The following is a 55,683-nucleotide window of genomic DNA, read 5'->3' on the forward strand; positions in this document are numbered from 1 at the left end:
GCGGCATGGCATCCAGCAACATCACGAAGAAATACTGAAGTTACGAGTTTTCCCTGTGCCCAGGCAATTTGTTGTTCCGGTGTTAATTGTGTCTTATCCATATAGGAACACTCCACTGGCTTACGCCACATTCATGAAACTGCCTGGACGAACTCGGTAAAGCACAGTGCTTCTTCACCCTCCGCCAGACTGTTGAAATACTCTTCGTATGCTTTTTCCATCTCAAACCCCTGTTTGCTGCTTTGCTTTGTGAATCACCCTTATCGCCGGGTAGGCGGAACGTTTACCTGTCGCACCTGTTGTGCTTCGATGAGTAGAGGATACAACACAAAGTAGATGTGTCAACACCAAAAGTAGAAATCAAAGAGGTGTTAACTACTTATGGTAGTGTTGGAAGGCGTAAAAAAACCCGGCATGGGCCGGGTTCTTTGGGACTTTTTTTACTTCTGCGGGTTGTTGGCGTACTTCAGAAAGAAATCATAAAGCTGTTTATACCGCATTTCGAATGCAAGTAGCATGTTCTTAGCTTCAGCGCTTGGGAACTGTCGATACACACGAACTAGTCGTTTTTCGTCTTCGCTTAACTCTCTGAATTCCGCATCACTGCCGGTGTCTGACTCTGTCGCCTGGAAGCCCGAAAACTCAGTGTCCTGAAGCTTAGCTGGCGCACTCTCACCTTCGCCGTAGTCAAGCCATGCCGCTTGGACATTCAGCCAGTCAGCTATTTTCTGCAGTTTCTCATCGCGTGGCTTAGCCGTGCCCAGCGTATAACGACGAGCCATTTCGTATGTGACATCGCAAGCCTGGCTTAAATCCTTTACGGAACGGCGCTGTCTGCGCATTTCATCGGTCAGCCGGTTCGCGAAATCTTGATGTTTATTCGCTTTTTCTACCATAGGTAGAAGAGTAAGGCACGGCGCGGTCATAGTCATTTCTATTTTTCGTAGTTGTATATTCTACTTTATGTAGTATATTGCAGTCATTGGCTCATTCAGGAGAACACGATGACTACTTCATACAAGAACATAACTGAAAAGGCAGTGAGGTCGATCGGTTCGGTTTCGGCCGTTGCCCGAAAATTCAACTTTAAGTCCTCACAGTCAGTTGCAAACTGGATTATTCGAAACCGAGTTCCAAGTGAGCGAGTGATAAAGCTCTGTGAATTTGGCGGCTGGAGTGTCACCCCGCATGAGTTACGTCCGGATTTGCATCCAACCCCTACCAGTGGAATTCCTGTTCAGGATATCCCACACGCGCAAAAGGAGTCTGACTGATGGAAATCAAAAAACTGGCATGTGAGCTGGAGTCTTGGGCGCAGGAAAAGGGCTGGAAGACGGTGACGCAGCTGATAACCCCGCATCACTTTGGCGATCTTCTCCAGCCACTGGATGACGTTTCGGATCCGGATGAGTACGCGCGGCGGCTGCACAACAACAAGCAGATTATTCAGCGTGCGTTCCGCAACGATACGCCGAACTACCTGAAACAGGCTGAAGCGCTGAGTTATGCCATCCGTACCGCCATTGATAACGAGCTGGCGCAGAAGGACTGCATGCACTACCGGGCGGCCAGGGTGAACAAAGAGTGCATCGAAGCCACCAATGCGGTCTTCACTGGCAAACCACAACCGGTAATCCGCCGCGAGACTCTGGAAGCGATCGACGCCCTGGCGCAGCTGGTTGGCGTCAAAGTGAAGCTCGTTTCGACTTGTTCGAACGTAGCCTAGTTCAGTTGTATCGAGGTGTTCTATGAGCATGGAACTGATGGTTCAGGCGATGAAGGTCAAGGTGGGAAACCCGCTTCGTAAGCTGGTCCTGCTTAAGCTGGCCGATAACGCAAGTGACCAGGGCGAGTGCTGGCCGAGCTATCAGCATATCGCTGATCAGTGTGAGATCAGCCGTCGTTCAGTCATGAATCATGTTGCCGCGCTTTGCGAGTCTGGACTGATGCGAAAAGAGACCAGATCGGGGCCTAAAGGTAACGGCAGTAATTTCTACCGACTAACCCTGAGCGGTGCAAATACCAGCGCAAGGGTAGTGCAGGAGATTCACCAGGGTGGTGAAGCAAATTCACCAGGGGATGGTGCAGGAGATTCACCAGATGGTGCACCACATTCACCAGGGGATAGTGAAGGAGATTCACCCAGAATCAGTCACTCTTCTGAACCAGTCAAAGAACCAGAAAATAATTCTTGTCCGGACGCTTCGCTGTCGGACGAACAGCTGGCCAAAGATGCGTTTTTAAATCGTCATCCAGAGGCCGTGGTTGCCCATGCAGGAAAACGGCAGTGGGGAAGCAAGGAAGATCTGACCTGCGCTCAGTGGATGTGGAACCGCATCGTCAAGCTTTATGAAAAAGCCGCTGAGACAGACGGGGAACTGGTGCGCCCCAAAGAGCCTAACTGGGCTGCATGGTCCAACGAAATCCGGCTGATGTGTGCCATTGATGGCAGAACACATAAGCAAATTTGCGAAATGTTTTCGCGTGTACAGCGTGATCCGTTCTGGTGCCGAAACGTGATGTCACCGTCAAAACTGCGCGAAAAATGGGATGACTTAATTCTACGGCTGACATCGGCAAGGGCAGCTCAGAATCAGGCTGGTGGCCGGGATATCAATCGGATCTCCCGTCCTGACAGCACCGTTCCACCAGGATTCAGGGGGTAAGCATGCAAAACGCAGGTTCCATTCTCGATCGCCTTCGCCGCGTCATTCCGGCAGGCGTAGAACCCAAATTCAAGAACGCCGCTGAGCTGATGGCCTGGCAGCGGGAAGAAGGGCAAAAGCGTGCAGCTGAGATTGACAAGATCAACCAGCAGGCGCGGGCAGAGAAAATTTTCGGGCGATCCGGGATCCAGAACCTGCACCGCAGCTGCAGCTTCGCGAATTACACGGTGAACGGCGACGGCCAGCGCCATGCCCTGAGTATGGCAAAGAGCTATGCGCAAAATTTTGGAACCGGCTTTGCGAGCTTCGTTTTCACCGGAAAGCCCGGCACGGGAAAAAACCACCTCTCAGCGGCGATCGGAAATTATCTGCTGAAACAGGGGCGAACGGTTTTGATTGTGACCGTGCCGGACCTGACCCTGCGCGCCAGGGCCTGCTATGACGAAGGGCGTTCTGAAGCCGCGCTGCTGGATGACCTCTGCAAAGTGGATTTGTTGGTGCTCGACGAAGTAGGCATTCAGCGCGACAGTCGCGGCGAGAAAGTTTTGTTGAACCAGATTATCGATCGCCGCCTGGCCGCTATGCGCCCCGTTGGCGTTCTGACCAACCTGAATTACGACGCGCTGGTAGAGACCCTGGGGGCAAGGGTTATTGACCGCCTGCGCATGGATAACGGCATTTGGGTGAACTTTGACTGGGAGAGCTATCGCGGAAACGTTAGCCACCTGAGACCTGTTAAGTAACTTTTGAGGAGAAAATTATGGAAACCGTACTGGACGCATTGAAAGCCATGAAAAAAGCGACATATCGCGAGGTTGCTGCCCGTCTGGATATCGAACCCGTTGAAGCGCTGAATATGCTGCGCGAGCAGAAAGAACAGGGTTTATGTGATTTTTACGATGGGGCGTGGTCTCTCGGTACCGCGAAAGAGCAGAAGCCGAAGCGTATCAGACCAAAGCAGGTATCACCGTTGGTTGAGAGGGTGCTGTCCGCAATGCAGGGGCAGGGGGCAATGACCGCCAATCAGGTTGCCGAAAAACTGGGTAAAGGATCGCGAGCGCTGAATGCCTCGCTGGGTGCGATGTGCAAGGACGGTCTGGTCCTGCGCCATGTTGACGGGAAAAACATCACCTGGAGCCTGAAAGCTGACAGCGTGCCAACCCCAGCGAGCACAGCTCCTGTCATAGAAACCAACGAAACAGCATCCGCTCCTGTAGAGAAAACCACTGCCAAAATCGTTGAAGACATCCCTGCTTTCGCCAGCCGTCCGGATGATCTGATTATTCCGTCATCGCGTTATATCTCGACTGAAATCCGCCGCACGAAAGCGAAGCTGTCGAATCTGCAACGTCTTCAGGCTGCCGTTCGAGAGCTGCGTCGCCACAAGCATCTGCTACAGGGGTTGGGAAATGACTGATTTACCAAAATGCCCTGACTGCGGCATGGCTCCTTCACTGAGGATTCGCAGCAGGGGAATGAACTGGGGTTCGGCAGAGGTGCGCTGTTCGAACGGTTGTCCCGGCCGCCGCGTGGGCTTTTCATTCCCGTCTGGCGGTGAGATAGCGGCCAGACAGTTGCTTGAAGAAAAATGGAAAGGGGTAGTGGAGGGTTAGTGACTATGTCTGAGCAAATAATTCTGGATATGTGCTGCGGTTCCCGTATGTTCTGGTTCAACAAGCGCGATACGCGCACGCTCTTCGCTGACATCCGAAGCGAAGAGCATGAATTATGCGACGGCCGCCGCCTGGTTATCCGTCCTGATTTGATAGCTGACTTCCGCGCGCTGCCGTTCGCTGATGCGTCGTTCCCGGTTGTTGTGTTTGATCCTCCACATCTTGAGCGTGTCGGCCAATCGGCATGGATGGGGAAAAAATATGGTCGATTGAACAAAAATACATGGCGTTCTGACCTACGTGCCGGATTCAAAGAGGCGTTCCGTGTTTTGCGGACCCATGGTGTGCTTATTTTCAAATGGAATGAAACTCAGATCCCAGTGAGCCAGATTTTGGAGCTAACAGACGAGAAACCTGCGATCGGCCAGCGTACCGGGAAGAACGACAAAACCCACTGGATCATCTTTGTGAAGGACTAACCCATTAGCACTACCGTGGCGCACGTAGCAGATGTTGGGCAGTTTGTGCCCGGTTACGTGTTGCTGAGCATCGCGCTACCCTCATTGAATGCGGAGCCTGTGGCATGGCTGTGGTCATACAGAAAACACCCGAGTGAGGTTACGCTCGTTCGACCAGAGGATGATGATCGCGCAAATGCGGCGCATTGGTCTGGGTGGAGTTGCCGAGCGCTCATCGAATCACCGCGGCAGGGGTGAAGTAAAGAGTGTGGTTATTTAACTCTACTGAGTAACCATACTATGGCAAGGACGCCAAAAATTTGCGCCGCTATGAGCGGAACATTAACGACATAGGGGAATATGTCACCTTCAGGAACGCCAAGATTCCAAATGAATTTGTAAGTGAAGTCAAACGACTGACCGTTAACCATTTTATCTGTTGGAACGATTATAAACATAAGTGCAACAATAAAAGCCGCAACTATCCTTACGTAGTTTTTCTTATCCATATTAACTCTGAGTTAAATCACTATGCCAAGCTCCAATATAGCAGTAAAACCGTAAGAAGATCGCGTCAAGGTAAACGTTGACCTAGCGGCCTCAGGCGTGGCGTACAAAGAGCGTCTGAATATGCCGGTTATCGCCGAGGTGGTGATGCGTGAGCAGCCGGAGCATTTGCGAGATTATTTTTTGGAGAGGTTGAAGTTTTACCGGGAAGCGTCAATAACTTTACCGAAGCCATCGGATCCTCGTTATGTTGAGATGGCAGATCAAAATTCAAAATAGCTCATTAGGAGGTGGAAATGGAAAATAGCATTAGCATCACACGGATTCTTGAAAGAGAAAGAGAGCTTGAGGATCTGGTAAAGGTATGCCTTGATGAGCTTGAGGTGATAGACATACATGCTCAGGTTTATTCAATTCCTCTTTCCCGCCTAACGAACGCAGAGCAAGTGGTACATTGGGTATGGAAACTTGCTGAGAGAGGTGATTTCGCCATGGATGTTGTTCGTAAATTCACTGAAGTCGCGTCCCATCATGTGGGGTTTGACGCTAAAAAGTAAATTGCTGAGGACGGATTTCAGAGGTATACACATGTTTTACATTCCGCTCGCATCTTAACCAAATTTTTGTCGGTATAATGATTTTTACAGACGAACAACGTGTGAGGTCCGGGATTTATGACTTGTGAAGTTTGTAACAAACAACCCCTTGGACGAAGGGATCCACCTCTTGCATGCATGGTCTTGCAAGGGGATAAATCCGTTAACTTCAGCTATCATGGTCGCGAAGCAAACGAGCGTTATTACAATTGCTCAGAATGCGGTCATGAGTGGATGAGAGAGACAGGAAACTGCGGTGAAGGCTGGATCCCTTAACTATTTTTCGTTTTTTTACAAATTGGTTTTCTGAAATCATCCCGCCATAATTGAGTCATCGGAGCCTGAACAACTCCGGTGACTTCTCCGCATTTAAGGGGACTTAAATGCGACCACAATCTGAACTCCTCACCTAGTCACAGATGCAGAAATGCACCTGTGATTTTGTGCATTCTGCGTTTTCCGTCAAGGAGGCCGTATGGCCCTGCCTATATATTGCAAGTACCAGCAGCTGCGCGATAAGCATGAGGTAAAACCGTGAACCGCTGGCGCTGCAATTAGGGGCTGTATGGTTAGTTGTTTTAATCCTGCTGGTGGTGCTGGCTATGAGAGGAATTGATTGTTGATTAATCACTTACCCGCCTCGGCGGGTTTTTTGCGCCCAAAATCTTGACCCTCGTTTTTTTGGTGATACTGTATAAATATACAGTTAATTGACAGGGGTGGTCATCATGGGTTTTCCATCACCAGCAGCAGACTACGCAGATCAGACGCTCACTATCACCAGCCTTTGCGGCTATGACGGTAACTGCCGCACCATCGAAATATCAGCCGGGTACGCGATTATCAACGTTGCCAGAAAACCCGAAATTGGTGACACCGTTCTGATCTCGTTCTGCGGGGGGCTGGACTTTGCATCTGTCCAGGGTAAGGCGCTCATCACACAGGATGGGGAGGCGATAGAGGGGGATGCTTTGGACGATACGACGGTGATGGGAGTTGTCACGCACCTTCTGAATCGCGTTACCGATACTGACAACAGACCGGTAATTTAGCAGACCGTACACGATTCCTGTGCTTTAAGGACCGATCGGTTACACAGATCAATTACGGTTAATTGATCTTTCTAACCGCTTAGACGTTCGTTAGTGGGACTGCTTTAGTAACGTTCAGCGCGCAGGGAGAAAAGGGACGGCCCCGATTAGTCGGGGGAAACTGAATTGAATAGGATTTTCCGTTATGAATGAGCAAGAGTTAATTGCTGCCGTTCGCCCTGCTGGACGTTATGAGGTAGTGAGCCAGGAGGATGGCTCCTTTGTTGTTGTCCCGGTACCTGCCGAAGCAATACTCATCACCAGGGAAGCACTCAGACAATGCCTTGAGCGCTTCCGCAACCCTGACAACTGATTTATAATAATCAAGCTGGCCTGAACAACCAGCGCCTGTCGCACCATCACCGGAGAAAAGTGATGGCGCAAAGAACCACCCCGAATTACCCACACCGCCCGTTAATGCGCGGGGTTTCTGCTTGTGCTGGTGGTCCAGCATGAAGAAAGCAGATAGCCTCCATCTTTCACGTGTGGCCGCGCTGGGCTGCATCGTGTGCAGAAATCAGAACCTGGGCGAAACGCCTGCGGAAATCCACCATATCCGAACCGGGCAGGGCATAAGCCAGCGCGCTGACCATCGAAAATCAATTCCCCTGTGCCATACGCATCATCGCAACGGCGGTTATGGTGTGGCGATTCATGCTGGCCGTAAGCAATGGGAGAAAAACTTCGGTACCGAGTTGCAGCTGCTGGAGCAGGTCCAGTTAGAGCTGGGGGTGTTCTATGCCTAAATACATCATCACCCCAGTCGGTAAACCCCGCATGACTCGCCGCGATAAATGGAAACAGCGCCCGCCAGTGATGCGCTATCGCATGTTTTGCGATGAAGCCCGCCTGCATGGAATCAGGGTGCCGGAGAGCGGCGCCCATATAACCTTCGTTTTGCCGATGCCGCCGAGCTGGAGCAAGAAAAAGCGCGATGCTATGGACGGCCAGCCCCATCAACAAAAGCCCGATCTGGACAACTTAAAAAAATCTCTTTTGGACGCCTTGTTTGAGGATGACTCCCACATTTGGGACGCCCGGACATCAAAAGTATGGGGCGAAACCGGAATGATAATTATCGAGGACATAAAATGACGCCACGCCAGAAACGCCAGTATTTTGAAGGACTGGGAAAAACCGCAATGGCGCCACGCAAGAGCTGGCTCGGGAAAAGTATTCTCCTGACTGATATCCAGTCCGGATGGATTAAATCGCTGCTAACAGTGTGGGGGGAATCTGTACGCGGCGGAACGGCTCCGGCCAAACCGTGCGGCCATTCGTGCTGGAATGTGCTCAGTGGAAAAAACTGGTCTGATAAAGCGCTTGAGCGGTTTACGGCGGCGTTGAACCAGGCGAGAGAAGAGGGATACCGTGGAGAGCAGGCAATGAGGCGTGCGCGCTCGATACTCTGGCCCGAACCGCCGGTGAGTGTCATTGACGCAGCGATGTGCAGTGATGACGCGAAATTTATTGAGGATGTGGTGCTGCAGGCGTTCGATTTGAAGGATCCTGTTTATCTGGTTGGCCGTCAGTATTACACCACCAGGAATAAAATCTCTGACATCACCAGAGAACTGCAGAGCTTAGCACCATGGCTGACAGAACGAGCGGCGAGAGAGCGGGTAACTTGGTGCCTGCAGATATTCAGGGCAAAAGTCTATCTGTCAGCAAAAAAAGTGCTGGATTGTTGATCTGATTACAGGCTCGAATCAGTATGCTAAGCTGTACATGTACAAGAGAAGAGGTGTGTATGCGCAAAGTTAGTTATACCCAGATGAGAGCTGAGCTGTCCGATATTCTTGATGCGATCAGGAACGGAGAGACTGTTGTTGTTACCCAGAGGGGACGACCTGACACTGTGTTAAAGGGCTCAATTAATTCTGGTCGCAGTGTCTTCACTGAGTCGCAAAGGGAACATCACTCAACCGGTTGGACCGAGGTATTGAAGACTTCCGATGGACGAGTGAAGTTTGTCAAAAAGGCATCCAATGGCCAAATTCTTAGTGAGGTCTTAACTGATAGTCCGAAAGTGTCATTCTATGATGCACTCGAATTAACTAAGAAAAAGCATGCCAAAATCATTAAGGCCCTGGAAGATAAATAATGGATGAAATTGAATTTTTAACCATGGAGCAGGTTGTCCAGATTCAGAATTCAACATTGCCCAATAGCGGTCCTCCGGATGAAGATAGGCTCCATGGTGCGCTCTTTCGTGTACAGACGCTTGCCGAATATGAAGGGTGCGAGGATATTTTCGCCTTTGCGGCGATGTACCTAATAGCTATAGCAAAAGCCCATGCTTTCAATGATGCAAATAAGCGCACCGCATTTCAGGCAACCAGCGTTTTCTTGCTGATGAACGGTTATGAACTTAACGCCTCGTTTGAGCTGGTGAAGCTTACCGTCCTTGCCGCTATGGGTGAGGCTGAGCTGGAAAACACAGCGTTTGCTCTCCGTATCCTGTCAGACTATCGTAATGATATCGTGGCAGAACATGATTACATGGCTTGAGTTTACTACGCATCTCTAACCCGCCCAGGCGGTTTTTTCGTCTGGTTTTTCACCTGGCAATTAACTGTTTCCAAATTAAACTTGAAAACGCGTCAAAAAAGTTGATAATCAATCCATGCTTGGCAGAGCTGCGCCACGATGGCAGCGATGTAAAGCGACAATTTGAAAAAACTTTAAACCCCGCCAGCTGGGGTTTTTTGTTATCCGGCGATACGACAGGGGTATTCGCGAAGGTGCATTGCACCAGTACCCCTGTCTCATCGCCGGTCTTAGCATTCCACAGCCAACACTAACGACAAAAAAATGCTGGTTTTGTCAACAATTTAACTATATGGCGTAGTGCATTATGATAAATTGTTGGTGCTAGCTAAAAAAGTGAGGTGAGGGATGTTACCTAAATTACCAGCTGAGACGGTGGGGCAAATTTATAAAGATTTATTCCAACCGGCTTTGCGTCAATTTGGTGCGGCAGGGGAGAGTGTAGCAAAAACGGTTTGCTTGCTCAGCTTGCCTTTCGTGTACGGGGCTGGAAGATATGATCAACTTCTTGAGAGAGTTAAAAAATCATTTGAAAAAGTACCTTCGAGTGATTTAACAGAGCCTCCAGTAAATACTGTTTTCCAAATTGCTGAAAAATTAGTATCCATGCCTGTTGATGATAGTATTTCTAAAATGTATATGGAGTTATTATCGTCTTGTGTAAATAAAAAGTGGATTAACTCTGTACATCCAGCTTTCGTAAATCTAATAAGCCAGATATCAGGGGATGAGGCACGTTTTATCGATTTTCTATCTCAACGAGAAAGAACTATATATTTAAAAAGAGATGATTCATGGATTACACCTACTCATGAAGAAATAAACAATGTTTTGATTCCTTGGTATGGTTCAGTTCTTGATGGAATGCCCATTAAGGAAACAGTCATTTATCCAGGTGTTTTTAATGTGCCTGAATATTTCTTTACTTATTTAGAGCATCTTCATTCATTAGGAGTTATTGAATACGTCCAAGGGCCTGAAGATCTTTTGAATATTGAGTTTATTAATAGCATTAAAGGTTATGGGCACTGGTACATTTCATTGTCCAAATTTGGTCGTCTTTTCCATAACGTATGCATTAAAAACTCAGGCGCAACCGCCTAACTTTAACACTGAGATAATTTTCCCAAAGGCCGAATTCTTCGGCCTTTTTTAATTCATTGAAAATAAGCGCCCGCGAATAGCGAGGTGAGAGCATGTATCGAATGGACAAAATAACTACTGGCATTTCCTACGGCGCATCAGGAGGTAGTGCCATTTACTGGTTCAGAAGACTTCTTGACGGTTATTCACCCGAACAATGGGCAGCTATAGGTGTGATTGGTAGTTTACTGTTCGGCTTGCTCACCTTTCTTACTAATCTCTACTTCCAAATCAAAGCAGACCGTCGACGAGTTGCGCGAGGTGAATAATGTCCAACAAGTCAAAGCTCAGCGCAGCAGTGCTGGCGCTAATTGCGTCGGGTGCATCTGCTCCACTCATATTCGACCAGTTCATCAGCGAGAAAGAAGGCAATGCGTTGGTGGCGGTTGTTGATCCGGGTGGAGTCTGGTCTTTATGTCACGGCGTGACCGTCATCGATGGCAGGCGTGTCGTTAAAGGAATGAAGGCCACAGAAGAACGATGCCGGAAGGTTAACGCTATTGAACGCGATAAGGCATTAGCCTGGGTTGATCGCAATATCAAAGTGCCTCTGACAGAGCCACAGAAGGTGGGCATCGCATCCTTCTGCCCGTATAACATCGGCCCCGGTAAATGTTTCCCTTCAACCTTCTATAAGCGGATCAATGCCGGTGACCGTATCGGTGCATGCGAGGCAATCCGCTGGTGGATTAAAGATGGTGGCCGTGATTGCCGCCTGACTAAAGGCCAGAAGAATGGCTGTTATGGGCAGGTCGAGCGGCGCGATCAGGAAAGCGTACTTGCGTGCTGGGGGCTGGACCAATGAAAATAAATCCGGGTCTTATAGGCGTTGTCGTTATTGCTGTCCTTTCGGTCGCTCTCGTCAAGAGTTGCTCCGACGCAAGTAGCCTTCAGAGCGATAACGACGTTCTGCGAAGTGACAACTCTATGCAGGGGCAGGTAATCGCCACCCAGGCATTCAACTTCAATCGGTTCAATCAGGTTGCAGAACATGCCAACAAGCTTAACTCCCTGATCGACACCAGCACCGAAGAAACCGTAATCGAATACCGGGAGATTCTCCACCGTGAAAAAACCTGTGATCTGCCTGTTCCTGCTGATGTCGCTGGTGGGCTGCTCAGCTACGCGCACCGTTTACGTGCCAGCGCCATGCACGCCGATTCCGACAGAGCTAACGCGGCCAATGTTAGTTCCGCTTCCTCCAGCGCAATGACATATTGCCAGGCTGTTCTCTGGATTAAGCCTCTGTTGGCCGTTATTGAGAAGGGTAACAACAACTTCGCGAGCATAAGGCAGATAGAGCTGGAAAGAAAAAACTAGGGATGGCTCGTCCTTGAGCACACGGGTATTCCTGAACGACGACTTTACCTGACATAGCAAAGCCTGAAATTAATTTTAGAAAACAGTGGGTAATTATCAAGCGAAGCGAGGAAAAAACATCCCTTCTGAGACAAGATCCGTAAGTTCAGAAGGGAGACCAATCTGGTCATCATTACAAGGAGACTCGAACTATAAAGGAAACTGTATGGGAAACCAGACATATTAGAATAACTTTCTGATTTAAAAAGTTTTAATTTAATATTAATTAACCTGATAAATATTTAAGCAAGGCTTAAATTTTTTAGTTCAGATACGAAAAATGTTGATTTTATACTAAATTAAAAATGCACATGCGAATCGACATTTCTGGCACTCAGTGGATCCCCCTATGCGGAGGGGCAAGCAGTCGATGCTGGGCGTAACGTTTGCGGACTTGAAGACTGTGGCAAGTTCACCGGGAGGCACCCGGCACATGAGTGAAAGATAAGGGAATATATAATTTGTCGACCAAGGTGCGAATTGCTACTTACTTACTGCTAGACCCAGCCAGTTCTGTCCGAGCTGGCTTTTTTTTGAAAAAATGCCCCCACAAGGGAGGCTACAGGAGTCTCAGTTTCACATGCTCTTTTTATCGATGTTTCCCTGGAGTTGGCATTCTCCACATCAGAGTCACGTTTAGCCTGGCACTTAACTGGGAATTAACAAGCATAAGCGGTTAGATTGAAAAATTAATTAGATTCTAGATCAACTGATTTTGGCCAGTAATTGTAAAAAAAAGCCCTCCAGTGGAGGGCAGCTGAAAAACGGCTAGTTTCGTTTAAGGTGCTATTTTCTCTGGTATTGGTAGGAGCCAGTTCAGAGAATCTTAATGATGGACGACCTGGTCGCATTAACAAGCGTAAGCGGTAGGTTTTAAGAGTTATCCTGGATTATCCCCTGTGGCGGATAATAACTACAATATCCCCACCCGAGGATATGACTGTCCCCCCAAGGCATCTGAGGCTCTATGGGTCCTTTCCGGCTATCAAACATGTTACGGGGCGGCGACCTCGCAGGCTCTCGCTATTTATGAGTTACTGTAGGCAACCACTGCTTCCTTTCTTCTTGTTGCTTTGCCGTATCCCTTAATGCGGATAAAGAATGTCTCTCTTAAATCGATATAAATAAACAAACTAAACCATAGGCTTGGTCGTTAGATATGCCACCACGTATTAAAAGGCCATGCAGGCACAAAGGCTGTGCCGCGCTGACAAATGACTCAAGTGGCTACTGCGATGAACATCGGCAGCAGCATGCCGGCGAAGGATGGCGCAACTATCAGAACGGCAAAAGCCGACAAGAGCGTGGATACGGGCGTCCCTGGGAAGTCAGGCGTGCACGTATTCTCCAGCGAGATAAACACATCTGCCAGTCGTGCCGACGCGTTGGTATAGCAACCCGTGCGAGTACCGTCGACCATATCCTCGCTAAGGCTCACGGCGGAACGGATGATGATTTCAATCTGGAAGCATTGTGCTGGCCATGCCACAGAGCTAAGACTGCAAAGGAGCGTCTCCGGTGAAACTCGGCAGGTCAGCACATGGGGTAGGGGGGATCAAATCCTCGACCCCTTTCGCTTTTGAGGACTGCCGCTCCCGGTAGTTTTTTGCGCGTGAGAAATAAGAATTTTTTTTGATGATTTTTGAGGTGTTTCGCTATGAGTACCGGAGTGAGATCGCCGGGTGGAGGCCGTAAGCCGAAGAAGACCGGAACGCAGGTCAGTTCTCTGACTCGTGCAGTTTCACCGCCGGATGAACTGCTGGGTGAGATGGCGATCGATGCCTGGAAACGAACCTGTAAAATTCTGATTAATCGTGGTTCGTTTGAAATGGAGGACTGCTATCTGCTGATGGAATATTGCAATACGGTGCAGCTCCTTTACGACGCGAACCAGGAAATAAAAGCTGATGGGATTGGGGATGAAACTGCTGCCGGTGGGCAGAAAATGGGAGCTGCAGTAAAGGCGCGGGATAAGTATATCTCACAGCTTATCCGTCTTAGCGTAGTTCTGAAACTTGATCCCAACAGCAGAGCCAGAAAACGCGCGCCGGGCGAAGAAAGTAAATCCGGCAATGAATTTGACGAATTTTGATTGGGACGATGTTCCCAATTCTTAGGGACTTATTATGGCCGCGTACCCGAGCGTCAATATGGCGAACCAGTATGCGCGGGATGTGCTGAACGGGAAAATACTCACCTGCAAGAGCATCCAGCTGGCATGCCAGCGCCATTTTAATGATCTGAAAATTTCTCTCGATAAGGATTATCCCTACCGGTTCGACCGTGAACTGGCGGAACGTGCCTGCCGTTTCGTTCAGCTTTTACCGCATTCCAGCGGTGATTTAGCCGGTCAAAAACTGAAGCTGGAACCCTGGCAGGCGTTTGCATTCAGCTCAATTTTCGGCTGGGTCACGAAAAAGACCAAAAAGCGCCGATTTCGCGAAGCGTATATCCGGGTGGCCAGGAAGAACGGGAAATCGTTTTTCGCGGCAGGCATAGGCACGTACATGTTCTGCGCTGATGGTGAAAACAGCGCGGAAGTGTACTGCGGGGCCACCACGATGGCGCAGGCGAAAAAGGTCTTCACCCCAGCCAGGCAGATGGCAGACCGCCTTCCGTCGCTCCGTTCAAAATTCAATATTTCGGTCTGGGTTGACAGCCTGACCCGTCCTGACGGTTCGCTGTTCGCGCCCATCGCCGGGAAGCCTGGCGACGGTGACAGCCCTCACTGCGCGATCATTGATGAATATCATGAGCACGATACGGATCACATGTATGAAGCCATGACGCTGGGCATGGGCGCACGTTCGCAGCCGCTGACGCTTATCATCACCACGGCGGGTACGTCGCTGGAATCGCCATGCTACGACAAGGATAAGCAGGTCAAGGAGATGCTCAACGGGCATGTGCCTAACGACCGCCTGTTTGGCCTGGTTTACGAGCTCGATGAAGGGGACGACTGGACCGACCCGACCAACTTCATTAAAGCGAACCCTAACCTCAACGTGTTGATATCGTATGACGATCTGCTGGCGGAGATGGAGGTCGCTAAACAGGTTCCGCGCAAGGCCAACGCCTTTAAAACGAAGCGTCTGAATATCTGGGTATCCGGTAAAGCCGCGTTCTACAACATGACGCAATGGCATGCCGCCGCCGATAAATCCCTGCGCTACGAGGACTTTGCAGGAGAGGATTATTACCTCGGTCTGGACCTCGCCCAGCGTCTTGATCTTAACGCGGGTGTTGGCGTTTTCGTCCGCGAAATTGAGGGTAAGAAACATTACTACTGCATCAGGCCGAAATTTTGGGTACCGGAGGACACGGTCCGGAGCACGGACCCGAAAATTGCCAAAACTGCAGACCGGTATGTGAAGTTCGTCGAAATGGGGGCGCTTGAAGCGACAGATGGGGCAGAAGCGGACTATCGCGAAATCCTGGCCAGCATTATCGACCTTCAGGAAATTGATAAGGTCCGCGTCAGCGAAATCCCCATCGACCCCAGCGGGGCCACGGCACTCAGCCACGAGCTGCAGGACCACGGGTTTGAGCCCATTTCTATCCGGCAGGACTACACCAACATGTCGCCGCCGATGAAGGAGCTGGAAGCGGCGCTCGCTGGCGGTCGTTTCCACCATGACGGGAACCCGGTCCTGTCATGGTGTATCAGCAACGTTATCGGAAAAAATGTCCCCGGAAGCGACGATATCGTCCGGCCGACGAAGGGCGACAAGCAGTCAAAAATCGACGGCGCGACAGCGCTGTTTATGGCTATCGGCCGCGCAATGCTGAACGGTCGGGCCAGCAATCAATCCGTTTATGATGAGGAAGACGTCGCATGTTAACGGCAATTATTACTTTTATGATCGGCCTGTTCGGCGCGGCGCTTATCTCGTTTGGCGCGTGGATGGTGTTTCCGCCTGCAGGCGTTATTGCTGCAGGCGTGTTTTGCCTTCTGGCATCCTATTTTGCTGCCAGAGCCGCTGCGCCTGCGAATGATTCTCCAGGGGGTAACTGATGTTCATTCCTCAGTTCTTCCGGGGCAGGTCGCGTCCGGGAGGGAGTAACTGGACAACGGTTCTCGGGAGCGTCAGCGCCAGCAAGAGCTCATCGGGCATGCTGGTTACGCCGGAAACGGCAATGGGGATTGGGGCCATACGCGCCTGCGTAACGCTCCTTGCCGAATCCATCGCCCAGCTGCCCGTCGAGCTTTATCAGCGCGACGAAAAAGGCGGTCGGCGCAGGGCAACGGATCATCCCCTGTACGATGTAATCCACTCCCAGCCGAACAGAAAGGACACCAGCTTTGAGTATTACGAACAGCAGCAGGGCGTGCTGGGGCTTGAGGGTAACAGCTATTCCCTGATTGACCGGCACGGCAACGGCGATATCGCTGAACTGATACCGATTAACCCCAAAAAGGTCATCGTCCTGAAAGGGCCGGACGGGATGCCGTATTACGAGCTGCCTGAGCTGGGTGAAACGGTGCCGATGCGCATGATGCACCACATCAAGTATTTCTCGCTCGACGGGTACATCGGCACCTCACCGATTCAGACGAACGCGGACGTTCTCGGGCTGGGCATGGCTGTTGAGCAGCACGCCGCGCAGGTGTTCGCCCGTGGCACCACGATGTCCGGTGTGATTGAGCGCCCCAAAGAGGCGGGAGCCATCAAGAGCCAGGCGTCAATTGACAAGCTTCTGGCCAAATGGACGGACCGGTATTCCGGTGTGCGAAACGCCTTCAGCGTGGCGTTGCTGCAGGAGGGCATGAGCTATAAGCAGCTGTCGCAGGACAACGAAAAAGCGCAGCTGCTGCAGTCGCGCCAGTGGACGGTAAACGAGGTGTGTCGGCTTTACAAAATCCCGCCGCACATGATTCAACTTCTCGACAAATCGACCAACAACAACATCGAGCACCAGGGGCTTCAGTACGTGATGTACACGCTGCTGGCCTGGCTGAAGCGCCATGAAGCGGCGATGATGCGCGATTTGTTGTTACCCAGCGAGCGTCGCGACTTTTACATCGAGTTCAACGTCTCGTCGCTACTACGCGGCGATCAGAAATCGCGTTACGAGTCCTACGCGCTGGGCCGCCAGTGGGGCTGGCTGTCGGTAAACGATATCCGGCGCATGGAGAACATGGCCCCGGTAGAGGGCGGCGACAAGTATCTGACGCCGCTGAATATGGTCGATACCAGCACCGTTCACGGGCTGGATAAAGCCACCCCCGCGCAGATAAGCGAAATCAGCGCAATCCTGCAGCGAACTGCATAAAACCTGATTATCAGGCTCTCACAGGTATACACAATGTCGAAATTAATCAACCTGCCGCACCTGGCTGACCAGGTGTTCGGGGTGCCTCACTACGCCACGCGGCAAATCATGGACTCGGTGAAGTCGATCCTGGTTCCCCGCCTGCAGGGCATGAATGTGGCCCCGCTGGAAATGGCCCTGGGGCCGGATGAGTCACAGGAAACGAATGAACCTCAGCAAAGCGGCGGCGTGGGCGTTATTCCTGTCCACGGCATCCTGGTCCCCCGGCGTGGCCAGATCGTGAATATGTGTACGGAGCTGAACAGCTACGAGCGTATTCGCGGCCAGCTGGCTTCCCTTCTGAACGACCAGGGCATTAAAGAAATCGTGCTCGATATTAACTCGGGCGGCGGCGCGGTATCGGGCTGTAAGGAGCTGGCTGACTACATTTACCAGTCGCGCAGCGTGAAGCCCATTACGGCCATCGTGAACTTCAGCGCGTTCTCTGCGGCGTACTTTATCGCGTCGGCCTGCAGCAAAATTATCGTCAGCGAAACCAGCGGCGTGGGCTCCATCGGGGTCATCCTGGAGCACATGGAAGCATCGAAATGGGAGGAGAGCGTGGGGCTGAAATTTACCACGTTCTCGCGCGGCGATAACAAGAACAACGGCTCCCCACATGAACCGCTGACGGAGCTGGCCACGTCCCAGATACAGGCGATGATCGACGGCGCATACCAGACGTTCACGTCCTCCGTCGCGCAGTATCGCGGCATAGATATCGACGCCGTTATCGGCACCCAGGCCGCGCTGTATTTCGGGCAGAACGCCATAGCGGCAGGGCTGGCAGATGAGATGTCCGATCCTCAGTCAGCCATCAACGCGATTGCCGCGAAATACAAACCCTCGCCCCAGCAATCCAGTATCCAGTTACGTGCTGCTGTTATGGATCAGCAGGCCCGTATGTAACCCGACGCGAAGCGTCACCGTAAGCAGCCAGATGGCTGCTTTTTTTATGCGTAAAAGAGAGAAAAACGATGAACAAAATCGAAGAACTGCGTCGCCAGCGTGCGGGTATTAACACTCAGGTTCAGGCCCTGGCACAGATTGAAATGAACGGCGGCACGCTGAGCGCGGAGCAGCTGGAGCAATTCACTGGCCTGCAGGCTCAGTTTGATGAGCTTTCGGCATCCATTGAGCGCCTGGAAGCGGCAGAACGCCTCGCCGCCACCACGGCGGTTCCGGTGAAGGCTGCGCAGAACGGTCGTAACGCACCGGCAGTGCATGTGAAAGCCGAGCCGCCACAGTATAAAGGTGCAGGCATGACCCGCATGGTGATGGCCATCGCGGCAGGTAAGGGCGACCTGCAGCAGGCCGCCGCGTTCGCTGCGGAAGACCTGAACGATCAGGGGCTGTCGATGGCGATCAGCACAGCTGCCAATTCCGGCGGCGCGCTCGTTCCGCAGAACATGCAGAACGAGGTGATTGAGCTTCTGCGCGACCGCACCATCGTGCGTAAGCTCGGGGCGCGAAGCATCCCGCTGCCGAACGGTAATCTGGCGATCCCGCGACTGGCCAGCGGCTCAACGGCCAGCTATGTCGGTGAAGGCAAGGATGTGAAGGCGAGCGGTGCGACCTTCGATGACGTCAAACTGAACGCCAAAACGTTGATCACCATGGTGCCAATTTCCAACCAGCTGATTGGACGCGGCGGCTTCAACGTCGAGCAGTTGATTTTAGACGACATCATCAGCGGCATTTCCACCCGTGAAGATAAGGCGTTCCTCCGCGATGACGGCACCAACGACACCCCGAAAGGGATGAAGGCCGTGGCCACGGCGGGTAGCCGCACGCATGCGTGGATTGCAGATGACGAAGTGAACCTGCAGACCATCGATACCTACCTTGATGCGCTGATCCTTATGGCGATGGACGGTAACAGCAACATGCTGAAGTGCGGCTGGGGTATGTCCAACCGCACCTACATGAAGCTCTTCGGCCTGCGCGACGGGAACGGCAACAAGGTTTATCCGGAAATGGCAGCGGGTATGCTGAAAGGCTATCCGATTGAGCGCACCTCTGCTATTCCGGCGAACCTGGGCACGGGCGGCAAGGAGTCTGAGATTTACTTTGCGGACTTCAACGATGTCCTGATTGGTGAAGACGGCGCAATGGTGGTCGATTTCTCCCGCGAGGCGACCTACATCGATGCAGACGGGAACACCGTTTCCGCGTTCGCGCGTAACCAGTCCCTGATCCGCGTCATCATGGAGCACGATATCGGCTTCCGCCATATCGAAGGCCTGGCGCTGGGTACCGGCGTTACCTGGTAATATTCCGACAATCGTGATTAACAGCCCGCCCTGTGCGGGCTTTTTTACAGGTGAACATCATGGCTCCTAAAACCAAAAACACTCAGAAAGACGATACCGCCACCGACGCCAACGCCGAGCCAGCGGTAACGACTGCAGCTGATACTTCAGCACCTGCACCAGACGTTAACACCGGTTCTGCAGGCGATGCCGGTGATGGTACCGAACCCGGTCCGGACGGCGACGATACGGATTCAGGTGGTGATGCGAAACAGGACGAAACCCCAGAGGAACGTATGTCAAAACTGACTGGAAAAGTCGCTGCGGTACAAAACGGGCGCGTTGCGGTGACGTTCCTTGGCCCGTTCAGCCGCTACAGCCGTGGCGATGTGGCCTGCTTTGACAGCGCCGTCGCTCAGGACATGGTGGACCGAAATATCGCCGTCTGGGCAAAAGATGCAGAACGCGCCCTTCAACCGAATAAGGACGATGACGCGCATGATACTGACATTGGCTGAAGCCAAAACCCAGCTGCGCCTCGAGCTGGATTTTGATGAGCACGACAGCCTGCTGACCAGCCTGATTGACGCGGCTCAGCGCAGCATCGAGCGCAGCTACTACTGCAGGCTGGTAGAGAACCAGGCGCAGCTTGACGCACTGCCTGACGGTGAGACGGGTTACCTCATTGATGAAGATATCAAGCTGGCCGCGAAGATGATGGTCTCGCAGTGGTATCTGAATCCCACCGGCACGGCAGAAGGTTCGCCGTCCGATTTGGGCGTTGAGTACCTGCTGTTCCCGCTAATGGAGCATACCGTATGAGTGACCCCCTGCGCCCCGGCGAGCTGAACTGCCGGATAACACTTAGCTACATGGAAACAGAACGCGGGGAGCTCGGCGAGACGCTTCCGGCCCGTGAGGTGAGCGCCGGAAAGGCCTGGTCCAGAAAGGAGCTGGTCTCCGGGCGGAAGGTCCGGACGCTGGACCAGCAGCAGGTCGTCGAAACGTGCCTCTTCACGCTGTACCCGCGTAAGGTTGACGTGGACTGGAAGGTATCGACAGCGGACCGGGTATATACCGTTCGCAACGTCGAGCGCCTGACGGATCGGATAATCATCACCGGAGAGGCGGATTCACGCCATGATCGAGTCAGCAATTAAAACCGCCGTCGAGCGGATTACCGGGCTGGATACGTACCCGCTGCTGCTTCCGGATACGGTGCAGGAAGGCGCGACGTTCCAGCGTATTTCCGACCCGCAGGTTGGTGACGGACTGAGGCGGACCGGGCTGTCCGAGGTCCGGATACAGATTTCGCTTTATGTTGTCGACCGGTACACGTCGCTGCTTCAGTTCGACGGGGCGCTCTGGGCTGAATGGAAGGAAATTGTTCATGGCCAGCTGGAGGGTCAGCCCGTCCAGTACGTTGAGCGCGGAGGCATACAGCAGGGGAAAACCACGCTTCCCAACAACCGCATCCAGTACCGGCTGGTGCGCGACTTCATCTTCACCGTTCCGGAGTAAACGCCATGCAGATGGACATTAAATTCCCCACCGGGAAGGAGTTTGACCGGCTGCTGGAAAGCATCGACAAGAAAGTCGGGGTGAAACTTCTGCGCGATGCCGGACGCGCCGCGCTTGCGGTCGTTGAGCAGGATATGCGGCAGCACGCCGGTTTTGATGAGGAAAGCATCGGGCCGCACATGCGCGACTCCATCAAAATCCGCAGCACCAACGTGGCAGAGACCTCGCGCTATAACACCATCGTTACGCTGCGCGTCGGTCCCAGCAAAATTCACCACATGAAAGCGGTGGCGCAGGAGTTCGGCACCGTCAAACAGGTCGCCGACCCCTTCATTCGTCCGGCGATGGACTACAACGTTCAAAAAATCCTTAAAGTGCTGGCCGCAGAAATCCGGCTGGGCCTCGAAGGGCGTTAGCAATCAGGAGAGAGTAAATGGCAGATCCAGAAATCAAATCCCCGTCAGAGTACGCGGTACTCCCTGCGGGTACCGAGGTTCGCTACGGTCAGAAGGGCGCAACCATTACCACCGCCGCGCTTCTGCAGAGCGCGATGGGGATTGGGGCCACGGGGAAAAAAGGCACCTTCCTCGAAGTGACGCGCCTCATCGACAAAGAGCCGAAATACATGGCCGACATGGGCGAGGGCGAAGATAAAACGCTCGTCTTCATTGACGATCCATCCGATACCGTGCAGGAAGCGCTGCTGAGCGACGCCGATGCGAAAAAAACGGTGGTCTTCTTCATGAAGTTCCCCAACAAGCGCATTTCAGAAGTTGAACTGGTGCTGGCTGGCTGGAGCCTGCAGGCCGTTGACACGCCGAAAGGCAAAGTGCTGCAGGTTGAGGTCTACGGCAAGCAGAACAGCGTTAAATGGTCCGTTGAGCAGCCAGCCGGTGGCGGCGAGTAACCCTCTATTTCCCCGCGCCGGTCGCGGGGCTTTTTACTGATGAAACAGGATAAAAAACATGAACTACAAATCCCTTATCAACCCACTGAATACCACCGTTGAAAAAACGCTCCTCGGCCAGAAGGTGTATCTTCGCCGCCTGACCAGCGCCGAGCTGGATGACTATAACGACAAAGTTGAAGCCGGACGCCAGGCCAGGCTTCCGTCGCGAGAGCTATCGGCGATGGGGGTAAACCTGTTTCTGGCAGCGCTGGTCAATGAAGACGGCAGCAAGCCCAAAGCCAGCGAACTACCCACTGCAGAACAGCTGATGGCCGCCCACGCGAACGCCGATCTTCTCGACGCGGTCACGCTCGTTCAGCGCCATTCTTACGGCACGCTGGAGGAAGCCACAAAAAACTAACCGACTCGTCCCATCTCAGGATGCTGTTCACGCTGGCAGACCGATGGGACGAGCCGGACCCCCGCAAAATAGCCGAGCTTCCGGCGAACATACTGACCCACTGGCAGGCCTATTTCGATCTCCTGAGAACGGAGGCCGAAACGTCAGCGCCGGTGCATTCTCCTCCGGTGACTGCTGCGCAATCTGAAAGCGACCAGCAGTTCGCTGACTGCTTCAGGATATTAGGACATGGCTGCTGACGTTGCGTCATTGGCTGTCGCGCTGCATCTCAACTCCGCCAGCTTTAAATCACAGTTTGCTGATGCTATGCGAACGGCGGACAGCAGCGCCCAGCAATTTAACAGGAAAGTCCAGACGGACAACCAGAAAACCCGGCAGTCGTTTGAAGGGCTGGGAAAGGGGATTACCGGGCTGGACGCCGACTTTAACAAACTTGGCAAAACGGTCGACAAACGCCTGACCGGGCTGGATGAAATGCGTGGTCTGCTGGCCAACATTTCAGCTGGCAGCACGGTTGCCGGAAGTTCTATCACGACGGCGCTGGTTTCGGCCCTCAGCGAGGGTATGAGCACCGCGCTGGATAACAGTATTACCGGCCTGAAATCACAGCGACAGGCCCAGATTGAGTTTACCCAGGCGCAGATAAGCGCCGCGCAGGGCTCGATAGAGAACGCCAGGCAGCTGCGTGCTGAAGCTATCGAGAAGCAGAATATTGCGGTTAAGACCATTGAAGCCGCCCGTGCCGACCGCGAGCGCGCCTTTGCGCTCGATGAGCATTTTGCCAAACAGGCCGAGGTGAACAAGCAGTACGGGCTGGCCGTCAGCTATGAGGCCGAGCACGTTAAAAACGCCAGAACCATTCAGGAGGCTAATCTTGCTGAAGCGAAGGCGAAGGGCAGTCTTGCAGAAGCGACGAAAACGGTGCTGGCAGCTGATATCGCCGAGTCTGCCGGTAAGCAGCAGCTGGCCACCTCAACGCGCCAGCTCGCCGTGGCCAGCCAGGAGTTATCTCTTGGCCAGCGAGCTGCTGCAGCCAGCGTAGGCCTGCTGCGCGGAGCAATGGCGATGGTCGGCGGTCCTGTCGGGCTGGCCGTTATTGCCGTCGCCGGTGCGGTGACCGCGATTTACTCGGCCTACTACAACAGCGAAGCGGTCATTAAAGGGTATACGCAGGCGTTACAGAAATCCGGCCAGCAGTCCGTTATGTCGGTGATGTATCTGCAGAACCTGACCTCCAGCCTCGGTGATTCAGATCGCGCCGTTAAGGCGGTTACGGCATCCGTGTCGGCGGGTTTCGGCGGCAATATGCTGGAGCAGGTCGCCAGCCTCGGCACGCGAATGGAGGAAATCGGGCAGAGCTCCGACGATCTCGTGTCACTGCTGTCGAGCCTGAAAGGCGATCCGCTGCAGGCGCTTCAAAAGCTGACCGACCAGGGGATTTTGCTGAACGGCAGCATGATAGACCAGATAGTCACGCTCGAGCGCCAGGGGAAAACCTCTGAAGCAACGGCGCTGCTGCAGCAGGCGGCGATGAATGACCTTGATACCAAACTCAAGGAGCAGGAATCGAATGTAGGTGGGCTGAAAAGCGCCTGGAAATCGCTGAAAGATTTTGTCGCAGATGCGTTCAAAACGATGGGAGACGCGCACATCGCCACCGCGCAGGCGATGGCTGCGGATGCAGGCGTTGACCTCGATACCACTCCCGACCCGGCAATCAAGCAGCGTGAAGAGGCGGAAAAGCAGTATCAGGCGCAGAAAAAGCAGCGTGAAGAAATCTCAAAGCGTCTGAAGGATGAAAACACGCTTTCAGGGCTGCTAAAAGCCGGTACATCGCGTGAAAAAGAGCGGGCCGATGCCGTTGCGCTTGTTAATGCCAATTTCACCAAAGGAACGACTGAATACACGCAGGCAATGCGCGGCATCGACAAAATGTATGCCGAGCAGAAAAAATCCCGCGAGAAGGCGTACAGCGACGATGCTGCAACTACCCGCCTGAATCAGCTTCGGCAGGAAGAGGCCGCGCTGCGCTCCCAGAACGAACAGACCGATACGCTGACGCAGTCGGAAAAGAAACTGGCGCAGTTCAACCAGGAAATCGCGGACCTCAAGGAGAAGCGCATCCTGACCGCTGGCCAGCGCAGTATTCTGGCGCAGGAAACGGAGCTGCGGCACCAGCTGGAGATTAACGCCAGCCTGGATAAAGCCAACCAGCAGCGCAAACTCGGCCTTCAGATTCAGGAGCAGAACCAGGAGCTTTATCGCTCAACGCTGCAGCTGCAGCAGGAATATGCTAACAGTGTCGCCCAGATGACCATGAGCTCCGATGCCTATGACCAGATGGTAGCAGAGCAGCAGGTCCGGGAGCGTTTTGCAAAGCTCCGGGAAGAGCAGGATAAAACGATTGCCGATCACAGTTCCGAACTGTACCGAAAACAAACTGAGGTGCTGAGGGATGAAGAGCAGAAGCAGCTGGAGATTGTCCGTAGCGGTGCAGAGCGGAAAAAGCAGGTAGAAGGGTCATCGTTTGACGGGATGAAAAAAGGGCTGACGGACTGGCGGGTTAACGCTGAAAACCAGTTCACCCAAGTTCGCGACATTGCCATAAACGCGATGGATGGCATGGGTACTGCCCTCTGGAATGTTGCGTCGAAGGGAAAGGGAGAGTTCAAATCGCTGTCCGTATCCGTTATCGACGATATTGGCAAGATGATCACGAAGATGCTGATGCTGAACGCTATCAAATCCGGTGCTTCAGCGCTGGGTGTGAGCAGCTGGTTCGGTTGGGCTGACGGGGGCTATACCGGCGACGGCGGAAAGCATGACGTCGCTGGTGTGGTTCACCGTGGCGAATGGGTGGTTCCGCAATCTGTGGTCAAGAAGCCTGGCATGCTCAGTTTCCTGAATCAGCTTACTTACGGCAACGGCTACGCCGAAGGTGGGCTGGTCGGTGGCGGCGTGGCAAAACCATCCGGCGATTCGTATTCGCAGCCCTCTGCTGACCTGGGCAACCTCCATTTCTCTTTAACTATTCCGCTGCAGGTCATTCAGCAGGGCGGCGGGAGCCAGGAACCTTCCTCAAAAAGCCAGGAGCTTCTGACCAGCGAGACCAAAGCCCGACTTAAGCAGTTTGTTATTGAAACGCTTGATCGCGAACTGGCCAACGGAGGCATGATTGACACCAAAATGAGGACGGCCTGATGGCATTGCAGACGTTTACCTGGTCTCCGCGTAATGGCCCCGTGGGAGACTTTAAGTACCGAACCAGCAGCGTACAATACGGCGATGGCTATGAGGCAGTAACCGGAGAGGGCATTAACCCGGAGACGCAATCATGGCCATTAACGTTCACCGGTATGAATGAGGATATGAAGCCGGTGCTCAAGTTTTTGCGCGAGCATGGCGAAGTCAAAGCATTCAAATGGACCAACCCGTTGGGTGAACTTGGTCTCTACCGCGCATCGCAACTGAAGGTCACGGCTCTTGATTTTGCACGAATGACAATTACAGTCACATTTGCGACGGCATATCGGGCCGAGCCAATATAAATCTGAGGGATATTAATATCATTTTGCTATGATGCTTTCTTTGAAATAAGGGAATGTTGTCATGCTTAGAATATGTGGTTTTGTAGTTCTGGCTCTAGGTGTTATATGCATCATCATGGGCCTTGATATGGATGTCACGGTGAGCTCAGGCGCTCAGATGAACGTATATAATACGGGGCTGATTGCCTCCAGACAGATGACTGTCTCTATCGGGTGCTCACTTCTGGTCACCGGTGCAATTCTTTTGTCTGGTGGTGTGTTAAAAGAGGCGATTATCAAGAGTGCCTTACCACACGTGAAAGCAGACACTGAATCTCCTGTTCATGAATCCAAATTTGTAGAGAAAAGGGCCGATGGTAGTTTTATTCTTAATGAGGATGCGGTTCGTCATTATGCGGAAAAATTGCATAAAGAAATGCCAGATAATACCGCGCTTTCCGTTATGGTCACTAACGCACCACATATTGAAAGAATAAAATCGGGAATGCCTTCTGAATTAGCCAAGAAATTTGAAAGGCTACTTGAGACAAATTTGCAAGCCATTAAATAACGTCTAAAAGGCACCTTTGAAACCCCGCATTGCGGGGTTTTTTGTTATGGGGTCGCGCTCCTAATGAGAGGTTTTTATGGGGATAACCGCTGACGATCAAAAACTCGAGCCCGACAACAAGATCGTCCTGTTTGAAGTTGATGGTACCGCGTTTGGGGCCGATGTTCTCTATTTCCACAACCACGCAGTAGCGTACACGGAAGAAGAAATCCTCGCTGCCGGTGATGATGAATCGGAACTACCGGGTAAGCCGATTTACTGGCAGGGCATCCGATACGATCTCTGGCCATGCCAGATTGAGGATATAGAAGCCAACGGTGACGGAACGCCGGTATCGCCAAAATTATCCGTTGGGAATCTGGACGGTTCGATCTCCGCGCTGTGCCACCTTTTTCAGGATATGAAGCAGGCCAAGGTCACCATCCACCGAACGTATGCGCATTACCTCGATGCCAGTAATTTCCCGGACGGGAACTCACAAGCCGATCCGACTGCCGAGCAGCTGGAGGTGTTTTACATCGACAGCAAAACGGCAGATAACGAAACGGACGTCCAGTTCAAGCTGAGCTCGCCTGTTGACGTGACCGGACAGAAGGTTCCGGCCAGACAAATGACCAGCCGGTGCGCCTGGTGCCTGCAGGGCCAGTATCGGGGTGCGGACTGTGGTTACACCGGCACGAAGTATTTCGACAAGTTCGGCAACCCGGTTGATAACCCTGCTGATGACGTCTGCTCCGGAACGGTCGCAGGTTGCAAGCTGCGCTGGGGGGAAGATGAGCAACTGCCGTTTGGCGGCTTTCCGGCGATTGCGATCACGAGGATTTAATCATGCTGAGCCAGCGACTTATTACCGCCATTGAAAAACACGCTGCTGCAGCTTATCCCCATGAATGTTGTGGCCTGATTATTCGCGCCACGCGCCAGCGCCGGTACATCCCCTGCAGTAATTCACACGAAAATCCCACAGAGCACTTCATGATATCTGCGCAGGCCTGGGCTGATGCTGAGGATATGGGGGAGGTGCTGGCCATCGTTCATTCACATCCGGATGCGGGGCCGCACGCTTCCTCCGACGATCTGAAGTCGTGCCACGACTCCGGATTGCCCTGGGTGATTATGTCGTGGCCAGGCGGTGAGTACACTGTGACAACACCGGCAGATACACCACCGATTCTCAAGCGGCCCTTTATACACGGCAGCTGGGATTGCTACGGGCTCATCCGGGACTGGTATCAGCAGGAGTGGGGCATCGAATTGCCTGATTTTCACCGTGACGACAACTGGTGGACGCGCGGCGAAAACCTTTACGTAAAACACTATGCCGAAGCGGGATTTTATTCTCACGCCGACGAACTGCAGGTAGGGGATGTGATCCTGATGCAGTACAAGGCAGAAGAAATCAACCATGCAGGCATCTATCTGGGCGACGGGAAAATGCTGCACCACATGTACGGCAAACTGAGCGACGTCGTTCCCTACGGCGGCATGTGGCGCGAGAGAACAATGTTAACACTGAGGTACCAGAATGGCGATGAACACAGTTGAGAAAATCGTGCTTGTGCGGCTCTATGGCAAGCTCGGCACTTTATTTGGACGTGAGCACCGCCTTTCCGTTTCCTCGGTGCGGGAGGCTATCAGGGCGCTTTGTATCATGCTCCCCGGCTTTGAGCGCTGGCTCGATACGAGTGAAGGACGTGGCGTGACCTACAGCGTGTTTAACGGCTCCCGCAACGTGACTGCAGAAGAGCTGCACCTGAACGGTGTGCATGACGTTATCAGGATTGCGCCGGTCATTATCGGCAGTAAAAAGGCGGGAGTGTTCCAGACCATTTTCGGCGCTGTGCTGGTAGCGGTGGGTTTTGCGCTGAGCTTTACGCCAGCTGCTGTGGCCTCGCCGTTCCTCTACAAAATGGGGGCGGCAATGGCACTTGGGGGCGTTGTCCAGATGCTCACGCCCAGCGGCACTCAGGGCATGACGATGGACTCCGGTGATACCCGGAAAAGTTATTCGTTTGGCTCCCCAATCAACCAGTCTGCAGCGGGGAACGGCGTCAATCTTCTCTTCGGTAAGCGTCTTGTCGCCGGTGTTCTTATCAGCGGCGGCATCTATGCAGAAGAACAGCAATAACGCTTATCTCGCGACATGTTTAATTTTCCCGCTCAGGCGGGTTTTTTTTGCCCGGAGTTTGCATATGGCAGTAATCAGGGGTTCGAAAGGGGGCGGTGGCGGCGGTGATAAAGGCGGCAATCGCGGTACCGAGATCGCCTCCGTAGCGTACATGAAAATTCTGCTGGCGCTGACCGAGGGGGAAGCTGCAGGAGACTTTACCGGTAAAGATATTTATCTCGATGGTACACCACTGCTTGATGATGCTGGCAATGAAAACTTTCCTGGCGTGACGTGGGAGTGGCGCAGCGGCACCGTGGATCAGGATTATATTGCTGGTTTCCCGGCAGTAGAGAATGAAATCAGCGTTGGCACGGAGCTGAAATACGGGACGCCGTGGGTTAAATCCATTAACAACACCCAGCTTTCTGCAGTACGCCTGCGGCTTAAATTTCCGAACGGGGTTTATAAACTGCGCGACAGCGGCGGGAAAGATGGCTACCGGATAGCGTTCGCTATCGATATTTCAACCGATGGCGGTTCCTACGTTGAATACGGCACGGATGAGGCGGACGGCATTGCCGCAGCCGGGTATGAACGGAGCTATCGAATTGACCTGCCGGCAGCGACATCCGGCTGGCAAATCCGCGTCCGACGCCTGACGGAAAATACCACTGATGGGCGGCATGCGGATACTTCGCGCATTGAATCAATGACCGATATTGTCGATGCCAAGCTGCGCTATCCGCACACGTCGCTGCTGTTCATCCAGTTTGATTCGAAGCTGTTTGACGGCAGAACGCCAAACGTCACCGTGGAAATGAAGGGGATAATCGTTCGCGTACCAGCGAACTACGATCCTGTTACCCGCACCTACAGCGGCACCTGGGACGGAACCTTTAAGTGGGCATGGACAAACAACCCCGCCTGGATTTTTTACGATCTGGTGCTGAACAAACGATACGGTCTGGGAAAACGGATCACCGCAGATTTAGTCGATAAATGGACCCTGTACCAGATTGCACAGTACTGCGATGCGCAGGTTTCGGACGGTGCAGGCGGGAAAGAGGCGCGGTACCTCTGCGATTTGTACATTTCCCAGCGTACCGATGCATGGACCGTGCTGATGGATTTGGCGAACATCTTCAGGGGGATGATCAGCTGGTCCAACAATCTTCTGTCCGTTGACGCCGATATGCCCCGCGAGCTGGACCCCGATTTTGTGTTCAACAAGTCGAATATCGTGGGCGCGTTTAACTTCTCCAGCACATCGGAAAAGACGAACTACTCGTCAGCAATCGTCACCTACAGCAACCCGGCCAACGGCTATCAGGACGATCAGGCCAGCGCCTGGGTGCCGGAAGTCTCTAACCGGTTCGGCTTTAACACCATAGAGCTGTCCCGCATCGGGTGTACGCGGGAATCAGAAGCGCAGCGGCACGGGCTTTACGCCATTGAAACCAACCGCGATGACAATGGCGTGGAGTTTAAAACAGGGATGGAAGGGCGCATCCCGCGTATAGGCAAGGTGGTCGGCATCAGTAACGCCCCGCTGGCCGGTCGCGAGAACGGCGGTCGCGTAGCTGCAGCCTCTGGAACGAAGGTCACGCTTGACCGTATTACGACTGCGAAAGCGGGGGACACGCTTATCGTTAACCTTCCCACCGGCAAATCCGAAGGCAGAAAGGTGAAAAGCGTCTCCGGACGCGCAGTGACCGTTGAGACAGTGTACAGCGTTACCCCAAATGCTGAATCAGCCTGGGTGCTTGACCAGCCTGATTTAGCCATTCAGCTATTCCGTGTTAAGCGGATTATGGTTAATTCGGATAACACGGTCACCATTAACGGCCTGCCTTACAATCCGAACAAGTTTCCGCGCGTTGATGACGGCGCGGTTATTGAAGACAGGCCCGTCAGCGTAGTGCCGCCACGCGGACAGGGAATGCCGGAAAATATCACGCTCTCAAGCGTGTACCGCGTTGAACAGGGGATAGGCATCACCACGATGGTTGTTACGTGGGATACCGTCAAAAATGCCGTTGCCTATGAGGCGCAGTGGCGTCAGAACAACGGCGACTGGATTAACGTTCCGCGCACCGGCAACACGCGCTTTGAGGTCGACGGAATTTACTCCGGGCGCTACGTGGTCCGAATCCGCGCGGTTAACGCGCTCGATATCGCATCCCTCTGGGCAACGTCAGCTGAGACGGAGCTTACGGGTAAGGTCGGAAAACCACCTATGCCCGTGAATCTCGCCACGCAGCCGTTGGTGTTCGGGATCGGCATTTCCTGGGGATTTCCATCCGGGGCGCAGGACACGCAGAAGACAGAAATACACTACAGCGCCACGGCGAACGGTGATTCTCCGTTACTACTGGCAGACGTGCCTTATCCCTCATCGTCCTATCAGCAAATGGGGCTGCTCGCCGGAAAATCGTTCTGGTACCGGGCAAGGCTCGTTGATCGCCTCGGCAATCAGAGCGACTGGACCGAGTGGGTATTTGGCCAGTCGAGCACGGACGTATCTGATATCACCGATTCCATTCTCAAGGAGATGGAGGAAACAGGTCTACTGAAGGATGTGGTTGAGAATGCCGTCGACAGCAATGAAAAAATTGCTGGCATGGTTAATGACATCAAACAGGCCAATGACGAACTGGAGCTGCAGGCGAAGGATATCGCCCAAAACGCCCAGAACATTGGGAAGGTACAGACCAGCGTTAATGAGCTTTCCAGCACGGTCGGGGATGTTTCGTCTTCACTCAGCCAGCTTGAGCAAACGGTAGCAACAGAAGATGCCGCCCTGGGCCAGCGAATCGACAGCATCAGCGTATCCATGGACGGCATGACGGGGGGGGTGAAGAACTCAGCCATCGCCATTATCCAGAACGGGCTGGCGCAGGTGGCCACACGCAAAAGGTTATCCGCAACGGTCGCCGGTAACAGCGCTCAGCTGGACCGTATTGACGAGGTTATCGTTAACGAGAAGGAAGCAACCGCGCGCTCGCTGCTGAGCCTGCAGACGGACGTTAACGGCAACAAAGCATCCATCAACAACCTGAATCAGACGTTCTCGGATTACCAGCAGGCTATGGCCACGCAGGTAAACAGCATCACGGCGACCGTTAATGGCCACACTTCTGGGATCACCACCAATGCGCAGGCCATTGCGAACGTCAACGGCGACCTGAAGGCGATGTACAGCATTAAGGTCGGGTTATCCAGCAACGGCCAGTATTACGCGGCGGGGATGGGGATCGGCGTGGAGAATACGCCATCCGGGATGCAGTCGCAGGTTATCTTCCTGGCTGACCGCTTCGCGGTAACGCACCAGGCAGGAGCGACCGTTACGCTTCCGTTCGTGATTCAGAACGGGCAGACCTTTATCCGAAATACTGTGATTGGTGAAGGGACTATCGACAACACCAAAATCGGCAGCTACATCCAGTCCACAACCTGGGACGGCACGGGGAACGTTGGCTGGCACATCAACAAGTCAGGCTACGCGACGTTCAACAACGTGACCGTTCGTGGTTCGATTTACGCCACAAACGGTAATTTTTCTTTCAATGGCTCCGGCAACACAACGGTTATCAATGGTAATGGCGTAACCATCAATATACCGGGTGGTGGCCGGATTGTACTGGGGACATGGACATAAGATGCCGACAGGATTATTGATAGAACTGAATGACGGCGGAAAGCGTATGGAGATAACGGCGGGCCTGAGATGTCCGTCGTATGGGGCCAGTTTTGACAGTGGCTACCAGAAAGCAAAATACGCGGATATTGCCGGTTATGTTTCAGGAGCGCAGGTGCTGTTTATACCGCATGCGACTGCCTATGTTGATTCAGGGCTGTGGCATAAAATGAATTCCGTCACTATCTCTGGTGGGAGGGTTACGCAAAATTCGAGGATGCAGGCGCTGGGTATAAGTGAGAGGGATAGTACCTATACCTTTCCCGGTAGTGTCTGGCAGATATTCCCGACAGGTCAGCGAAGTGGGGTTGGCCTGTTCATCAGCGACAGTACTGACTTCACCTCGATAACCAATGCCACGCAGTCAGGGCAGTGTATCTGGAAGGGTACCGTAAGTGTTCCGACCGGAGGATGGGCGGTTCCCACTATAGCAGGATACGACAAGTCGGAGTACGTCGTTTTCGGGCGCTGTAATAGCGGTAACACGATTGACTTCGACGGTTACACGGTCAGATTCTTCAGCCCTCCGTCCACGAACGATGATGCCCCCGCAACCGGCACGATAGACATCGTTATTTTTGCCAGTGGCGTAGCGCCGCAGCCTGGTACCGGCCTCAATATTTTTAATGCTGCAGGGGCCTGCACGTTTTCAACAACAAGACGGCCTTTCGTATATCTCAATCAACTCTGGACACCTTCAACAAGCGCCGTGAATATCGGCAGCGGGTATGTTCCGCTCGGCAGGTTTGGTCTGATGGTACATATGGTCAATGGCATGTATGTGTATCGAATGTTCGGAATAAAAATACAGAACGGCAGCGCTTCAGTTCAGGGCGGAAAATATCTTGGTCGTGAGCAATATGCCATTTTCGGTAATAACACGGTGACGTCGCTCAGCCTTCCTGTTCTGCCCGATATGTACGTCTGAATACACTGCCTAATTAAATCAACCTCGCTCCGGCGGGGTTTTTTATTGCCTGGAGAAAATATGCATTATAACACTGGCACCATCGCCATTAACGGAAACACCGCAACCGGCACCGGCACGAACTGGACGGCACCCGCCAGCCAGGTTCGCGCTGGCCAGACGATTATCGTCATGTCTAACCCAGTGCAGATGTTCCAGATTTCAGCCGTGAACAGCGGCACGTCAATGACGGTAACGCCTGCCGCTTCCCCGGCGCTGAGCGGCCAGAAGTATGGAATCCTTGTGTCGGACAATATCTCGGTCGACGGCCTGGCACAGGCCATGTCACAGCTCATCAAAGAGTATGACGAGAATATTGGCGCGTGGGAGACGTTCGCCACCACCTCAGCAAACCAGAGCATCACAGTTACCATCAATGGCACCCCTGTAACGATCCCCGGCATCGGCAAACTGGCGCAGAAAGGGAGCAACGGTGCGCTTGCAATCGCTGACGGCGGGACCGGGGCAACGAAGGTGGAAGACGCTCGCACAAACCTCGGTTTAGGAAGTAGCGCTACGAAGGACGTCGGAACGGCAGTCGGGAACGTCATGCAAGTGGGAGCATTTGGATTACCTACTGGTGATGCCAGGGTATTCAAAACAGACTCGGCAGTTGCTCCTGATGGGACAAACTTCAACAGCCTTACAGAGCCAGGAACTTATCGTTTACTTTTGGATATGTCGAAATCAACCTCAGGACCTATCTCAAGTTGGTATGGGTATGTTCAAAATTATGTTCGTATTGCCGACGTAGCGCTAACGCAGTTTTGTTTGCCATATCCAAGCCAAACTGATGCTGGACGATTTTTTTTCAGGGGTTACAACACCAATGCCTGGAGCCCGTGGAAGGAGATCATGACTTCAGCGGTGTCTGATAGAACTATGAAAAACATCGGTGATGACCTCGATCTGGAAGAGGCGCTGCTTAATATCTGCAGGATGGAATTCAAGCACTTCACTTTTAAGGATGATGAAACGCAGACCCCACGACGCGGGGTGATATCTCAGCAGATTGAAACGATTGATCCCGAATATGTGAAAGAAATAGGTGGCATACTGCATCTTGATCAGACGCCAATGTTGCTCGATGCGCTGGCAGCAATCAAGGCCCTGACAATCCGTGTCAGGGTTTTGGAAGAACAGGGCGCCACTAAGGTTTCAGTTCAGTAAGCTGTATCTGTATTAGTACAAACTTGATCTGGTACTGTTGCTGCACAGGGCTTAACCTAAGCTGAAAGTCCGCTCTGTGCCAGAAGCGGACATTGGAGAAATCTTGAATTTTAATTACACAGTGCCGATTAATACACCATCTGGTAAATAAGCCTGATTATACTATTTATTCACCAGGCTTCTTGAAAGCAATCAACCAGTACTTCAGCATGTTGAATTAACTTATCATTAATTCAACAATCTTTAGCTCTGATTTTTTGCTTGGTTGCAAGCTTAAAAAATCCTACGATCCGGGTTTTGTCACGCACAGTGTTGGGTCAAACACGGTCTTCCAGTCTTGCTTCATATCAACCACGGTCCAGCCATGCGCTTTTGCCTGCGTTAATCCTGCAACCAGTTTTCCACTGGCGGGTGGATGACTATCATAGGCGTATTCACGCGCGGCATCCGTATGATGTACCAGTAGACCGAAGGTTTTTGCGTCCGGATTGGCCGCCGTGTACTGCAACATGGCGAGATCGCCATCGCTATTGCCAAATGCGCCCACGGGACGCTGACCCATGAAAAGGTGGATCGCTACGGGCTTATTAGCCGCATCGTCATTGAAGGCCCCTGACATCGTCTTGGTAATTTTTGTCCCATCGCCGGATAACGCGAATTCGCCGAGCGAGAACGAGCCGATCACCTGTTCAGGCGGAATACCGTACATCTTTTGCGACAGTACGCGCATAAAATCGATACCGCCGCCGGAGACAATCCAGGTTTTAAAGCCGTTTGCTCGCAGGTAATCCAGCAGCTGGAGCATCGGCTGGTAGCCCATCTGGTCGTACTGGCAGCCAAAACGTGCATCTTTATGCGATGAAACCCAGTTGGCGACACGCTGATTAAAGTCATCCGTTGTCATGCCGCTGTGCGTGAGCGACAACAGGTGCATAAGCCCTTTTTCACCGGAAGCTGCGACGGTTTTGATGTCGTCTTTTAATACGGCCTGCACCAGTGGGTCTCTTGACCACCCTGGATTTTTCGGGGCCAGACGTTTGACCTCATCCAGCGCGAACTTAATCTGAAACGTCAGCGGCGCTTCCGGCCACAGGGTGCCGTCATTATCAAATACGACGTAGCGCTTTTTGGTGGGAATAAACGTTGGGCTGTCTGGGTTAGTGGTGTTTTGTACCCATTCCTCGATGGCGCGTTTGGCCGCCGTATCGTTCCATGCAGAGAGCGGTTCTGCCGTGGCGGTGCCGCAGAAGGCGCATAATGTCAGTGCGATTAACGTACTCTTCATCGTGAACTCCTGTTATCCGGGGTTTGTCCCGGAAGCGAAAGTGGTTGCCAGAATCGGCGCCAGCGGTGAGATAAGTAACGCGCGCTACGCAGTAAAGTGCGGCGGAAAATGAACATCAGCACGAGTAACCCGAGTCCACTCGCCAGCAGAAGCGCGCTCAGCCAGGTGAAGGCGTCGCGGCTGCCTTTTAACGCCGATTCCGCACCGGCGGTACGCGATGCGGCAACGGTATACTTGCTGCCGGGCAGCTCCGCGGTTTTCCACTGCTGATGGGTGGTATCCCACCAGCGCAATTTAATCGGCGGCAGCGTGACTTCACCTGCCACAACTGGCAGATAACGAAGGGTTTCCACCCGTTCTGCGCCTTCAATATCACCGCGCCCTGAAGTGACGAGACGGTTTTCTGGCGTCAGCCTCTGGGTATGTGTTCCGTTAATCGCGTAAAGCAGCGGAGGGATCTGGGCGGGCATCACATCGGTAGCACGGGCGGTGACCACGCGTTCGATAACGTCTCCAGCGCGCAGCGTTTGATCTTCACCGCTGCGGTAAATATTCACTTTTTGGCTGAGCGAGAGGCTGGCGGCGGGCAGGAAACGGTCAGGCTGTTCAACACCCTGTGGCCAGTTGACCTGCGTTTCCAGCGCCGGCAGTTTAACCGTCACGGGCGCTTGCCCGGAGGCGGTTAACGTCATTTCGAAGGCCGGTAAACCGAGCTTGCCCTGATCCCAGGCAGTGAGCTGGCGTTCCATGCGTATGCCGCTCCAACTGGTGACGCCTTCGTGACGGGTCAGGAGCTGATTCGGTGAAGTGCCGGTCAACATATCGCCATTTTCTATCGGGAAGCCGGGCCACTGCGGCGGTGGGTTAAACCAAGAATCGGTCCAGAACGTCACCGCTACGCGTACCGGCTGGCCCGGAACAACGTGCTCGGGGGCAATCAGTTCGCGGGTGACCGTCATTGCCGCCTGGCAGGGAAGCACCGCCAACAGTAATAACCAGATAAGCTTCATTGATCTTCTCCAGGCTGAGTGCGGTAGAGGCTTTCCAGCAGCCCTGAAGGTGAAACGGCCAGATTTTCATACCACTGATTCACCTGAGGATTGCCTCCGGCAATAGGCTGAATATCCTTTTGCTCCGCCCCTTGGTGGGACTTCAGGTCATGTTTGATTTCATCCGGTTTGTAATCTTCTTCCTCACTCTGCGCAGACTTATTCTCGCGCTCTTTTTGCCGCAGCTGCATGATGATCGCGGCGATCTTCGTACGGTTGCCCTGCGCCAGCTTCCAGTCCGGGCGCAGGCTTAACGCCCGGTCGTAGCTGTTCAGCGCCTGTTGCCACTGTTTTTGCTGGGCATAGCTATTGCCGATCCAGAGCAGGGTTTCCGGAGTTTGTTGGGCCTGGCGGAATGCGGCGGTGGCGGCGGGATAATTGCCCGCCCGATACCATGCAATGCCCTGCCGTAGCGGATCGCTATAATGCTGGGCCGCACGGGTGTAATCCCCGGCGGCAAATGCGCGCTGCCCTTGTACATCCGGGCTTATCCAGGCATCCAGCCAGGCGGCGTGCCCGTAAGGCTGCCAGAACAACAGCGGCGCGACTAAGACCCAGCAGAAAAGCTGGCGTCGCAAGAAAAACAGCAAGGCAAGTATTGGGATCGCCAGCATCCAGCCATCGTTACGCCAGTGTAAATCGCTGCGCGCATTGTTCTGCGCGGTGACGCTTTGCTGGATGTGACTCTGCACTACAGGCAGGTCGTCATCATCGGCGGTCACCAGCGTGACCGGGATGCCTTCGTCACGTACCTGTTCAAAGCGCGAAACGTTCAGTCGCGTATCGGTACCGCTGGCGGCATATTTCTCGGGTAACGCCCCCCCCTGAGCGGTTCCCGGCACCCAGATTTGGATTGGCGTTTTCTGTTCACCCAGCCACTTTGCGTCTTCCGGGCTGAGATTATCGGCAACCAGGATAATGCTACGCGGCGCGGCGGGCATATTGTGCAGCGCCAGCGAGACCGCATGCTGTAATCCCGAACCTTCGCCAGAGGGTAATAATGCTGGCGTTTGTGCATGCAGGAACTGCGAGTAAAACGCCGTGTCGACGGTCAGCGGGGTCGTCAGCCAGGCCCCGGCGTTATAGACCACCAGGCCAAAACGGGTACCCGGCATACGCTCCATCAGTGACATGATTTTGGTCTGCATCCGCTGATGTCGGCTGGGAGGCAGGTCGCTGGCAAACATCGCGGTATCCTGTTGCAAAATGACCATCACGTTGCTTTCCGGCGTCAGGGCGGCGGGAAGCTGACGCTGCCAGCTAGGACCGGCCAGCGCGATAACGCCAAGCATCGCCAGCCATGGCAACGCCCGGCTGAGTTTGTGCTGCCGTCCGACAATCAGCGCTTTCGCCAGCGGCTTATCCATAATCCGCGACCAGGCGCTACGCCCGGCGGAGGGTAACCACCACAGTGCGATGGCGGGGATCAGCAGCAGTAAACGCCAGGGGTATAAAAAGTGGAAATCACTCATACCATTCTCTCCCTGAACGCGCGATACAGATTGAAGGTCAGCAGTAAAATCAGCGCGGCGGCCAGCGGCCAGGCAAACAGTGGTATACGCCATGACCAGCCGATGCTTTTCACCTGCACAGGCGTTATGGCGTCAATCTCTTGCCAGACCGCATCCAGCGATGCCCCGCTGTTCTGCGCCGTCCACGCGCGCCCACCGGTGGTATGGGCGATGTCCTGTAAAAGACCTAAATCCACTTTGTCATCGCCGCCACTGTTCACGTCGCCAAATGCGATGGTGTGGACCTGTACGTGATGGCTGGCCGCCAGCTGCGCGGCGAGGCGCGGGGTCAGCTGTGAGGCGGTATCGTTACCGTCGGTCAGAAGAATAGCGAGTTTGCTGGCGTCATTGTTGCCACTGGAATCCAGCAGCTTCACCGTCACGCCCAGCGCGTCGCCAATCGCCGTCTGTTGCCCTGCCATGCCCGGTGCAAGCTGGTTGATACGGGTTTCCAGCGCCTGTTTGTCTTCGCTGACCGGCGCGAAGGGCCAGGCGCTGTTGGCAAAGATAACTAAACCAATGCGGTCAGATTTGCGGGCCGCCACGAATTTTTTAACCGACTCCTGCACCGCCTGTAGCCGGGTAATACCGCCCGCAACGTCGTTTTTCTCCATGGAGCCGGAAACGTCCAGAATCAGCATGATGTTGCGCATCGGTTTTTCAATATGCTGCGGTGGGGTGAGTAATTCCGGGCGGGCAAGCGCGCAGACCAGCAGCGCCCAGACCAACCAGAACAGCCCGGTGGATAGCTTTCCGCCACGGGCAGGCTGGCTGTTGAGCTGGAGTTCATTAATCAACCCAGGTAAAAAAGGCACCCGGACATACTCTTTCAGCGAGCGCTCTTTGGCCATCGCAAAGCGGCCTGCCAGCGGCAGGAGGAGCAGTAGCCAGGCCCACGGCCAGGCAAAGGCCAGTCGTGAGAGGTATTCAGACATGGGGTAATCCCTCAAACCAGGTGCGAAGCTGCATACGCAGCCGCGCGGTATCGGCATCGCTCAGCTGGTTTTCTGGCTGACAGTAGCGTTCGCAAAGATGCTGGCGCAGCACGTCATCCAGCGGGACGTTCTGCAACCATTGGGCTGGATCCAGCGCGCCGCTCACCTGTTCCCGCGGCTGATGCACCAGCAAAACGCGTTTCACCAGCAGCAGCCAGCTGTCTACCGTTTGCGGCTGAGTAAGAGCCGTCAGGGCCTGACGACGCCATAGGTTACGCCGCCATCTGGCGAGGCGAATGATGAAGAAAATCAGCAGCACAACCAGGATGATGCAGCCCAGGGCAAACCATCCCGGCGGCAGGGGAAACCATGACGGCGAATCGGGGAGAGCCGGTTCCGCCAGTTCGGGTACCGTAAATCCTTTCTCCAGCATCTAACCCCCTTTTTGTAGCTGTCGGAGTAGATCTCCGGCGACGACAATCTGCTTCACCTGGACGCCAAGCCGCGAGAGGCGCGACGCCTGTGCCGAAAGTCGTGCGGTGATGCTCTGTTTGATGCCGTCCTGTAGCGCGGGCGAGAGCGAAAATGCCGCCTCTTGCCCTTCATAGCGTGCGGCCAGTCGCCCGTGCGCAGGCAGGCGTAAATGCAGATCGTCGAGCATCACGAACGCGCTCACTTCCCCCCGACGGCGCAGCGCCGCCAGCAGCGCATCGCACTCGTTATCCAGATCGTGAAAGTCGCTGATTAATGCCACCCAGCAGCCGGTGGGAATCACCGGTAGGCTGTGGCGCAGGATGTCCGCCAGCGAAAGTGAATGGGGGGCTTCATGCGGATAGTTGTCCGCCACGGCGTGGTTGTACTGCACGACATCGTCGAGAAGCGCGGGCAGCGTAGCGTTTGGCGCACGGCATTTTCGCAGGGAAAAGTCCCGGTCGCCAAAAACGATGCCCCCTAAACGATCGCCATCGTGCCAGCTACGCCAGGCCAGCAGCCCGGCTGTTTTTGCCGCTGCGACGGATTTTGTCTGGACCCGCGTCGAAAAGAACATATCCCGTCGCTGATCGACCAGTAAAAATACAGGGCGCTCTTTTTCTTCGTTATACAGGCGGATCCACGGGGTGCGCATGCGGGCAGTGGCCTGCCAGTCGATCAGCCGGACGTCGTCGCCGGGCTGGTAGCGACGCAGGCTATCAAAGTTCAGTCCGCGCCCCTGCTGGCGAGACGTGCGTTCTCCGCCGAGCGCGCCCGGCGGGATCTGCCCGGGAGGATTGGCGATGGCTCGCGCATCAGCGGCAAGCTTCAGCAGCGTATCGCGGTCAACGCGAACGGCGCTGCTCATTATGCCACCACGGCGTCAAGCAGCATCCGCACGGCATCGTCCGGCGTGCAGTTGTCGGCGCTGGCCTGGTAGCTGAGCATCAGGCGGTGACGCAACACGGCCGGGGCTATCTTTTTAATGTCTTCTGGCAGTACCGCGTCACGGCCTTCCAGCCAGGCCTGCGCCCGGCCGCAGCGCTCCAGCGCCAGCGTACCGCGGGGACTGATGCCAAACGACAGATAACCGGCCAGCGTATCGCTCACCGACTGCGGATGGCGGCTTAAATCCACCAGGTTGACGATATAGTTTTCGACCGTAGAGGAGACGTGTATGGCAGAGATGGCCTGCCAGCATTCGGCAATTTCCTGCTGACTCAGCATCAGCGGATCGGGTTGTTCAGGTGCAGATGATGCGGCGTTGGTCAGCTGTTGATATTTTTTCTGCTGCTCGGCACGCACCAGCTGCATGACTTTCTGTTCGTTTTCTTTTGACGGGTAGTGCACCAGCACCTTCATCAAAAAACGGTCCAGCTGGGCTTCCGGCAGCGGCCAGGTGCCCTCCTGATCCACCGGGTTTTGCGTGGCGAGGACCATAAAAACGCCGGGCAGAGGCCAGCTGTTGCCCGCCACGGTGACGTGACGCTCTTCCATCGCTTCCAGCAGTGCGGACTGCACGCGGGCCGAGGCGCGGTTGATTTCATCGGCAAGGATGATATTGCCGAACACCGGGCCGGGGCGAAAGCGAAACTGATCTTCTTCGCGGGCGGCGTTTTGCTGATAAATTTCGCTGCCGGTGATGTCTGAAGGCAGAAGATCTGGCGTGAACTGAATACGACGATAATCCCCCTCAACGTGGCGTGCAAGTTCGCGCACGGCGCGGGTTTTCGCCAGCCCCGGTAACCCTTCCAGCAGCACGTGTCCGTCGCAGAGCAGGGCGATTATCAACATGCGTACCAGCTCTTCCTGACCAAGAACCTGTTCGTTCATCCGTTGTTCAAGCTGCAATAACTTTTCTCGATTTATCATCGGCGTAGCCCTGCAAAATCACGTTTGATTAGGGTTGTGATGCCCACCAGAATCGGCTCGGCATAGTTGAAAAAGGCTTTGATGCCCGGGCAAAGATAGTTCAGCCCCAGCTCGCCATCCGGTGCGCGCACAATGCGGTTTTTCGGGCATTCGCCCCAGCACAGCTTCAGATAGGGGCAGGTTTTGCAGTAGCTGGGCAGCATGTCGCGCTTGCCCATGCCGAAGGCTTTCTGCCGTTCGGAAAAAGCCAGGTGCGACAGCTGGGCGTGTTCAATATTGCCAATCTGGTATTCCGGATAGACGTAGTGATCGCAGGAAAAAATGTCGCCATTTTTCTCAATCGCCAACCCCTTTCCGCAGAATTCGGAATGGGTACAAATCTGCGCAGGCATCCCCATAGTCTGGGCGACCGCCGTTTCAAACAGATTGACCTGTACGCGGCCCAGATCGTTATTGACCCACTCTTCAAACACGGCAATCAGAAACTTGCCCCAGTCTTCAGGGTCTACCGACCAGTCGGTGACGATAGAATCAAGATCGCCGGGGCGTGCGCGTCGGCTACCAGTGATCGGAATGGTGTCATCCTGCCAGAACTGTGGCGCGGTTTGCTTAAAATCGACCGGTTCGACGCAGGGGTTAAACTGCACGTAGGTCGCGCCCAGTTCACGTATGACGAAACGGTACACTTCTAACGGAAAACGGGCGTTGGTGCGGTTTACTGTGACCAGCGCGTTAAACGGGACTCCGTGGCGCTTCAGGGCGTCAACGCCCGTCATCACTTTGTCAAATGTTGGTTTGCCGCTACGGGTGACGCGATAGCGGTCATGCAGTTCTCGCGGGCCATCAATGGAAAGGCCTACCAGAAATTGATGTTCTTTAAGAAACTCAGCCCATTTGTCATTCAGCAATACGCCATTAGTTTGTAAGTCGTTTTCGACGCGCTGACCGGGCTTTTGATACTGCTTTTGAAATTTGACGACCTTCTGGAAAAATTCCAACCCCATCAGTGTGGGTTCACCGCCCTGCCAGGAAAAGACCACCTGGTCGCCGTCCTGGCCGTCAATGTATTGGCGAATAAAATTCTCCAGCACCTCGTCGCTCATGCCGGTATGTCTGTCCTGATGAAGCAGCTCTTCTTTGTGCAGGTAAAAACAGTAGGAACAATCAAGATTACAGGTCGAGCCGGTGGGCTTGGCCATCACATGAAAACGGCGCTTGTATTCCGGTCCTTTGCCGTCATATTTTTCCGCCGACGGAAGCGCTTTAACCGGTAGTGTGGTGCTGTACTTCATAAAGCAGACCCCTAACAAGAAAACGTCACGACTCTTCAAAAAACGGGCAGGCTGCCTGAACAACCTGCCCGGAGGCTTAGGTTATTTATTGATATTAGAGCCCTGTTCCAGCATCGCCGAAGCATCGGAAATGGTGAACGAACCCGGTTTCTGACGCGGCGGGAACTCTTTAAATGTCGCCAGCATCTCTTTCGCGTATTTCTGCGCGCCGCCCATCAGGAACAGACGGTCGTAGAACCAGGAGTTGTAGCCCATACCGTCACTGCCTTTTTCCAGCGGATCGGCTTCGAGGTCGAAGATCAACGGGGTACGCAGTTTAGTGAACGGATATTTCCACAAATCAAGACCGGTATGCTCCTGAATCATAAAGTGAACTTTCCAACGGTCGTAGCGCATTGCCAGCAGGTCGCCGTCATCGCTCCAGTAGAAGAACTCTTTACGCTGGTTAGGGCCTTTGCCCTGGAGATAGTCGAGCTGGTTGTAGCCATCCAGGTGAACCTTGTAGGTAATGGACGGCGTTTTGTAACCTTTTAACAGCTCATTTTTAATGTTGGCATCACCCGCAGCGGCGACCAGCGTCGGGAACCAGTCGTTACTGCCGAAAATGCCGTCAATGATGGTGCCCGGTGTAACGTGGCCCGGCCAACGAATCATCGCCGGTACGCGGAAACCGCCTTCCCAGCCGGTGTTCTTCTCGCCGCGGAACGGCGTTTCGCCGGCATCTGGCCAGGTGGCCGTCATCGGGCCGTTGTCTGTGGTATAGACGAGAATGGTATTGTCTTCGATGCCGAGATCTTTAATTTTCTGCAGCACTTCGCCAATCATCTTGTCATGTTCCACCATGCCGTCAGCGTAGGTACCGAGACCCGTAGCGCCAATGCTCCCGTCTTTCAGGTGGGTTTTATTGTGCATACGGGTGGTGTTGAACCAGGTAAAGAACGGCTTACCGGCTTTAACCTGACGTTCCATGAAGTCGTTGTTGGCCGCCAGCGTTTCTTCGTCCACGGTTTTCATACGCTCAACGGTAAGCGGGCCGGTATCTTCAATCTTGCCGTCGGCGGTGCTCTTAATCACGCCGCGCGGGCCAAACTCTTTGCGGAAAGCAGGATCTTTCGGGTAGTCCGGGTTCTCCGGCTCTTCTTCCGCGTTCAGATGGTAAAGGTTACCCATGAACTCATCGAAACCGTGCGCGGTCGGCAGGAATTCATCACGATCGCCGAGGTGGTTCTTACCAAACTGGCCGGTGGCATAACCGAGTTGTTTCAGGATGTTCGCAATGGTCGGGTCTTCTTTTTGTAGACCCTGCGGCGCACCCGGCATCCCGACTTTACTCATCCCGGTACGGAACGGCATCTGCCCGGTAATGAAAGAAGAACGGCCTGCGGTAGAGCTTTGCTCAGCGTAATAGGAAGTGAACTTGGCACCTTCAGCAGCAATGCTGTCGATATTCGGGGTTTTATAGCCCATGGTGCCCTGATTATAGGTACTCAGGTTCCAGTAGCCGATGTCATCACCAAAAATGACGACGATATTAGGTTTTGATGAATCTTGTTTTGGCGCATTTTCCGCTGCGTTTGATGTTGCAGGTGCAGCATGAACAGTGGACACAGCGCCAGCTGCTAATGTCAGCACACTGGCAATCATCGTCCTTCTAAAGGGGACACTTTTTTGCATGGGGAAACTCCAGTTTTTAGGATGGCAAATTGAGTATAGCCAGGAGAAAAATATTTCATTCTTTTTCTGAATAAAATTAATAGGTTCTGTTCGAATGTTTACGATGGGTAACCAAAAGTCCGGCATTCTAAGGCGAACAATTTTAGGGAAATCTTCGGGAAAAAAGACTAGTTCAATTTGATAACGATATCTAAAGAAAAAAAGTTTAATAATAAATAATGAGTTAGCCATGGCTCATTATCTAACCAGAAGAAAGCAGTTGAAAACCATGGAAAAAAGAAAGGGAAAACCGAGTCTTCACTAACGCAAACTAATAAGAAAATTTTGTGTATTGATGCTGAAACGATTAATTTATGAGATTATCTTATTTTATACGTAATGCGTATGGCTGAGTATAAACACTGCCTGAATGAAAATGTTTATAAGATTCTACTATCATTCCTGGAGTGAGTAAGTCACATCCATTTGTTGATGAGGGCATTTCTGTACCGTTGGGGAAGAATATATCCTGCCAGGCCATCGCAGAAGTAAAAGGCTGGTCTATGCTCAGCTGTTGAAGATAAATAGTCAGTGGACTATTTAAAAAATAATAATTCCGTGGGTTGAGGGTAGAAATGAATCGATTTCTGATCGTTTTTCTGGCGGGCCTATTCACGATAACCAGTTTCATCTCACATGCCGCCGAACCTCGTCAGGAGCCTACGCCACAAGAGCGTGCTCGTACGGTATATATCTTCCATCAGCCGATCGTCATGCTACAGGCTAAATTTGGCCTTACGACTCCGGAAGAACGGGTTTTACGCATTAGAAATACACTGCGGAATTTCACTCAGGAGGACGTTCAGGAGCCGCTTAAACTTGTGCCAGTCATGCGTTATAACCAACCCGGCAAACTCATTGTGATGAACGGCAAGCCTGTGATGTTATTGACCCAGGGCGATCTTGATGAGGGGGACGATCTCACGCTTGATGAGGCTGCGAATCGAGTTCTGGCGCGAATGGAGGCACAGAGAACGGCATTACGTGACCAGTATAATAGTCGATGGCTGGCGCTTTCTGCGGTGAAATCTACGGCTGGTTTGCTTGCCCTGGTCGCATTTTGGTATGGATCTTATCGGTCATGGCGCTGGGTGAAACGTCTGTATCGCCGCCGGATTCGGGAGAACAGAAGCTGGATCCCCCAGAGCTGGCGACGCTTCATTGGCGCTATCGAAACGCGATTTTATGCGCTATTGACCATTTTACTTGGCATCATGGCGCTCTATGCTTGGTTAAGCTGGGCATTCGGCTTGTTTCCCTGGACTCGCGTCTGGGGCGCTTCCCTGGGGGATTGGTTCGTGCGTGCCCTCCAGGAGATTGCGCTCTCAATAGTTTCTGCCCTGCCAGGGTTGATGATAGTACTGATTATTTTCCTTCTCACCGCGTTCATTTTGAAATTGCTTAAAGTGGTACTTAACCAGGTGGCGGAAGGGCGTTTACAGCTACCAGGTATTCATCCGGAAACGGTTGGTGCAACCCGTAAACTCATCTCTGTGGTGGTCTGGCTTTTTGCGCTCTCTGCGGCATATCCCTTCCTACCGGGAGCCAATTCATTAGCGTTTAAAGGTGTCAGCGTCTTTTTTGGTCTGATGCTGACCTTGGGTTCTGCCGGGGTGATGAACCACGCGATGAGTGGGCTGGTGCTGATTTATTCCCGCGCGTTACGAAAAGGGGATGTGATTCGCGTGGCCGATAACGAAGGGCTGGTGAGTGAAATTGGCATGCTGGCCACCAAGATCATTACCCGCGAAAATTACGTGGTCACGGTGCCGAATGCGGTAGTAGTGAGTGGCAAAATTACCAACCTGAGCGCACAGAATGATGGCGGCGGCATCAATCTGACGGTTAGCGTGACTATCGGTTATGACACACCGTGGCGGCAGGTTCATGCTCTGCTAGAGCTTGCAGCCAGGCGAGCACTGGGAATCGACCAGGATCAACCTCCGCTGGTACGCCAGCTTAGTTTGATGGACTGGTATATCGCCTATGAATTACAGGTACGCCTAATACCCGGTCAATCATTAGCGGCAGCACGCAACGAACTTTATAGCCATATTCAGGATGTGTTTAACGAGTTCAACGTGCAAATTATGTCGCCGAATTTTGTCATGCAACCTGAGGGTTCCGTCACTGTTGCAAAAGAGAATTGGTACTCGGCTCCAGCTTTTCCTCCTGATGGTAATAAAAATGAAAAGGCATAATTGATTTCAGCCTTTCGGCAAGGGAACAGCATTTCGTAATGTAAATTGATAGGTGATACATGAAAAAATTGATACTGGTTTTCTTTGGGCTTGTTATTTCACAGACCACCCAGGCGAGCGCACTCTACTTCTATGAAATTGGCACAGAAGATACAGCTCTTGCAGGTGCTGGACAGGCCGCACGCGCGCAGGATGCGTCTACCATTGTAACCAACCCCGCAGGGATGACCCGGTTGCCAAACCATATGTTTACGGGAGGAATCCAGGCTATGGATGGCGATGTGTCGTATTCACTGGACAATGAGTCAGGACGTAAGAGCCCTGGGGATATCATGGGCTTTTTCCCGAATGCCAGCGCGTTCTATGCGCAGAAACTCAATGATGATTTCTATGCTGGTATGGGAATTTACGGCAACTACGGTCTGGGGATTGATTTTGGTAACTGGGCAGGGGACAGGTTGATCAAGAAAAGTACCATGGTTGCGATGACGCTCAGTCCTTCATTGGCTTACAAATTAAGCGACAGAGTGTCTGTCGGTGGTTCGGTAAATATAAACTACGGGTTCCTGTCATTAACACGTAATGTTAATGATAACGATGAAAAGGAAAAGGATCACGACTGGGCAATGAGCTATCGCCTGGGCTTGCTTATGCAACTGACCGATCTGACTCGGGTGGGTATCGCATGGACAAGTAAGACCGAATACGATTTTGATATTGATGGTAAAGCTCGCTTCCCAAATTTACCCAACGTTGAGTATGAGCTTCCTATCTCAGCGCAAGTACGAGCACCTCAGCAAATAATGTTAAGCCTGGTGCATGATATTAATAAACAATGGTCGGTCATGGGCGATCTTGGTTGGCAAGACTGGAGCCAGTTTGGCGCCCCGCAGATTACGGTGACAGGCCAGGAACTGGATAAAAAGAGCCGACTGAAGGATTCTTGGCATACCGCCCTTGGAGTTCAGTATCGCCCTTCTGAACAATGGCGCCTCAACGCAGGTGTTGCATATGACAGCACCATATATAACTCTCAAAGTAATGTTGCACTTACATTACCTACTGGCGATGAATGGCGTTTTGCCACAGGGGCACAGTATCAGATTACGCCGCAGAGCAATATTGGCGTCGCCGTATCTTACTTGCATATGCAATCATCGCACGTTCAGTCACCGACTCTCTACAGTGGTGGTTACAGCAACCCATATTTATGGTTTGCCAATATAAATTATAGTTATCAATTCTAATGGCGCTACTGGGTAAAAAGGTATGATCTTGTGTGGATATTCTTTCATATAGTTTTTCTAGAACAATATTTTTCATACCAGTTCCCTCCTTACTTACGTAAGCAAGCCTAAGGTAGGAATGTCCGCTTCTCGCTCAAAGCAGACTTTCAGATTTGTTTGTGTGTCGCCAGTGATAGCCGTGAGATCAACTCAGGGCTACCACTCATATACTGCAGCGTTGAATCTTTATCCGGTAGAGCAATGGCCACAGGCATGTCGACTAATCGAGAACGGCCTTGACAGGATACAGGGAGAGATAATTTATGGCGTGTCAATAATATGCCGTATGAAAAATTTCTAGTGGTAGCAAAAAATGGATGCGGAATGAGAAGGGGGGCTGGTGAAAATTTGGGGGCAAATTTGGGGGCAAATTTGCGCTGGGGGCGTGTTTTGGGGCACTAAATCGGCCTTTATTGTCCGATAATGTCCGTATAGGGATTTGATTAAGTCTTTGAAATATAACTAAGTTGTTGTTATTGAGACTGTTGTGATTTTAGCTGTGCAGTCTAACGCTGATTATGTTGTTGTGGTGATAAACATTGACTAAACCGGGGAAAAGCATCCCCCTTTTCGGGCGAAAAGGGGGAGAGGAGAGTTACTTCAGCTCGTCAACCATAGTGACGGCGCGACCAATGTAGTTCGCCGGGGTCATCGCCTTGAGACGCGTTTTCTCGTCCTCCGGCAGTTCCAGACCGTCGATAAACTGCTTCATGCCTTCAGCGTCCACGCGTTTGCCACGGGTCAGCTCTTTCAGCTTCTCGTATGGTTTTTCAATGCCGTAACGGCGCATCACGGTCTGGATTGGCTCCGCCAGCACTTCCCAGTTGTGATCCAGTTCGTCCAGCAGACGATCGCGGTTCACTTCCAGTTTGCTCACGCCTTTCAGGGTGGACTGATAGGCGATCAGCGCGTAGCCAATGCCTACGCCGAGGTTACGCAGTACGGTGGAGTCGGTCAGGTCACGTTGCCAGCGGGAAACCGGCAGTTTGCTCGCCATATGCTGCAGCATGGCGTTCGCCAGGCCCAGGTTGCCTTCGGAGTTTTCGAAGTCAATCGGGTTCACTTTGTGCGGCATGGTGGACGAACCGATTTCACCGGCGATGGTTTTCTGTTTGAAGTGGTTCAGCGCGATGTAGCCCCACACGTCACGATCGAAGTCGATCAGGATGGTGTTGAAGCGGGCGATGCAGTCAAACAGTTCCGCGATGTAGTCGTGCGGCTCGATCTGGGTGGTGTATGGGTTCCACTGAATGCCCAGAGAGGTCACGAACTCTTCGCTGAACTGGTGCCAGTCCACTTCCGGATAAGCGGCGATGTGGGCGTTATAGTTGCCAACGGCACCGTTGATTTTGCCGAGGATCTCAACCTGTTCCAGCTGACGATACTGACGCTCCATACGGTATGCCACGTTCGCCATCTCTTTACCCATGGTAGATGGGGTAGCTGGCTGGCCGTGGGTACGGGAAAGCAGCGGAATGTCGCGATATTCCACAGATAGCGCTTTCACCGCGTCGATGATTTTACGCCAGTATGGCAGCACGACTTCTTTGCGCGCGGTGGAGAGCATCAGCGCGTGAGACAGGTTATTGATGTCTTCAGAGGTACAGGCAAAGTGAATGAATTCCGACACGGCGTGCAGGGCAGGAACGCTTTCCACTTTCTCTTTCAGGAAATACTCAACCGCCTTCACATCGTGGTTGGTGGTGCGTTCAATGGTCTTAATGCGCGCAGCATCTTCTTCATTGAAGTCAGCAACGATTTTATCAAGGTAATCGTTTGCCTTTTCGTCAAAAGCAGGAACTTCCTTGATTGCTGCCTGGGCGGCCAGCTTCTGCAGCCAGCGTACTTCAACCTGAACACGGAACTTCAGCAAACCATATTCGCTGAAGATCCCGCGCAGCGCGCTGACTTTATCGCCGTAGCGTCCATCGACAGGGGATACGGCGGTCAGTGAGGATAATTCCATAATTCGCAACTCCGGGAGGTTAACAATGAGCAAGAATTTGTTTTGCCTGAGTGGTCAGGCGATTACGAGAAAACATTAACTGCAGGCGGCCTCCGCCGACCTGATGCCACAGCACGGCGGCGCGGATGCCTGCCAGCAGCGAGGCGCGAACCTTCGCCTGAACCTGTGGGCTTTGCAGTACCGCAGGAGAGCCGGTGACCTGAATGCGCGGGCCTAGCGGGCTGATGACGTCGACATAAATCCCCGCCATCGCGCTCAACAGCGTTTCCGACTGCAGGTCAAAATGATCGAGCTGACGCTGCAGCCCGGCAATGCGATCGCCCAGCGTATTCATTGCGCCTTTTGCGGCGTTCAGCTTACGTTCCAGTACCATCAGGCTTAACGTGTAGCGGGTTAACTCCGCGTTTAACCCCTGACGGTTGCTGGCATTGAGCACGCCGAGCAGGGTTTCAAGACCGAGACGAAGATTGGCTTCACTGCCGCCGAAAACACCCAGCGTAGAGCCCGGGTTGAGATCGATAACGCTGTTAAGTGAAACGTGCAGGGCATCGGCGTCGCAGTGACCCTGATGCGCCAGCTGTTGCACCAGACGGGCTGACTGACAAATTCCCGCCAGCGCCAGGGTGATGTCATAGTAGTTCTTCGCCACACGGTCTCCTTTATGTGTGCAATCGTATTAAACAGCAGGCAGCGGCAGGCGCTGTTCAATGATCCCGCCTCCCAGGCAGATCTCACCGCTGTAGAAGACAGCGGACTGACCCGGGGTGACGGCTGCGACCGGCTCGTCGAAACGCACGTCAATGCGATCGTCATCAAGCGCGGTAATGGTGCAGGGAATATCGGTCTGACGGTAGCGTGTTTTCACCGTGCAGCGGAGCGTGCCTTTCAGCGGCTCGCGATCGACCCAGTGCAGCTGCTGCGCGATAAGCCCAATGGACATAAGACGCGGATGATCGTGGCCCTGGGCGACAACCAGAATGTTGTTTTCAACATCTTTGTCGACGACGTACCACGGATCTTCACTACCTTCTTTGGTCCCGCCGATACCCAGACCTTTACGCTGGCCGAGCGTGTGGTACATCAGACCCTGATGCTGGCCAATCTCTTCACCGTCGACGGTGACAATTTTACCCGGCTGTGCCGGCAGGTAACGTCCCAGGAAATCGCGGAATTTGCGCTCACCGATGAAGCAGATGCCGGTGGAGTCTTTTTTCTTGGCGGTGATAAGATCCAGCTCTTCGGCGATTTTACGCACTTCCGGCTTTTCCAGCTCGCCGACCGGGAACAGGCTTTGGGCAATCTGTTCGTGGCTCAGCGTGTAAAGGAAGTAGCTCTGATCTTTATTGCCGTCCAGACCGCGCAGGAGCTGGCTTTTGCCATTCACGTCTGCACGACGCACGTAGTGACCGGTCGCAATGTAGTCTGCGCCCAAATCTTCTGCGGCGAATTCCAGGAAGGCTTTGAATTTGATCTCTTTGTTGCAGAGAATATCGGGGTTCGGCGTGCGGCCCGCTTTGTACTCTTCCAGGAACAGTTCAAAGACGTTGTCCCAGTATTCCGCCGCAAAGTTTACGGTGTGCAGTTCAATGCCAAGCTTGTCGCACACGGCCTGCGCATCGGCGAGATCCGCAGCGGCAGTGCAATATTCCTCACCATCATCTTCCTCCCAGTTCTTCATGAACAGGCCCTCCACCTTATAGCCCTGTTGCTGTAACAGGTAGGCGGAAACGGAGGAATCGACACCGCCGGACATGCCGACGATCACTTTTTTCTGGCTATTATCTGACATGGAATACTCACGACATTGAACTTCAAGGCGGCGTATTCTATCACGCCCCCCCACCGTTGACACCCTCTGTAAACGGCCAGTTAAATTCTCCAATGACATCCAGCGGCAGGCGAACAGCAGACTGCCAGCAGCGGATGCTTTCCGCAACCAGCGGCGAGCGCAGGTTTGGCGCGTTCAGGATCTCGTCGGCGGTCACCCACAGGCAGCGATCGATATCGTCATCGTGCGGTTCAGTGGCGCACGTTTCGCTAAGCTCAACGGTGAATAAAAAACGCAGGAAGGGGGTGCTATCGGGCGCGATCCACTGGTGCATGCGGATGAAATGCTGAGGCTCAGCGTGAATGCCGGTCTCTTCCCACAGCTCACGCTTCGCTGCCTGGAGGAGGGTTTCATTGGCTTCAAGATGCCCGGCAGGCTGGTTCCACAGCGCTTTGCCGTTGATGCTCTCTTCAACAACAAGGAATTTGCCCTGGGCGTGAACCACACAGGCGACCGTAACATGAGGTTTGAACATCGTTTCTCCTTAAGGGACAGCGTCCCGCCATTCGCCATTCGCCAGTGAATCCAGCGTGTAGCTGCCCATGGCGTAGCGAATCAGACGCAGGGTAGGGAAGCCAACGTGTGCCGTCATCCGGCGAACCTGACGGTTGCGGCCTTCGTAAAGGGTGATTTTAAGCCAGCTTGTCGGAATGGATTTACGTTCACGAATCGGCGGGTTGCGCGGCCATAGCCATTCCGGCTCATTCACGCGCTCAATACCCGCGGGCAGGGTGGGACCGTCATTTAACGTCACGCCGCTGCGCAACGTCGCCAGCGTCGCGTCATCCGGTTCGCCTTCAACCTGCACAAAGTAAATTTTCCCGGTACGTTTACCCGGTTGCGTGAGCTTTGCCTGCAATGCGCCGTCGTTGGTTAAGACCAGTAGCCCTTCGCTGTCGCGGTCCAGTCGTCCGGCGGCGTAAACACCCTGCACGGGGATGTAGTCCTTCAGCGTGCTGCGCCCGGCCTCGTCGGTGAACTGCGGCAAAACATCGTAGGGTTTATTGAACAGAATCACCCGCGTCGGCTGGGTTTCTTGCGGTCTTCTGGTGGCTTGTCGCGAGCTGAATCGCTCAACCCGGTGTTTTGTAAAAGAAGTTTTCTTCATGGTATTTTCAGGCGTTATCAATTGCCGCATTATAGCCTAATAACGAAGACCTTTCATGGCGTCGGACATTCAGGTACTATCGAAGGGCTCATTACAATTTATTAACATAAGATCAGTAACAACCAGAAGCGCTCGAAGGAGAGGTTAATGGAAAGCAAAGTAGTTGTTCCGGCGGAAGGTAAAAAGATCACCCTGCAAAACGGCAAGATTAACGTTCCTCACAATCCGATTATCCCGTTCATTGAAGGCGACGGTATCGGTGTAGACGTTACCCCGGCAATGCTGAAAGTGGTTGATGCCGCTGTTGAGAAAGCCTACAAAGGCGAGCGTAAAATTTCCTGGATGGAAATTTACACCGGTGAGAAATCGACTCAAGTTTATGGCCAGGACGTCTGGCTGCCAGCAGAAACGCTGGACCTGATCCGCGACTACCGCGTTGCTATTAAAGGCCCACTGACGACGCCAGTTGGCGGCGGTATCCGTTCCCTGAACGTGGCGCTGCGTCAGGAGCTGGACCTGTACGTGTGTCTGCGTCCGGTTCGTTACTATCAGGGCACCCCAAGCCCGGTTAAGCACCCTGAACTGACCGACATGGTTATCTTCCGCGAAAACTCAGAAGACATCTACGCGGGTATCGAATGGAAAGCGGACTCTGCTGACGCAGAAAAAGTGATTAAATTCCTGCGCGAAGAAATGGGCGTGAAGAAAATTCGCTTCCCTGAGCATTGCGGTATCGGCATCAAGCCATGCTCTGAAGACGGTACTAAGCGTCTGGTGCGTGCGGCCATCGAATACGCGATCACCAACGACCGTGACTCTGTGACCCTGGTTCACAAAGGCAACATCATGAAGTTCACCGAAGGCGCGTTCAAAGACTGGGGCTACCAGTTGGCGACCGAAGAGTTCGGCGGTGAGCTGATCGACGGCGGCCCATGGCAGAAGATCAAGAACCCGAACACCGGCAAAGAGATCATCATTAAAGATGTGATCGCCGATGCGTTCCTGCAGCAGATCCTGCTGCGTCCTGCTGAATACGACGTAATTGCCTGTATGAACCTGAACGGTGACTACATCTCTGACGCCCTGGCAGCGCAGGTTGGCGGTATCGGTATCGCCCCAGGCGCGAACATCGGTGACGAGTGCGCCCTGTTTGAAGCTACCCACGGTACTGCGCCTAAATACGCAGGCCAGGACAAAGTGAACCCAGGCTCAATTATTCTGTCCGCAGAGATGATGCTGCGTCATATGGAATGGTTCGAAGCCGCAGACCTGATCGTTAAAGGTATGGAAGGCGCGATTAACGCGAAAACCGTCACTTACGATTTCGAACGTCTGATGGAAGGCGCTAAGCTGCTGAAATGTTCAGAGTTTGGCGACGCGATTATCGCGAATATGTAATCCAGATTCTGGGTTAAACAAGAGCGGGGGCCTGAGGGTTCCCGTTTTTTTTGCCTTTGTGACGTTGACTCCAGGCTTTGGTCAGGGGATATACTCGCTACAATCCTCTTTAACTGTCAGACTCAAGAATGATTATGAACAACGAAATCCCACTTAAATTTTATGACATCGTCGATGAATACTCGACGGAATCGGCTGAAGCTGTGAGCGACTCTGAGCGTGACGGCCTGGCACATTATTTCCAGCTGTTGCTTACCCGTTTGGCAAATAACGAGGAGATCAGCGAAGAAGCCCAGCAAGAGATGGCCAGCACAGCAGGGATCCGCACGATGCGTATAGATGATGTTGCGAACTTCCTTAACCAGTGGGGCAACGAGTAACGCCGGGTACTGTCTGCATGAGTGTTGCATGCCAACGTCATCTATTAATGTTTTGATGTCGGAAGATATTAATTCCCGATAATTAACTTCCTGAATATGCATGCTTGCTAACGCATTTTTTAGTGCGTTAGCCATTTATCAATGCTTCAGGAATCTTATTCCGTGAATACTTCCAGCTTAAAACCAATACTGGTGGTTTCATTTGCATGGCTTAAGTACAATTTATTTTCCTCTTATACTGACCTTTGCTACAGTGACAAGAGTTGTCAGCCAGGGATATCAGGCGTGATAAGGTGGATTAGCTCGTGCATGTGAAAAACGCGTTTAACACAACAACCATTACCGTCATCATCGTCTCACTGATTATTTCGCTGTCGCTTGTCGTTCAGATCGCCACGTCCAGACAGCAATCAATTCAACAAATTAATACCAGCGTTGCCAACCTGAGCCATACCCTTGATGTGTACACAGAGGGGATTATGCGCCAAAGTGAAATGTTGATTACTACTGTCTCTGACATGATTGAAATTTATGGCATGACGCCGCAGCAGGCTGTGAATATACAACGGATAATAACAAATCAGGATGATTTACTTTCTCAGATAAATAATGTCGTCGTCTACGATGCGAAAGGGGATATCTTCACGGCATTGCATGAGGGGTTTTCCGGTTCCCGTAAAGGGGCAGACAGGCCATTTTTTGTGTATCACAAAGAAAATAAAAATTCGCAGATTTTTATTGGTCAACCCGTGGTGAGCAGAACAAACGGTAAATGGGTGATTACCATCAGTCGACGCCTGGAAACGCACTCGGGAGCCTTTAACGGGGTTGTCGTGGTTACGCTGGGTATCGAAAACTTTCTTGCGCTGTATGGACAGATTGACATTGGTCATTCCGGGGTTATTGGTTTAACGACGCAAACAGGCGTATTACTGGTTCGGCACCCTTTTAAAAATAACTATATTGG

Annotated in this window: 62 protein-coding genes and 1 pseudogene (2 of these 63 cut by a window edge); 46 read left to right on the forward strand and 17 right to left on the reverse strand. The window is 53.1% G+C overall.

Annotation, left to right across the window (positions count from 1 at the left end; genetic code table 11):
- Together ACTJJA_RS04505 and ACTJJA_RS04510 are read right to left on the reverse strand one after the other, a co-directional pair.
- Positions 1–101, reverse strand: partial view of a hypothetical protein gene (locus tag ACTJJA_RS04505; RefSeq protein WP_131774834.1) — the 5' portion only. The gene continues 85 nt to the left of window position 1, outside the view; 101 of the gene's 186 nt are visible here — the first part of the coding sequence; it begins with the start codon at positions 99–101; its stop codon lies beyond the left edge, outside the window.
- Between the two features lie 339 nt (positions 102–440).
- Complete coding sequence (locus ACTJJA_RS04510; protein ID WP_395291802.1) at positions 441–932, reverse strand: helix-turn-helix domain-containing protein; 492 nt, start codon at positions 930–932, stop codon at positions 441–443.
- A 72-nt stretch (positions 933–1,004) separates the two neighbouring features.
- Here ACTJJA_RS04510 and ACTJJA_RS04515 point away from each other — a divergent pair, with 72 nt between their 5' ends.
- The 6 genes from ACTJJA_RS04515 (at position 1,005) to ACTJJA_RS04540 (ending at position 4,758) form a co-directional block, all read left to right on the forward strand.
- A complete protein-coding gene (locus ACTJJA_RS04515) occupies positions 1,005–1,274 on the forward strand; it encodes a transcriptional regulator (RefSeq protein WP_395291801.1) in 270 nt (89 codons plus the stop codon).
- Complete coding sequence (locus ACTJJA_RS04520; RefSeq protein WP_395291800.1) at positions 1,274–1,726, forward strand: hypothetical protein; 453 nt, start codon at positions 1,274–1,276, stop codon at positions 1,724–1,726. Before ACTJJA_RS04515 ends, ACTJJA_RS04520 begins: the two co-directional genes overlap by 1 nt.
- Positions 1,727–1,748: 22 nt before the next feature.
- A complete protein-coding gene (locus tag ACTJJA_RS04525; RefSeq protein WP_440666404.1) occupies positions 1,749–2,666 on the forward strand; it encodes a helix-turn-helix domain-containing protein in 918 nt (305 codons plus the stop codon).
- 2 nt (positions 2,667–2,668) lie between these two features.
- Positions 2,669–3,409, forward strand: coding sequence for an ATP-binding protein (locus ACTJJA_RS04530; RefSeq protein ID WP_395291798.1), 741 nt, complete (start codon positions 2,669–2,671; stop codon positions 3,407–3,409).
- A 17-nt stretch (positions 3,410–3,426) separates the two neighbouring features.
- A complete protein-coding gene (locus ACTJJA_RS04535; RefSeq protein WP_395291797.1) occupies positions 3,427–4,083 on the forward strand; it encodes a DUF1627 domain-containing protein in 657 nt (218 codons plus the stop codon).
- Positions 4,084–4,284: 201 nt separating this feature from the next.
- Positions 4,285–4,758 (forward strand): class I SAM-dependent methyltransferase, encoded by a 474-nt coding sequence (locus tag ACTJJA_RS04540; RefSeq protein WP_395291796.1) that lies wholly within the window; start codon positions 4,285–4,287, stop codon positions 4,756–4,758.
- Positions 4,759–5,009: 251 nt separating this feature from the next.
- On the opposite strand, the gene ACTJJA_RS04545 is transcribed toward ACTJJA_RS04540, so the two are convergent.
- Entirely contained in the window at positions 5,010–5,246 is a 237-nt protein-coding gene (locus ACTJJA_RS04545) for a hypothetical protein (RefSeq protein ID WP_047955386.1), read from the reverse strand.
- Between the two features lie 22 nt (positions 5,247–5,268).
- Here ACTJJA_RS04545 and ACTJJA_RS04550 point away from each other — a divergent pair.
- From ACTJJA_RS04550 to ACTJJA_RS04720, 35 genes and pseudogenes are all read left to right on the forward strand, one after another.
- Positions 5,269–5,523: pseudogene (locus ACTJJA_RS04550) on the forward strand (DNA polymerase III subunit theta).
- A 17-nt stretch (positions 5,524–5,540) separates the two neighbouring features.
- Entirely contained in the window at positions 5,541–5,801 is a 261-nt protein-coding gene (locus tag ACTJJA_RS04555) for a hypothetical protein (RefSeq protein WP_395291795.1), read from the forward strand.
- 767 nt (positions 5,802–6,568) lie between these two features.
- Positions 6,569–6,892, forward strand: a complete 324-nt coding sequence (locus tag ACTJJA_RS04560) for a hypothetical protein (protein WP_320688709.1) — start codon at positions 6,569–6,571, stop codon at positions 6,890–6,892.
- Between the two features lie 491 nt (positions 6,893–7,383).
- A complete protein-coding gene (locus tag ACTJJA_RS04565) occupies positions 7,384–7,677 on the forward strand; it encodes a Ref family recombination enhancement nuclease (protein WP_395291794.1) in 294 nt (97 codons plus the stop codon).
- A complete protein-coding gene (locus ACTJJA_RS04570) occupies positions 7,670–8,026 on the forward strand; it encodes a RusA family crossover junction endodeoxyribonuclease (protein WP_440666408.1) in 357 nt (118 codons plus the stop codon). The genes ACTJJA_RS04565 and ACTJJA_RS04570 overlap by 8 nt, the downstream gene beginning before the upstream one ends.
- The gene (locus ACTJJA_RS04575; protein WP_440666410.1) at positions 8,023–8,622 is read left to right on the forward strand and encodes a hypothetical protein; all 600 of its coding nucleotides are present in this window, start codon (positions 8,023–8,025) and stop codon (positions 8,620–8,622) included. Before ACTJJA_RS04570 ends, ACTJJA_RS04575 begins: the two co-directional genes overlap by 4 nt.
- A gap of 59 nt (positions 8,623–8,681) precedes the next feature.
- The gene (locus ACTJJA_RS04580; RefSeq protein ID WP_440666412.1) at positions 8,682–9,035 is read left to right on the forward strand and encodes a type II toxin-antitoxin system Phd/YefM family antitoxin; all 354 of its coding nucleotides are present in this window, start codon (positions 8,682–8,684) and stop codon (positions 9,033–9,035) included.
- Complete coding sequence (locus ACTJJA_RS04585; RefSeq protein ID WP_440666414.1) at positions 9,035–9,442, forward strand: type II toxin-antitoxin system death-on-curing family toxin; 408 nt, start codon at positions 9,035–9,037, stop codon at positions 9,440–9,442. The genes ACTJJA_RS04580 and ACTJJA_RS04585 overlap by 1 nt, the downstream gene beginning before the upstream one ends.
- 387 nt (positions 9,443–9,829) lie before the next feature.
- The gene (locus tag ACTJJA_RS04590; RefSeq protein ID WP_440666416.1) at positions 9,830–10,585 is read left to right on the forward strand and encodes an Abi-alpha family protein; all 756 of its coding nucleotides are present in this window, start codon (positions 9,830–9,832) and stop codon (positions 10,583–10,585) included.
- A 92-nt stretch (positions 10,586–10,677) separates the two neighbouring features.
- Positions 10,678–10,893, forward strand: coding sequence for a class II holin family protein (locus tag ACTJJA_RS04595; protein WP_440666418.1), 216 nt, complete (start codon positions 10,678–10,680; stop codon positions 10,891–10,893).
- On the forward strand, positions 10,893–11,429 hold the full coding sequence (locus ACTJJA_RS04600) for a lysozyme (RefSeq protein ID WP_440666420.1): 537 nt from the start codon (positions 10,893–10,895) through the stop codon (positions 11,427–11,429). Before ACTJJA_RS04595 ends, ACTJJA_RS04600 begins: the two co-directional genes overlap by 1 nt.
- On the forward strand, positions 11,426–11,944 hold the full coding sequence (locus ACTJJA_RS04605; RefSeq protein WP_440666422.1) for a hypothetical protein: 519 nt from the start codon (positions 11,426–11,428) through the stop codon (positions 11,942–11,944). The genes ACTJJA_RS04600 and ACTJJA_RS04605 overlap by 4 nt, the downstream gene beginning before the upstream one ends.
- Before the next feature lie 1,198 nt (positions 11,945–13,142).
- Positions 13,143–13,505, forward strand: coding sequence for an HNH endonuclease (locus ACTJJA_RS04610; protein WP_214594167.1), 363 nt, complete (start codon positions 13,143–13,145; stop codon positions 13,503–13,505).
- Positions 13,506–13,640: 135 nt separating this feature from the next.
- Positions 13,641–14,075 carry a P27 family phage terminase small subunit gene (locus ACTJJA_RS04615; RefSeq protein ID WP_029485139.1) on the forward strand — a complete coding sequence of 145 codons (435 nt, stop codon included), beginning with the start codon at positions 13,641–13,643 and terminating at the stop codon, positions 14,073–14,075.
- A 34-nt stretch (positions 14,076–14,109) separates the two neighbouring features.
- Positions 14,110–15,825 (forward strand): terminase large subunit, encoded by a 1,716-nt coding sequence (locus ACTJJA_RS04620; protein WP_440666425.1) that lies wholly within the window; start codon positions 14,110–14,112, stop codon positions 15,823–15,825.
- Entirely contained in the window at positions 15,819–15,998 is a 180-nt protein-coding gene (locus tag ACTJJA_RS04625; RefSeq protein ID WP_010433111.1) for a hypothetical protein, read from the forward strand. Before ACTJJA_RS04620 ends, ACTJJA_RS04625 begins: the two co-directional genes overlap by 7 nt.
- Positions 15,998–17,257 (forward strand): phage portal protein, encoded by a 1,260-nt coding sequence (locus tag ACTJJA_RS04630; RefSeq protein WP_050861117.1) that lies wholly within the window; start codon positions 15,998–16,000, stop codon positions 17,255–17,257. The genes ACTJJA_RS04625 and ACTJJA_RS04630 overlap by 1 nt, the downstream gene beginning before the upstream one ends.
- Before the next feature lie 33 nt (positions 17,258–17,290).
- On the forward strand, positions 17,291–18,205 hold the full coding sequence (locus tag ACTJJA_RS04635) for a S49 family peptidase (RefSeq protein ID WP_440666427.1): 915 nt from the start codon (positions 17,291–17,293) through the stop codon (positions 18,203–18,205).
- 68 nt (positions 18,206–18,273) lie between these two features.
- Complete coding sequence (locus ACTJJA_RS04640; protein WP_440666429.1) at positions 18,274–19,569, forward strand: phage major capsid protein; 1,296 nt, start codon at positions 18,274–18,276, stop codon at positions 19,567–19,569.
- Between the two features lie 59 nt (positions 19,570–19,628).
- On the forward strand, positions 19,629–20,066 hold the full coding sequence (locus tag ACTJJA_RS04645) for a hypothetical protein (protein ID WP_440666431.1): 438 nt from the start codon (positions 19,629–19,631) through the stop codon (positions 20,064–20,066).
- Entirely contained in the window at positions 20,047–20,370 is a 324-nt protein-coding gene (locus tag ACTJJA_RS04650) for a head-tail connector protein (protein ID WP_440666433.1), read from the forward strand. Before ACTJJA_RS04645 ends, ACTJJA_RS04650 begins: the two co-directional genes overlap by 20 nt.
- Positions 20,367–20,708 carry a phage head completion protein gene (locus ACTJJA_RS04655; protein ID WP_410379154.1) on the forward strand — a complete coding sequence of 114 codons (342 nt, stop codon included), beginning with the start codon at positions 20,367–20,369 and terminating at the stop codon, positions 20,706–20,708. Before ACTJJA_RS04650 ends, ACTJJA_RS04655 begins: the two co-directional genes overlap by 4 nt.
- The gene (locus ACTJJA_RS04660) at positions 20,689–21,069 is read left to right on the forward strand and encodes a hypothetical protein (protein WP_238460571.1); all 381 of its coding nucleotides are present in this window, start codon (positions 20,689–20,691) and stop codon (positions 21,067–21,069) included. The genes ACTJJA_RS04655 and ACTJJA_RS04660 overlap by 20 nt, the downstream gene beginning before the upstream one ends.
- 5 nt (positions 21,070–21,074) lie before the next feature.
- On the forward strand, positions 21,075–21,485 hold the full coding sequence (locus tag ACTJJA_RS04665; protein WP_080317436.1) for an HK97-gp10 family putative phage morphogenesis protein: 411 nt from the start codon (positions 21,075–21,077) through the stop codon (positions 21,483–21,485).
- Between the two features lie 17 nt (positions 21,486–21,502).
- The gene (locus tag ACTJJA_RS04670) at positions 21,503–21,976 is read left to right on the forward strand and encodes a hypothetical protein (RefSeq protein ID WP_042863340.1); all 474 of its coding nucleotides are present in this window, start codon (positions 21,503–21,505) and stop codon (positions 21,974–21,976) included.
- 58 nt (positions 21,977–22,034) lie between these two features.
- Positions 22,035–22,379 carry a phage tail protein gene (locus ACTJJA_RS04675; protein WP_440666436.1) on the forward strand — a complete coding sequence of 115 codons (345 nt, stop codon included), beginning with the start codon at positions 22,035–22,037 and terminating at the stop codon, positions 22,377–22,379.
- Positions 22,380–22,607: 228 nt separating this feature from the next.
- Positions 22,608–25,580 (forward strand): phage tail tape measure C-terminal domain-containing protein, encoded by a 2,973-nt coding sequence (locus tag ACTJJA_RS04680; RefSeq protein WP_440666438.1) that lies wholly within the window; start codon positions 22,608–22,610, stop codon positions 25,578–25,580.
- Positions 25,580–25,927: a phage tail protein gene (locus ACTJJA_RS04685; protein ID WP_068794909.1), complete on the forward strand. Its 348-nt coding sequence runs from the start codon at positions 25,580–25,582 to the stop codon at positions 25,925–25,927. Before ACTJJA_RS04680 ends, ACTJJA_RS04685 begins: the two co-directional genes overlap by 1 nt.
- Positions 25,928–25,988: 61 nt before the next feature.
- Complete coding sequence (locus ACTJJA_RS04690; RefSeq protein WP_104440090.1) at positions 25,989–26,477, forward strand: hypothetical protein; 489 nt, start codon at positions 25,989–25,991, stop codon at positions 26,475–26,477.
- A gap of 76 nt (positions 26,478–26,553) precedes the next feature.
- Entirely contained in the window at positions 26,554–27,303 is a 750-nt protein-coding gene (locus ACTJJA_RS04695) for a phage minor tail protein L (RefSeq protein WP_440666441.1), read from the forward strand.
- 2 nt (positions 27,304–27,305) lie between these two features.
- Positions 27,306–28,022, forward strand: coding sequence for a C40 family peptidase (locus tag ACTJJA_RS04700; protein ID WP_440666443.1), 717 nt, complete (start codon positions 27,306–27,308; stop codon positions 28,020–28,022).
- On the forward strand, positions 28,003–28,605 hold the full coding sequence (locus ACTJJA_RS04705) for a tail assembly protein (RefSeq protein ID WP_440666445.1): 603 nt from the start codon (positions 28,003–28,005) through the stop codon (positions 28,603–28,605). Before ACTJJA_RS04700 ends, ACTJJA_RS04705 begins: the two co-directional genes overlap by 20 nt.
- Before the next feature lie 64 nt (positions 28,606–28,669).
- Positions 28,670–32,245: a host specificity protein J gene (locus tag ACTJJA_RS04710; RefSeq protein ID WP_440666447.1), complete on the forward strand. Its 3,576-nt coding sequence runs from the start codon at positions 28,670–28,672 to the stop codon at positions 32,243–32,245.
- A 1-nt stretch (position 32,246) separates the two neighbouring features.
- Positions 32,247–33,212 (forward strand): DUF6453 family protein, encoded by a 966-nt coding sequence (locus tag ACTJJA_RS04715; protein ID WP_440666449.1) that lies wholly within the window; start codon positions 32,247–32,249, stop codon positions 33,210–33,212.
- 60 nt (positions 33,213–33,272) lie between these two features.
- Complete coding sequence (locus ACTJJA_RS04720; protein WP_440666451.1) at positions 33,273–34,421, forward strand: pyocin knob domain-containing S74 family peptidase; 1,149 nt, start codon at positions 33,273–33,275, stop codon at positions 34,419–34,421.
- A gap of 283 nt (positions 34,422–34,704) precedes the next feature.
- Here ACTJJA_RS04720 and ACTJJA_RS04725 read toward each other — a convergent pair whose 3' ends face one another.
- The 9 genes from ACTJJA_RS04725 to ACTJJA_RS04765 all read right to left on the reverse strand — a co-directional run bounded on the left by ACTJJA_RS04725 (position 34,705) and on the right by ACTJJA_RS04765 (position 44,510).
- Complete coding sequence (locus ACTJJA_RS04725; protein WP_440666453.1) at positions 34,705–35,706, reverse strand: HAD family hydrolase; 1,002 nt, start codon at positions 35,704–35,706, stop codon at positions 34,705–34,707.
- Entirely contained in the window at positions 35,703–36,716 is a 1,014-nt protein-coding gene (locus tag ACTJJA_RS04730) for an oxygen tolerance domain protein (RefSeq protein WP_440666455.1), read from the reverse strand. Before ACTJJA_RS04730 ends, ACTJJA_RS04725 begins: the two co-directional genes overlap by 4 nt.
- Complete coding sequence (locus tag ACTJJA_RS04735) at positions 36,713–38,227, reverse strand: vWA domain-containing protein (RefSeq protein WP_440666457.1); 1,515 nt, start codon at positions 38,225–38,227, stop codon at positions 36,713–36,715. The genes ACTJJA_RS04730 and ACTJJA_RS04735 overlap by 4 nt, the downstream gene beginning before the upstream one ends.
- Positions 38,224–39,201 (reverse strand): VWA domain-containing protein, encoded by a 978-nt coding sequence (locus ACTJJA_RS04740; protein WP_440666459.1) that lies wholly within the window; start codon positions 39,199–39,201, stop codon positions 38,224–38,226. The genes ACTJJA_RS04735 and ACTJJA_RS04740 overlap by 4 nt, the downstream gene beginning before the upstream one ends.
- Complete coding sequence (locus tag ACTJJA_RS04745; RefSeq protein WP_440666461.1) at positions 39,194–39,634, reverse strand: DUF4381 domain-containing protein; 441 nt, start codon at positions 39,632–39,634, stop codon at positions 39,194–39,196. Before ACTJJA_RS04745 ends, ACTJJA_RS04740 begins: the two co-directional genes overlap by 8 nt.
- Positions 39,635–40,540 (reverse strand): DUF58 domain-containing protein, encoded by a 906-nt coding sequence (locus ACTJJA_RS04750; protein ID WP_440666463.1) that lies wholly within the window; start codon positions 40,538–40,540, stop codon positions 39,635–39,637.
- Positions 40,540–41,544: an AAA family ATPase gene (locus ACTJJA_RS04755; protein WP_253898618.1), complete on the reverse strand. Its 1,005-nt coding sequence runs from the start codon at positions 41,542–41,544 to the stop codon at positions 40,540–40,542. Before ACTJJA_RS04755 ends, ACTJJA_RS04750 begins: the two co-directional genes overlap by 1 nt.
- A complete protein-coding gene (locus ACTJJA_RS04760) occupies positions 41,541–42,836 on the reverse strand; it encodes an anaerobic sulfatase maturase (RefSeq protein WP_440666465.1) in 1,296 nt (431 codons plus the stop codon). The genes ACTJJA_RS04755 and ACTJJA_RS04760 overlap by 4 nt, the downstream gene beginning before the upstream one ends.
- 81 nt (positions 42,837–42,917) lie before the next feature.
- On the reverse strand, positions 42,918–44,510 hold the full coding sequence (locus ACTJJA_RS04765; protein WP_440666467.1) for an arylsulfatase: 1,593 nt from the start codon (positions 44,508–44,510) through the stop codon (positions 42,918–42,920).
- 614 nt (positions 44,511–45,124) lie between these two features.
- Between ACTJJA_RS04765 and ACTJJA_RS04770 the strand changes: the two genes are divergently transcribed.
- Together ACTJJA_RS04770 and ACTJJA_RS04775 are read left to right on the forward strand one after the other, a co-directional pair.
- The gene (locus ACTJJA_RS04770) at positions 45,125–46,750 is read left to right on the forward strand and encodes a mechanosensitive ion channel family protein (RefSeq protein WP_440666469.1); all 1,626 of its coding nucleotides are present in this window, start codon (positions 45,125–45,127) and stop codon (positions 46,748–46,750) included.
- A gap of 59 nt (positions 46,751–46,809) precedes the next feature.
- Positions 46,810–47,997, forward strand: a complete 1,188-nt coding sequence (locus tag ACTJJA_RS04775) for an OmpP1/FadL family transporter (protein WP_440666471.1) — start codon at positions 46,810–46,812, stop codon at positions 47,995–47,997.
- Between the two features lie 634 nt (positions 47,998–48,631).
- Here ACTJJA_RS04775 and purB read toward each other — a convergent pair.
- Genes purB through rluE form a run of 5 tightly spaced genes read right to left on the reverse strand, consistent with a single transcriptional unit; the run spans position 48,632 to position 52,968 of the window.
- The gene (gene purB, locus ACTJJA_RS04780; RefSeq protein ID WP_120158893.1) at positions 48,632–50,002 is read right to left on the reverse strand and encodes an adenylosuccinate lyase; all 1,371 of its coding nucleotides are present in this window, start codon (positions 50,000–50,002) and stop codon (positions 48,632–48,634) included.
- Positions 50,003–50,021: 19 nt separating this feature from the next.
- A complete protein-coding gene (gene hflD / locus ACTJJA_RS04785; RefSeq protein ID WP_010430005.1) occupies positions 50,022–50,651 on the reverse strand; it encodes a high frequency lysogenization protein HflD in 630 nt (209 codons plus the stop codon).
- 27 nt (positions 50,652–50,678) lie between these two features.
- Positions 50,679–51,791 (reverse strand): tRNA 2-thiouridine(34) synthase MnmA, encoded by a 1,113-nt coding sequence (gene mnmA, locus ACTJJA_RS04790; protein WP_440666474.1) that lies wholly within the window; start codon positions 51,789–51,791, stop codon positions 50,679–50,681.
- A 40-nt stretch (positions 51,792–51,831) separates the two neighbouring features.
- On the reverse strand, positions 51,832–52,305 hold the full coding sequence (locus tag ACTJJA_RS04795; RefSeq protein ID WP_089599908.1) for an NUDIX hydrolase: 474 nt from the start codon (positions 52,303–52,305) through the stop codon (positions 51,832–51,834).
- A 9-nt stretch (positions 52,306–52,314) separates the two neighbouring features.
- Positions 52,315–52,968 carry a 23S rRNA pseudouridine(2457) synthase RluE gene (gene rluE / locus ACTJJA_RS04800; RefSeq protein ID WP_010430011.1) on the reverse strand — a complete coding sequence of 218 codons (654 nt, stop codon included), beginning with the start codon at positions 52,966–52,968 and terminating at the stop codon, positions 52,315–52,317.
- A gap of 117 nt (positions 52,969–53,085) precedes the next feature.
- Here rluE and icd point away from each other — a divergent pair, with 117 nt between their 5' ends.
- The 3 genes from icd to ACTJJA_RS04815 form a co-directional block, all read left to right on the forward strand.
- On the forward strand, positions 53,086–54,336 hold the full coding sequence (gene icd / locus ACTJJA_RS04805) for an NADP-dependent isocitrate dehydrogenase (protein ID WP_063142859.1): 1,251 nt from the start codon (positions 53,086–53,088) through the stop codon (positions 54,334–54,336).
- A 134-nt stretch (positions 54,337–54,470) separates the two neighbouring features.
- Positions 54,471–54,716: a YmjA family protein gene (locus ACTJJA_RS04810; RefSeq protein WP_172699260.1), complete on the forward strand. Its 246-nt coding sequence runs from the start codon at positions 54,471–54,473 to the stop codon at positions 54,714–54,716.
- Between the two features lie 305 nt (positions 54,717–55,021).
- On the forward strand, positions 55,022–55,683 hold the 5' portion of the coding sequence (locus tag ACTJJA_RS04815) for a sensor domain-containing diguanylate cyclase (protein WP_440666477.1). 811 nt of this gene lie beyond the right edge of the window; the window shows 662 of its 1,473 coding nt (coding positions 1–662); it begins with the start codon at positions 55,022–55,024; the stop codon falls past the right edge of the window.

This window comes from Enterobacter sp. 22452, assembly GCF_052045065.1.
Taxonomy (GTDB): domain Bacteria; phylum Pseudomonadota; class Gammaproteobacteria; order Enterobacterales; family Enterobacteriaceae; genus Enterobacter; species Enterobacter mori.

Bases quoted from the DNA above. Each gene is read 5' to 3' on its own strand.
- ACTJJA_RS04635 (WP_440666427.1), top strand. From the start codon at position 17,291: ATGTCGAAATTAATCAACCTGCCGCACCTGGCTGACCAGGTGTTCGGG.
- ACTJJA_RS04615 (WP_029485139.1), top strand. From the start codon at position 13,641: ATGAGTACCGGAGTGAGATCGCCGGGTGGAGGCCGTAAGCCGAAGAAG.
- ACTJJA_RS04670 (WP_042863340.1), top strand. From the start codon at position 21,503: ATGGCAGATCCAGAAATCAAATCCCCGTCAGAGTACGCGGTACTCCCT.
- ACTJJA_RS04640 (WP_440666429.1), top strand. From the start codon at position 18,274: ATGAACAAAATCGAAGAACTGCGTCGCCAGCGTGCGGGTATTAACACT.
- ACTJJA_RS04545 (WP_047955386.1), bottom strand. From the start codon at position 5,246: ATGGATAAGAAAAACTACGTAAGGATAGTTGCGGCTTTTATTGTTGCA.
- ACTJJA_RS04675 (WP_440666436.1), top strand. From the start codon at position 22,035: ATGAACTACAAATCCCTTATCAACCCACTGAATACCACCGTTGAAAAA.
- ACTJJA_RS04555 (WP_395291795.1), top strand. From the start codon at position 5,541: ATGGAAAATAGCATTAGCATCACACGGATTCTTGAAAGAGAAAGAGAG.
- ACTJJA_RS04715 (WP_440666449.1), top strand. From the start codon at position 32,247: ATGCCGACAGGATTATTGATAGAACTGAATGACGGCGGAAAGCGTATG.
- ACTJJA_RS04655 (WP_410379154.1), top strand. From the start codon at position 20,367: ATGAGTGACCCCCTGCGCCCCGGCGAGCTGAACTGCCGGATAACACTT.
- ACTJJA_RS04625 (WP_010433111.1), top strand. From the start codon at position 15,819: ATGTTAACGGCAATTATTACTTTTATGATCGGCCTGTTCGGCGCGGCG.
- ACTJJA_RS04690 (WP_104440090.1), top strand. From the start codon at position 25,989: ATGCTTAGAATATGTGGTTTTGTAGTTCTGGCTCTAGGTGTTATATGC.
- ACTJJA_RS04685 (WP_068794909.1), top strand. From the start codon at position 25,580: ATGGCATTGCAGACGTTTACCTGGTCTCCGCGTAATGGCCCCGTGGGA.
- rluE (WP_010430011.1), bottom strand. From the start codon at position 52,968: ATGCGGCAATTGATAACGCCTGAAAATACCATGAAGAAAACTTCTTTT.
- ACTJJA_RS04585 (WP_440666414.1), top strand. From the start codon at position 9,035: ATGGATGAAATTGAATTTTTAACCATGGAGCAGGTTGTCCAGATTCAG.
- ACTJJA_RS04765 (WP_440666467.1), bottom strand. From the start codon at position 44,510: ATGCAAAAAAGTGTCCCCTTTAGAAGGACGATGATTGCCAGTGTGCTG.
- mnmA (WP_440666474.1), bottom strand. From the start codon at position 51,791: ATGTCAGATAATAGCCAGAAAAAAGTGATCGTCGGCATGTCCGGCGGT.
- ACTJJA_RS04695 (WP_440666441.1), top strand. From the start codon at position 26,554: ATGGGGATAACCGCTGACGATCAAAAACTCGAGCCCGACAACAAGATC.
- ACTJJA_RS04795 (WP_089599908.1), bottom strand. From the start codon at position 52,305: ATGTTCAAACCTCATGTTACGGTCGCCTGTGTGGTTCACGCCCAGGGC.
- ACTJJA_RS04590 (WP_440666416.1), top strand. From the start codon at position 9,830: ATGTTACCTAAATTACCAGCTGAGACGGTGGGGCAAATTTATAAAGAT.
- ACTJJA_RS04565 (WP_395291794.1), top strand. From the start codon at position 7,384: ATGAAGAAAGCAGATAGCCTCCATCTTTCACGTGTGGCCGCGCTGGGC.
- ACTJJA_RS04770 (WP_440666469.1), top strand. From the start codon at position 45,125: ATGAATCGATTTCTGATCGTTTTTCTGGCGGGCCTATTCACGATAACC.
- ACTJJA_RS04535 (WP_395291797.1), top strand. From the start codon at position 3,427: ATGGAAACCGTACTGGACGCATTGAAAGCCATGAAAAAAGCGACATAT.
- purB (WP_120158893.1), bottom strand. From the start codon at position 50,002: ATGGAATTATCCTCACTGACCGCCGTATCCCCTGTCGATGGACGCTAC.
- ACTJJA_RS04810 (WP_172699260.1), top strand. From the start codon at position 54,471: ATGAACAACGAAATCCCACTTAAATTTTATGACATCGTCGATGAATAC.
- ACTJJA_RS04755 (WP_253898618.1), bottom strand. From the start codon at position 41,544: ATGATAAATCGAGAAAAGTTATTGCAGCTTGAACAACGGATGAACGAA.
- ACTJJA_RS04710 (WP_440666447.1), top strand. From the start codon at position 28,670: ATGGCAGTAATCAGGGGTTCGAAAGGGGGCGGTGGCGGCGGTGATAAA.
- ACTJJA_RS04740 (WP_440666459.1), bottom strand. From the start codon at position 39,201: ATGTCTGAATACCTCTCACGACTGGCCTTTGCCTGGCCGTGGGCCTGG.
- ACTJJA_RS04595 (WP_440666418.1), top strand. From the start codon at position 10,678: ATGTATCGAATGGACAAAATAACTACTGGCATTTCCTACGGCGCATCA.
- ACTJJA_RS04570 (WP_440666408.1), top strand. From the start codon at position 7,670: ATGCCTAAATACATCATCACCCCAGTCGGTAAACCCCGCATGACTCGC.
- ACTJJA_RS04760 (WP_440666465.1), bottom strand. From the start codon at position 42,836: ATGAAGTACAGCACCACACTACCGGTTAAAGCGCTTCCGTCGGCGGAA.
- ACTJJA_RS04750 (WP_440666463.1), bottom strand. From the start codon at position 40,540: ATGAGCAGCGCCGTTCGCGTTGACCGCGATACGCTGCTGAAGCTTGCC.
- ACTJJA_RS04525 (WP_440666404.1), top strand. From the start codon at position 1,749: ATGAGCATGGAACTGATGGTTCAGGCGATGAAGGTCAAGGTGGGAAAC.
- ACTJJA_RS04725 (WP_440666453.1), bottom strand. From the start codon at position 35,706: ATGAAGAGTACGTTAATCGCACTGACATTATGCGCCTTCTGCGGCACC.
- ACTJJA_RS04610 (WP_214594167.1), top strand. From the start codon at position 13,143: ATGCCACCACGTATTAAAAGGCCATGCAGGCACAAAGGCTGTGCCGCG.
- ACTJJA_RS04730 (WP_440666455.1), bottom strand. From the start codon at position 36,716: ATGAAGCTTATCTGGTTATTACTGTTGGCGGTGCTTCCCTGCCAGGCG.
- ACTJJA_RS04630 (WP_050861117.1), top strand. From the start codon at position 15,998: ATGTTCATTCCTCAGTTCTTCCGGGGCAGGTCGCGTCCGGGAGGGAGT.
- icd (WP_063142859.1), top strand. From the start codon at position 53,086: ATGGAAAGCAAAGTAGTTGTTCCGGCGGAAGGTAAAAAGATCACCCTG.
- ACTJJA_RS04600 (WP_440666420.1), top strand. From the start codon at position 10,893: ATGTCCAACAAGTCAAAGCTCAGCGCAGCAGTGCTGGCGCTAATTGCG.
- ACTJJA_RS04620 (WP_440666425.1), top strand. From the start codon at position 14,110: ATGGCCGCGTACCCGAGCGTCAATATGGCGAACCAGTATGCGCGGGAT.
- ACTJJA_RS04735 (WP_440666457.1), bottom strand. From the start codon at position 38,227: ATGAGTGATTTCCACTTTTTATACCCCTGGCGTTTACTGCTGCTGATC.
- ACTJJA_RS04510 (WP_395291802.1), bottom strand. From the start codon at position 932: ATGACTATGACCGCGCCGTGCCTTACTCTTCTACCTATGGTAGAAAAA.
- ACTJJA_RS04645 (WP_440666431.1), top strand. From the start codon at position 19,629: ATGGCTCCTAAAACCAAAAACACTCAGAAAGACGATACCGCCACCGAC.
- ACTJJA_RS04775 (WP_440666471.1), top strand. From the start codon at position 46,810: ATGAAAAAATTGATACTGGTTTTCTTTGGGCTTGTTATTTCACAGACC.
- ACTJJA_RS04575 (WP_440666410.1), top strand. From the start codon at position 8,023: ATGACGCCACGCCAGAAACGCCAGTATTTTGAAGGACTGGGAAAAACC.
- ACTJJA_RS04660 (WP_238460571.1), top strand. From the start codon at position 20,689: ATGATCGAGTCAGCAATTAAAACCGCCGTCGAGCGGATTACCGGGCTG.
- ACTJJA_RS04530 (WP_395291798.1), top strand. From the start codon at position 2,669: ATGCAAAACGCAGGTTCCATTCTCGATCGCCTTCGCCGCGTCATTCCG.
- ACTJJA_RS04700 (WP_440666443.1), top strand. From the start codon at position 27,306: ATGCTGAGCCAGCGACTTATTACCGCCATTGAAAAACACGCTGCTGCA.
- ACTJJA_RS04580 (WP_440666412.1), top strand. From the start codon at position 8,682: ATGCGCAAAGTTAGTTATACCCAGATGAGAGCTGAGCTGTCCGATATT.
- ACTJJA_RS04745 (WP_440666461.1), bottom strand. From the start codon at position 39,634: ATGCTGGAGAAAGGATTTACGGTACCCGAACTGGCGGAACCGGCTCTC.
- ACTJJA_RS04705 (WP_440666445.1), top strand. From the start codon at position 28,003: ATGGCGATGAACACAGTTGAGAAAATCGTGCTTGTGCGGCTCTATGGC.
- ACTJJA_RS04605 (WP_440666422.1), top strand. From the start codon at position 11,426: ATGAAAATAAATCCGGGTCTTATAGGCGTTGTCGTTATTGCTGTCCTT.
- ACTJJA_RS04540 (WP_395291796.1), top strand. From the start codon at position 4,285: ATGTCTGAGCAAATAATTCTGGATATGTGCTGCGGTTCCCGTATGTTC.
- ACTJJA_RS04665 (WP_080317436.1), top strand. From the start codon at position 21,075: ATGCAGATGGACATTAAATTCCCCACCGGGAAGGAGTTTGACCGGCTG.
- ACTJJA_RS04515 (WP_395291801.1), top strand. From the start codon at position 1,005: ATGACTACTTCATACAAGAACATAACTGAAAAGGCAGTGAGGTCGATC.
- ACTJJA_RS04720 (WP_440666451.1), top strand. From the start codon at position 33,273: ATGCATTATAACACTGGCACCATCGCCATTAACGGAAACACCGCAACC.
- ACTJJA_RS04680 (WP_440666438.1), top strand. From the start codon at position 22,608: ATGGCTGCTGACGTTGCGTCATTGGCTGTCGCGCTGCATCTCAACTCC.
- ACTJJA_RS04650 (WP_440666433.1), top strand. From the start codon at position 20,047: ATGATACTGACATTGGCTGAAGCCAAAACCCAGCTGCGCCTCGAGCTG.
- ACTJJA_RS04560 (WP_320688709.1), top strand. From the start codon at position 6,569: ATGGGTTTTCCATCACCAGCAGCAGACTACGCAGATCAGACGCTCACT.
- ACTJJA_RS04520 (WP_395291800.1), top strand. From the start codon at position 1,274: ATGGAAATCAAAAAACTGGCATGTGAGCTGGAGTCTTGGGCGCAGGAA.